This is a genomic window from Mannheimia massilioguelmaensis, assembly GCF_000940515.1.
Lineage (GTDB): Bacteria > Pseudomonadota > Gammaproteobacteria > Enterobacterales > Pasteurellaceae > Basfia > Basfia bettyae.
In genome coordinates, this window is the sequence record NZ_CDQL01000003.1 from 115343 (window position 1) to 172400 (window position 57058).

The following is a 57058-nucleotide window of genomic DNA, read 5'->3' on the forward strand; positions in this document are numbered from 1 at the left end:
CGTGGTGCTTTGTCAGCACCTGAAGAGGCTTATGGAGAAGGCACCTCTCGACCTAAAATTATTACTGCAAGTGTGAGTTTAACAAAACCATTTCAAATAAAAAATCAAATGTGGGAATGGCAAAGTAGTTTAAATGCTCAATGGAATAAAACGCCTTTAATTCTGCAAGATAGATTTTCAATTGGTGGTCGTTATACTGTGCGGGGCTTCGATGGCGAGCTTACGCTTTCTGGAGAACAAGGTTGGAATTGGCAGAATGAACTAATTTGGCATTTTAACCCGAATCATGCTCTTTATTGGGCGATGGATGCTGGTAGAGTTTCGGGTTGGTCAACAGAAAATCAATTGGGAAAACATTTAATCGGAACTGCGATAGGACTTAAAGGCGCAGTGAAGGGGTTTTATTATGATGTTTTTGTGGGCAAACCAATTGAAAAGCCTCAAGGTTTTCGTACCTCAAATACTGTAGCAGGATTTAATGTTGGCTATAGTTTTTAAATGTGTTAGATAAAGTCTATTTAAATAATTAAATAATAGAAGGAACTGTTATGAATAAACATTGTTTCCGTGTTGTTTTCAATAAAACCTTACAACGCTTGGTGGTTGTTTCTGAGCTAGCAAAATCAGAAGGAAAATCCACTGAGAAAAAGAATTTTAGTTTTCCAAGCATAACGGTTCGACTAAAAACACTGGTATTCAGCTTATTTTGTGCACTGGGTTTTGTATCATTTTCAAATTTGGTACTGGCGGATGCCTTAATTATACGTGCCGACAAAACCGCCCCGAAAACCCAACAACCGATTATCCTTTCTACCGCCAATGGCTTACCTCAAGTAAATATCCAAACCCCAAATGATAAAGGCCTTTCCCATAATAAATATTCACAATTTGATGTGGCTGAAAAAGGGGCAATTTTAAATAACAGCCGCACCAACACTTCAACTCAATTAGCTGGAAACATCACCGCTAACCCTTACCTTGCTCGAGGCGAAGCAAAAGTCATTTTAAATGAAGTGAATTCAAGCAAACCAAGTGTAATGAAAGGCTATATGGAAGTGGCTGGTAAAAAAGCCCATGTGATTATTGCCAACCCAAGCGGATTACATTGTGATGGTTGCGGTGTGATTAATGCCGACCGTGCGACCTTTACCACAGGAAAGCCAGAGATTAACCATGGTGTGGTGGAAAAATTCCAAGTTGAGAAAGGCAAAGTGGCTATTGCGGGTAAGGGCTTAGATAACAGCAATGTAGATTACACGGAAATTCTTGCCCGTGAAACCCAAGTAAATGCAGGAATTTGGTCGAAAAAAGAAGCCAAAGTAATAGCAGGTAAAAATACCGTTAAGCGTTCAGATTCCGACAATAATTTGCAAATAATTAGCACTAAACAACCGCTTGCAGATGAAAGCCAACCGCAATTTGCCATTGATGTAGGCAAATTAGGTGGAATGTATTCAGGTAAAATTTATTTAATTGGCACAGAAAAAGGAGTTGGAGTACGTAACGCTGGGCATATTGGAGCGAGTGCCGGTGATGTGGTAATTGATACAAATGGCAGAGTTATTAACAAAAATAGTATTCAAGCAAGCCAATCTGTTGAGCTATTGGCAACTAAAAACATTGAGAATACAGATACTGCGAAGATTTTAGCCCATAAAGGAAATATCAAGCTGAATAGCAAAAAATCGGTTGAACAATCAGGGGTTGTTGGAGCAAAACAGCATATTAAGATCTCAGCAGATCGTTTAGCTCAGACCAAAACAGGTGAAATTCAAGGCGGTAATGTTCGCATTCAAGTAGCCGATACTGTAACCAATCGAGGATTGATTTCAAGCCGACAAGAAAATGACGATAAAGCTAAAAACGTTATTAAGGCGAAGACTATTGAGAATGTGGGAACCGGTCGGATTTATGGTGATCATGTGGCATTGCATGCAACTCAATTAATCAATCATGATGAGAAAACAGATGTCGTTGCAAGCCCAATTATTGCCGCACGAGAGCGATTAGATTTAGGGGTAAAACAACTTACCAACCAAAATCATTTTTATTCAGGTAAGACCAAAGATGCTACTGCGTTATTTAGTGCAGGATCGTTACATATTGGAGGGCGATTAAATAGTGCTGATGAAGCAGAAGGTTCGGCAGAGGTAATTAATAATCACAGTGCATTAATTGAGAGTTTAGGCAAGATGAGCCTCAATGTTCACAAAATCAATAATACCAATGATTTCTTTAAGAGTGAATTGCAGGTGGTGTCTGATAAAGCTGTAGATTGGTATTACATTGTGCCGAGTGGTGTGCCTGAATCTGAATTACGTTTAGATAGACGTTTATTGAGCTGGTGGTCAAAATCTCGTGGACGTAATGGCTGGCGAGTGAATTCAAAACCTGAGGAGATTGAAAAACCATTTAATAATGATGTGCAATCTAATTATTTACCTGAAGCTAATCAATGTGTTGGCGGTGGTGTTGCACCTAACTGCCAGCTCTCAGTACATTCCTATTATCTTCCTAAGGATTCAGCGTGGCAATATTTTGCGATTAAGCCGACTATGCGTGAGAATCTAGCTGAATTGTTGAATAATGCCAAAGTCCCAGTTGAACCTGTCGCTCCAATTAAGCCTGAAGCACCTATTAATGGGAATGCAGCAGCTCAACAAGCCTATGAAAAATTACTTGCTGAATATCATGCCTATAAGGCTTTGTATGATAAAGCATATCAAACCTATTTAACTGAAAAATCTCATTTTGAGAAAAAAGTGTTACCAGCCTATTGGCAATGGGTTAAAGACAACCAAAATGCCTTTACCCAACTCAATACAGCAATTTCTGCACATAACCAAAAATTTGCTTCACTTGCAGGAGTCGAATACAAAGATTATTGGGTAACGAAAATAAACAAAGAAGTTATTAAAGAAAATGTAGTTACTCAAAGTCAGGCAGGGGAGATTTTATCAGGCAGTGATTTAAGCGTGACTACTGATAAGTTTGTGAATGATAAAAGCCGTATTTTAATCGGTGGTCATTTTGCTTTAAATGGTAATTTGGAGATGAAACAGGAGCAAGGTCGCCAAATTACCGAAACTTATGGTGATAAGTATTATAGCTACTTAAAAAAACGTAAAAGTAAAACAGGCAGTTTTAAAAATAAATACAAACGAGTGAATACCTCTGAACAATCAGGCTTGTTAAGTAACCCTGAAAAAAGCATTACGTTGCCAGTTGCTCAGGTCTTTGATCAATATGATTTTGATAGCCACTCACTTGTGGAAAAAACAACAGGTGAGAGTTCGCCATTGCCAAGTTCTAGTCTTTATAAAATTAATCCGAATGCTGATAGCCACGTTTTAATTGAAACCGATCCTGTATTTACCGACAAAAAACGCTGGTTAAGTTCGGATTATATGTTCAATGCATTAAGACATGATCACAACAATGTACAAAAACGCTTAGGCGATGGCTATTACGAGCAACGTTTAGTGCGAGAACAAATCAATCAACTGACAGGCAGACAATATTTAGGCAACTATACGAATTTTGATAGTCAATATAAAGCCTTGATGGATGCGGGGATAACTTTTGCGGAGAAATTTAATTTGCGTTTAGGTGTAACATTATCGCCTAAACAGGTCGCACAGCTTACCTCGGATATTGTCTGGTTTGAAACAAAATCAGTACGCTTAGCAAATGGCGAAACGATTTCAGTCTTAGCCCCTAAAGTGTATGCAGTTGCACGCAAAGGGGATATTGATAGCCAAGGGACATTACTTTCTGCAAATAGCCTTAGCCTAAACAGCAATGCAATCTTGAATGAAGGTAGAATAGCTGGGCGTGAGTGGGTGCAATTTAATGCGATGCATTTGAAAAATAGTGGCACCGTCACAGGGAATGTGGTGACAGGTAATGTGAAAGGTAATGTTGAGAATATTGGTGGTACGATTGAGGCTAATCGAGCTATTTTATTGGATGTAGGCGGTGATTTTATTCACCACTCTACCACTCGAACCAGTGATATTGATATGGCGGAGTTTAATCGGGCAGAAACTGCGCTTGACCGCAAAGCGTTGCTACACGTTAAAGGGGAAAATGGCGCATTGTACATTCATGCCAACAATGTCAATATGGCAGGCGCAGAGATTATTAATGATGGTCAAGGCGAAACCTATCTGAAAGCCCAAAATCATCTTCATCTCACCAAGGTTAATGTGGGCGTTGATGAAAATATTGGCAGTGGCAATCATTATCGTAAGCAAAGTGACAAGAATATAGTGGTTAGCCATATTGCAGGCAATGGTCAAGTCGAGCTGCGAGCCAAGAATCTCTCTTCTGAAGGGGCAGATTTAGATGCTAAAGGGAAACTGATAGCCTTGGCTGAAAATGATATGGTATTAGGCACCGCCACACGCCAAACGGCTTATGAAGAGTTTCATGAAACGAAAAGTGGTAGTGTGGTGGCAAGTCAAACGACCAAGCAATATGATAATAAACGAGAATTGACCCACAAAGGGACAGAGCTAACGGGTAAAGGGCTTGTGCTACAGGCAGGCAATGATTTAAATGCAGAAAGTGTATTAGCGGTTTCTCGCAATGAAGATGTGTTGCTTTCGGGGGGTAATCATGTGAACTTAAGCACAGCAACCAATCAACAGTATGAGCAACATATCAAAGAAACCAAACGTAGTGGATTTTTAAACGGCGGAGAAATAGGCTTTACGATTGGTAGCCAAAAAATCCGTCAAGAAAACACCCTTGATGGTGCGATACAAAGCACAGTACGTAATACGCTTGCCAGTGAAAGTGGCAACGTGATGGTGAAAGCAGGTCATCAAGCCAAAGCCAATAATGTTGATGTGATGGTGGCTAATGATAAAAGTGCGGTCATTTTAGGCAAAAATGGTGTACGAGTGGAAGCAGGGAAAGATGTTGTTCATAGCACTGATAAATACGAATTTAGTCAATCGGGATTAAGCCTTGCTCTGAGTACACCAGTCACTAATGCGATGCAATCGGCACATCAATCTGTACAGAAAGCCAAGGCGACACAAAATGACAAACTGAAAGGGGTTTATGCAGTAAAAGCAGCGGAAGATGCAATTATTGCAGCTCAAAATGTGAGTAAAGTGGCAGATACGCTAGGCAATCTTGATAACACACTCACAGAAAATACCGCCGCTACAGAAAATCCAGCGATGAAAATTGCGGTGAGTGTTGGCAGCCAGAAACAAGAAAGAGAAAGCCAAACAGAAACCATTACGCACGCTAAAAGCAACCTGAAGGGTGGGAATGTCTCACTGATTTCAGAAAGCGGTAAAGTTGAGTTGGAGGGTGTTGATACCAAAGTAAAAGATACATTACACCTTGAGGGCAAAGAAGGCCTTTTGTCCAAAGGGGTCATGGACACCACCGATAACAAAACCACCGATAAAAATCACAGTACAAGTGTGGGCGTCTTTGTTGGCTTTACTGGTGACAGTTATGGAATGGGTGTTGAGGCATCAGGCAGTGTTGGCAAAGGCAAGGAAAACAGCCATACGGAAAGCTGGCAAAACAACCAACTACACACAGATAAGTTTGTCACTCATTCTGCTGGCAAACTAACCTTAGATGCAACTAATCTCAAAGCAGAGCATTGGAAAGGGGATGTTCAGGCACTTGATGCCATTAGCCGCCAAGATGTAACAAAATACGATAGCCATCAAACTCAAGCCGGGGGAAGTGTTTCAACATCTGGAGCGAGTGCTAATGCTGCCTATAATTCAGCGAAACTGAACACGGTACAAGTAGAAAAGCAAGCGAGTGTGGAAATTGGCAAAGGGGGAATGGATGTTAAAGTCCATAACAACACTCATCTTGACGGAGCCGTTATTACCAGTGATGCAAGCCAAGCAAATAACCGCTTGGAAACAGGCACGCTGACCACAAGTAACATTCAAAACTACAGCGAACTAGAAACAAGAAGTGGCTCTATTAGCGGTGGTACAAATGGAATAAATCCAATGTCAGCGCTAAGCTTACTGGGCAATAAAAATGAAAGTGAGCAAAGTACCACCAAAGCAGCAGTAGGCAAGAATATCAATATTACGCTGACAAAAGACCCCAATGGGGAAATGACACTTCAAAATCTCAATCGTGATACCGAACATGCCAACCAAAAGGTCAAGAAACATGACATTAACGAAGTGAAAGAAACGCAAGAGTTAGTGAAAGGCATCGGTGAGATTGCAGAAAAGGCAATGCAGATTTACACGTACAATGAACGAGAAGCGGTTGAAAAAGCGAAGTTAGAAGCTGGTAAAGTGGCTACTCGTCTCAAAAACGAGGGAAAAAGTGATAAAGAAATCGCAGAGCACCCAGATTATGCCCCACTCAAAGCGGCTTGGGATAATAAGCAAAAGCATTATGATGAAAACTACGGCACGGGAAGTACAACCAAACGCGCGGTAGATGCGGTGACAGCGGCATTACAAGGATTAGCGGCACAAGACATCAACCAAGCAGCGGTGGGATTAGCTTCTCCTTACTTAAATGAACAAATCAAAAAGTACACACAAAACGCCGATGGTACAGTAAATCCACAAGCGAACTTAATGGCTCACGCCTTACTCGGCGCAGTAGAAGCAGCAGCAACGGGCAACAACGCCCTAGCAGGCGCAGCCGCCGGGGCAGGCAGTGAAGCGGTAGCAAAATTGATTACCGAAACCCTTTACCAAGGCAAAACTACAGAGCAACTGACAGAAAACGAAAAACAAAATGTGGTATTCCTAAGCCAACTTGCAGGCGGTTTGGCAGCTGGATTGATTGGGGATAGTGCACAATCGGTAGCAGTTGGGGCTGATGTGGGGAAACGAGTGGTGGAGAATAACTACCTATCAAACTGGCAGGAGCAGAAACGCTCACAAGAATTAGAATCCTGCCATGGTGATACTCGTTGTGAAGACAGAGTTCGATTATATTGGGGATTGGTTGATGTTGGGCAAGATGTCAGTTTTGTATCGGGGGTAGTTGCTGGTGTTCCTGAGAATCTCGCTGAGAGCGTTGATGGATTGATTTCCACGCTCTCAAGCCCAATAGAAACCATTTTGGCGATGAAAGAATTGATAGCGAGAGAAGATACTATCTCTCATATTGCTAATATGACTAAACAGGAGTATTTAGCTAAACTCGATAAAATGCAAGTTTACTATGAACAGGCAGGAACAGTAGGTTCTTTTAATGCTGGAAAAGAGTTTGGCAATATGGTGACGGATGTGGTGACAGCATTAACAGGTGTTGGTGCTATTGTTAAAACAGGTGTAGGGACAACAGCAAAAATAGTTACCAAATCAGGCAAAGAAATTGCTATTCCTAAGGCTAAATCGAGCGCTAGTTTAGGAACTTGCTCTTTCCGTGGCGATATGGAAGTCAAAACAGATAAAGGCTATCAACCGATTTCATCCATTAAAGTTGGCGATAAAGTGCAGGCAAAAAATGAAATAACCGGTATCACAACTTATCAGAAAGTCCAAGCTCACTACAGTAATCCGTATGATTACACTGTCTATGTAGAAATCACAGACAACAGAGGAAAATACCAAACTATTGTATCAAACAAAATTCATCCATTCTTTACACAAGTATTATCAGGTAGTACTCCAGTATCTTCCGAGGGGCATTATTACCAAGGGGACATAGCAAAAGCTCAATGGGTTGATGCCCAATATCTGCAAAAAGGTTATCGTTTGTTATCGGTAAACGGTGAGTGGCAGACGGTTTCCAATATCACTATAAAAGCAGAAGAGCTGAAAGCCTATAATATGACAGTGGATAAAGATCATACTTACTTTATTAAAGGAGCGGCAGCGGATAATGAAGGGGTATGGGTGCATAATGATTGCGATCCTGAGTTTATTAAAAATATTATTAAATCTCAAAAAATTGCCCCAGATCTATTGGTTAAAGGCGTTCATTTCAATATTGGTAAAATTGAATTAAAAGCACTACCTGGGGATAAAGGTAATGTTATATTTAAACCAGTATTTTCTTCGTATAATGCTAAAGATGTAGAAAAAGCTCAGGCTTTACTTAACAATAAAATGTTTAGAGATTTTTTAATCAAGCATTCAGAGGCTGGATTTAAAATGGCATCTCAAAATGGGGATTCTAAAGCTAGAGAATTTAAAAATCTAAAATTATTTTTAGAGAGAAATAAAAATGAAAATAACTAAATCTGAAATTTTAAATTTTATCCTTAATGGGGAAATATTGGGGTTTAAATTAGGTGATAATAAAGATTATTTAATAAAAAAAATCGGAACACCAATTCATTATGAACCACAGAAAAAGAGAAATAAAGGGATACTTAATTATGGAAAATTAAATGTATATATCTATAATGATACTGTATCATCTTTTAGTTTTAATGATCTCCTGGAATATTCTAATCTAGAACTATGTAAAATTATTCTTTCTGAAATAACTGAATTCCTTGAAAAAAATAAAATTCATTTTAATTTAAAAAAATCGAAAGATATAAATGAATTAGATTTTATTTTTTTTAAAAATTATCAGTTAGGTTTTTCGGATGATTCATTATGTTACTTTTGGATTGAAGCTTTAGCTTAGGATATTATTTTAATATGTCTGAAAATTGTAGTCATAAAAATGAAATGCCGGGTAGGGATAATATTGAGCCTATTATTAGTGATATGAAAAAATTTGAAAAAGGGAGAAAATAAATGGATAAAAATATTAGATTAGGGGTTAATATTCTCGAAGCGATTGCTACAGATGATTTTGATTTATTAGAAGACTTATTCAAACAGGGAGATAGAAGCTATTTAGAAACATCACCCAAAGAAGGATGGAGTTGGTTACATAAATCTTTACTAGGATTTGAATCTGATGAACCATCTAGAAAAATGATTGAGCATTTAATTAGTAAAGGAATTAATGTCAATGCTCAGGATTGCTACGGAATGACGCCATTACATTATGCAATGAGGTCAAAAAATGTTGAAGCAGCAATGGCATTATTAAATGCGGGAGCAGATCCTAATATTCCAAATCAAGATAATCTCATTCCTTTATCAATGATAGGGTATTTGCCTGATAGATTAGATCTTTTAAAACTAATGCTGGAGAAAGGAGCTAATGTCCATTTTTTAGTAAATGAAAACGAAAGTATCTTGGAAAGTTATAAACCAACACCATTAGAACCACATCTATCCCCTATATATGATCTAATGATGAAATATTCTTAATAAATAGAGATCTGCTTTGTAATTTCAATGCATATGTATGGCTGGGAGCATAGAAGGTTATCCTTAGCAGCAACAGAATTAAATTGGAGTCAAAAACAATTTAATGATTATGTCAATGCGAGACCAGAACGGTTCAGTATGGACACCACCGATAAAAATCACAGTACAAGTGTGGGCGTCTTTGTTGGCTTTACTGGTGACAGTTATGGAATGGGTGTTGAGGCATCAGGCAGTGTTGGCAAAGGCAAGGAAAACAGCCATACGGAAAGCTGGCAAAACAACCAACTACACACAGATAAGTTTGTCACTCATTCTGCTGGCAAACTAACCTTAGATGCAACTAATCTCAAAGCAGAGCATTGGAAAGGGGATGTTCAGGCACTTGATGCCATTAGCCGCCAAGATGTAACAAAATACGATAGCCATCAAACTCAAGCCGGGGGAAGTGTTTCAACATCTGGAGCGAGTGCTAATGCTGCCTATAATTCAGCGAAACTGAACACGGCACAAGTAGAAAAGCAAGCGAGTGTGGAAATTGGCAAAGGGGGAATGGNGCATTATTAAATGCGGGAGCAGATCCTAATATTCCAAATCAAGATAATCTCATTCCTTTATCAATGATAGGGTATTTGCCTGATAGATTAGATCTTTTAAAACTAATGCTGGAGAAAGGAGCTAATGTCCATTTTTTAGTAAATGAAAACGAAAGTATCTTGGAAAGTTATAAACCAACACCATTAGAACCTCATCTATCCCCTATATATGATCTAATGATGAAATATTCTTAATAAATAGAGATCTGCTTTGTAATTTCAATGCATATGTATGGCTGGGAGCATAGAAGGTTATCCTTAGCAGCAAAAGAATTAAATTGGAGTCAAAAGCAATTTAATGATTATGTTAATGCGAGACCAGAACGGTTCAGGCTAGAAAATATGTCTGAAAATCGTAGTCATAAAAATGAAATGCCAGGGAAAGCTGATATTCTTGAGATCAAGCAAGATATGCAAAAATTTATGAATGGAGATAAATAGAATGAAATTATCATTACTAAATGAACTAGAGCTTGAAGAACTTATTGTAGAAGCGAACTCTAATGAAAATATCAATTTTTTAACTGAGGTATTCTTAGATAAGAAAATTGCCGATATAAAAAAAATAACTGAGTTTGATAAGTGGAACTATTTACATAGAATTTTGTGTTATTTCAATCCGAGTTTGAATCTTGTTAGGTTCTATATTGATAATGGATTAGATATTAATGCTCAGGATCGCTACGGAATGACGCCATTACATTATGCTATGAGGTCAAAAAATGTTGAAGCAGCAATGGCATTATTAAATGCGGGAGCAGATCCTAATATTCCAAATCAAGATAATCTCATTCCTTTATCAATGATAGGGTATTTGCCTGATAGATTAGATCTTTTAAAACTAATGCTGGAGAAAGGAGCTAATGTCCATTTTTTAGTAAATGAAAACGAAAGTATCTTGGAAAGTTATAAACCAACACCATTAGAACCACATCTATCCCCTATATATGATCTAATGATGAAATATTCTTAATAAATAGAGATCTGCTTTGTAATTTCAATGCATATGTATGGCTGGGAGCATAGAAGGTTATCCTTAGCAGCAACAGAATTAAATTGGAGTCAAAAACAATTTAATGATTATGTCAATGCGAGACCAGAACGGTTCAGTATGGACACCACCGATAAAAATCACAGTACAAGTGTGGGCGTCTTTGTTGGCTTTACTGGTGACAGTTATGGAATGGGTGTTGAGGCATCAGGCAGTGTTGGCAAAGGCAAGGAAAACAGCCATACGGAAAGCTGGCAAAACAACCAACTACACACAGATAAGTTTGTCACTCATTCTGCTGGCAAACTAACCTTAGATGCAACTAATCTCAAAGCAGAGCATTGGAAAGGGGATGTTCAGGCACTTGATGCCATTAGCCGCCAAGATGTAACAAAATACGATAGCCATCAAACTCAAGCCGGGGGAAGTGTTTCAACATCTGGAGCGAGTGCTAATGCTGCCTATAATTCAGCGAAACTGAACACGGTACAAGTAGAAAAGCAAGCGAGTGTGGAAATTGGCAAAGGGGGAATGGATGTTAAAGTCCATAACAACACTCATCTTGACGGAGCCGTTATTACCAGTGATGCAAGCCAAGCAAATAACCGCTTGGAAACAGGCACGCTGACCACAAGTAACATTCAAAACTACAGCGAACTAGAAACAAGAAGTGGCTCTATTAGCGGTGGTACAAATGGAATAAATCCAATGTCAGCGCTAAGCTTACTGGGCAATAAAAATGAAAGTGAGCAAAGTACCACCAAAGCAGCAGTAGGCAAGAATATCAATATTACGCTGACAAAAGACCCCAATGGGGAAATGACACTTCAAAATCTCAATCGTGATACCGAACATGCCAACCAAAAGGTCAAGAAACATGACATTAACGAAGTGAAAGAAACGCAAGAGTTAGTGAAAGGCATCGGTGAGATTGCAGAAAAGGCAATGCAGATTTACACGTACAATGAACGAGAAGCGGTTGAAAAAGCGAAGTTAGAAGCTGGTAAAGTGGCTACTCGTCTCAAAAACGAGGGAAAAAGTGATAAAGAAATCGCAGAGCACCCAGATTATACCCCACTTAAAGCGGCTTGGGATAATAAACAAAAGCGTTATGATAAAAACTACGGCACGGGAAGTACAACCAAACGCGCGGTAGATGCGGTGACAGCCGCATTGCAAGGATTAGCAGCAAAAGACATCAACCAAGCAGCCGTGGGATTAGCCTCTCCTTACTTAAATGAACAAATCAAAAAGTATACACAAAACGCCGATGGTACAGTAAATCCACAAGCGAACTTAATGGCTCATGCCTTACTTGGCGCAGTAGAAGCGGCAGCAACGGGCAACAACGCCCTAGCAGGCGCAGCCGCCGGGGCAGGCAGTGAAGCGGTAGCAAAATTGATTACCGAAACCCTTTACCAAGGCAAAACTACAGAGCAACTGACAGAAAACGAAAAACAAAATGTGGTATTCCTAAGCCAACTTGCAGGCGGCCTAGCAGCTGGATTGATTGGGGAGAGTACACAATCAGCAGCCGTTGGAGCTGATGTGGGGAAACGAGCGGTGGAGAATAATTATTTATTCAGACACGAAGCCGAAGAGTTGGCTCGCTTAAGTAAAAAGCGTGATCAATGTTTAGCTCAAGGCGGCGATTGCTCTTCGTTGCAAGCAAGAATTAATGAATTAGGAGCATTAGATCGGGAAAGAAATAATAAATTGGATGAGGCCTGTCGCAATAAAATGACCGCAGAATGTGCTAAAGAGCTTGTTACGCTTTGTACAGCTCATTCTAGTTTCAAAGATTATCGCTCTCGAGAAAATTATAATCACTTGGTTGATGCTGAATTCCAAGAAGTATCCAGACTTCACGGTGAAATGCAAAGCCAAAGAATGGAAAATCTTGCTAAGCAGGCGTTAATGAAAATTTCTGTTGATGAACCTGTAGAAAATGCGGTTATTTTGACAGAAATTACGGTAAATGCTTTAAAAGGAGATGAAACAGCTAAAGAGCAATTAAGAAAAATTGGTAATGAAATTAAAAAGGCGGTGTTATCACCTATTGATACTCTATCAGAAAATACTCGGGCAGAATTAAAACAGGCAGATGAATTAGAAGCAGCAGGTTATCGAGATGAAGCTGATTTAATTCGGATGAAAGTTTATTTATCAAATGAATTGACAGCAATTAGTACACTTTCTGGTATTGCAGGGTTAGCTCATTCAGGTATAAAAAATGTTGGTAAATTAGCACTTAAAGAGGGTGCATTATCTAACAAAGTAGTTAATATTGAATGGGGAAAAGGTATTCAAAAGCAGGGTAAGGCTTGGGAAGAGTATTTACAAACCACTTCTCTTCCTGAAGGTACGTTGAATTTGAATGAAATTAAACCAAACTTTAAAACATTTGACCATCTATTGCCTGATGGCACAGCAGTGAGTGCTAAAACGATGGATACCGTAGGTTCTAAAACTTACCAAGATCCAAAACGAATTACTCATCAATTGAATAAGTATGTTGATGATATGGTGAATTTTACCGAAGATGGTAAGCAAAATAGTATACGCATTACAAGTGAACAAATTAAAAATAGGGAAATTTATTTAGCAATTCCTTATGGTTCAAATAAAGAACAATTGAAGGCAATAAATAGATCTACTGAATATGCAAGATCCAAAGGGGTTAACATTATCGTTAAGGAGATTAAATAATGAAACCTAAGAGCGTACTAATTGAAAAAAATAAAGAATATGTTTCTGTTATGTATTTACATTATGGAATGGCTTGGATTACTGAACCAAATCAAGATATTCAATTTTATCCACCTGATATTAGCAATATTGAACTTGGAATGATAATAAAATATAAGTTATCCCTAAGTAGAGAGATTGGTTTGGCAGAGTTTCATAAAATATTTAATTCAGAAGAGTTTAAATCTTTATCTAAAAGAACTGAACAGATGTTAAAAGATATTTTTGGATACAAAACCAAAAAAGCCATTTATAAAAATATGCTTTTTGTATCAGTATATATGAATGAACACTCTATTAATATTACTCCACATCATCAAGATAGTTTAGGAGGATATACTTCTGTAAAATCCACTGATGGAAAAGTGATAGAGTTTAAATACCCATTATTACTTTCAGATGAGGAATTAGGGAAGGCTGTAATGAATGCCTTTGAATATTGCACAAGTATTTATAGAAAATGATTTTAAATTTGATAGTGTCTGTCTTGGTATAAAAGTGCGGTTAAATTTTAAAAAATTTGACCATTTATTACCTGATGGCACAGCCGTTATATAACAGCTGGTAAACTCACATTAAGCAAACCTCAAAGCAGAGCATTGGAAAGCCAATGTTAAGTCACTTGAAGCTATCAGTCGATAAAATAAATATGACAGTTAGCAAACATATGAGACAGTTGTGACATTAAAGTATAATCTCAGGTGGAGCACTGTGATAGTCATACTAAAATCATCAATAATAACTATACTAAGTAGTATCCGCTAACTGCTATTTTAATATTAAATGTTATTTTTCTTTTTTAATTTTGCATAGTAGAAGCCATCACCGCCTTGTTCACAGGGGAAAAATTGTTTACCAATTTCGCCTTCTGCTTGTTCAAAAGGCAGTTGTTCTAATTGAGCATTCGGTGTTTTTGCTAGAAATGCAGTAATTTGTTGGCTATTTTCTTCAGGCAGTAAGGAACAAGTCGCATACAAAAGTATTCCATTAGGCTTTAGCTTCTTCCAAAGTGCTTCTAAAATTTTCTCTTGTAATTTGACTAGGGGCTCAATATCCTGTTCTTGACGTAACCATTTTATATCAGGGTGACGGCGAATTACACCCGTTGCTGAACAAGGTGCATCTAATAAAATACGATCAAATTGTAGATCAGTTTTCTTACCTATCAACTCTTCTGCTGCTTTAGGGATCCAACTATCAGGTTGAGTCGCATCACCACAAATCACGACTGCTTTTTGTTGTAAACGTTGTAGGTTTTCTGTAACACGATTTAGACGATTCTGTTCCACATCTAGTGCTATGACTTTGGCTTGTGGAGCTTGTTCTAAAATATGTGTGGTTTTTCCACCTGGCGCAGCACAGGCATCAAGAATGAGTTCTCCATTTTGTGGTTCCAATAGAATCGATGACCATTGAGCATGAACATCTTGTACACTAACCCAGCCTTCTGCAAAGTGCGGTAGGTTTTGCACTGAAATGGGTTGAGTAAGGCGCAAAGCATAAGGATTTACATCAGTACAACTGGTTAATTCTTGTTCTGCTAACAGCAAGGTGCGGTAATTTTCTGTAGAACAATGTTGTTGATTAACGCGAATCCACATAGGTGGTTTCTGATTATTAGCTTCCACAATTTCACGCCAATTATGTTGTGCCTGCATAGGGTAGGCTTTTTTCAATTTATTTACAAACCATTCAGGATGTAGGGTTTGCCAGTTTTTATCTACCACAGCGAGAATTTGTTCTTGTTCACGCAGAAAACGTCGTAACACTGCATTGATTAAGCCACGAAAATTTTCAGATTTTAATGGAGTAGTTGCATTGACTACCTCATCTACAGCCGCGTGAGGAGGAATTCTGGTATAAAGAATTTGATATAGACCTACTAGCAATAAACAATGTACGATACGGGTTTTGCCTTTTAGTTGTTTATCTACAAGTTTTTTAATAATTTGTTCTAAACGTGGAAGAACACGGCAAACACCAAAACAAATTTCCTGTAGTAAAGAGAGATCTTGAGGTTTGATTTGACTTTGTAACTCTGGAATTAATGCCGATAGCGATTTGCCTTGATCCAAAACTTGTAAAATAATCTGTGCAGATAATGCCCGCACAGAATTAACTTTAGTCGAGCGTTGAGAGCGTTTATTTGCTTGGGATGGAGGATTTTGACCTGAAAGTGCGGTCTTTTTTTGAGAAATTTTCATGATTCTAGACCTTATTCAAGTACTTTACCGACAGGGAACCAATCTGCACGTCCGTTTAATAGATCTTGTACCGACATTGGTTTTTTACCTGCTGGTTGAAGTTGTAATAAGTTCAGTACGCCTTCGGCTGTAGTGATTTGAATCCCCGTTTTATCTGCTTGCAAAATCGTGCCTGCTGGCTTTTCTACGTGAGGAAGTATGCTCGCTTGATAAACTTTTAACGTTTGTGAATGACCTTGTGCATCCGTGGTGCTAAAGTAACTCATTGGCCAAGGATTAAAGGCTCGAATACAGCGTTCCAACTGTTCAGCAGAAAGATTCCAGTCTAATTTAGCTTCTTCTTTAGATAATTTATCTGCATAGTTACTTTGTGCATCATCTTGTTTTTCTGCTGGGAATTTCCCTGTTTCTAAGCCATCTAAAACATTAATTAATGCACTTGGAGCAAGTTCCGCCAGTTTGTTATAAAGGCTAGTGGATGTTTCATCTTTGGAAATATCGCAATATACTTTATGAAGCATATCACCCGTGTCCAAACCTTCATCCATTTGCATAATAGTGACCCCAGTTTGGGTATCACCAGCCCAAATTGAACGTTGGATGGGGGCCGCACCACGCCAACGAGGTAATAATGACCCATGTACGTTCAAACATCCTAAACGAGGCATTGCTAATACAGCTTTAGGTAAAATTAAACCATAAGCTACAACCACCATGATATCTGCTTGTAAGGCAGCTAGCTCAGCTTGGGCTTCTTGTTTGCGTAATGATTTTGGTTGATAAACTGCAATATGGTGTTGTTCGGCTAATTGTTTAACTGCACTAGCTTGCAATTTTTTACCACGCCCTGCTGGTTTATCAGATTGTGTATAAACAGCGATAACTTCGTGATGTGAATCTAGCAAGGCTTGTAAATGTCGTGCGGCAAAATCAGGCGTGCCAGCGAAGATGATTTTTAATGGTTTCATATTGGATAATGTGCTTCGTTAAAAATAAGGATGTGAGAACATCTAATAAAAGGTGGAAGTAATCCACCTTATCGAATTTATATAAGTTAAGCTTGGTGTTTCGCCATTTGCTTTTGTAATTTGACCAATTTTTCTTTCATGCGATTACGTTTTAGCGGAGATAAATAATCTGCAAAGACAATCCCATTTAAGTGATCAATTTCGTGTTGAATACAAATGGCTAATAAACCATCAGCATGCAATGTGAATTCTTTACCTTGACGATTTAAGGCTTTCACGGTGACCTTTTCTTTGCGTGGAACATAGCCACGGAAACCAGGCAAAGATAAACAACCTTCTTCAATTCCTGTTTCGCCTTCACCATCAAGTAATTCAGGATTAATTAAAACTAATTGTTCAGTTTTTTCACCTGTAATATCAATTGTAATAACTCGTTTATGTACGTTTACTTGTGTGGCAGCAAGCCCAATGCCTTCTTCCTGATACATGGTATCAAACATATTATCAATAAAGGTTTGTAATTCATCATTAAATTCAGTAACAGGCTCTGCGATCGTTTTTAAGCGCTCATCTGGATAAATAAGTACGTTTAATACGGTCATATTCCCTCTTTATTTGTTATCAAATTGTTGTATTAAGTCTGACTATTCTACAAGGTTTTGTAGGATTTTTTAACTAAAAAAATAGCTTTTCGTAGAATTGAATTGATAGGTGGAAACTTTTGAGTAGAATACCGCACTTTCTCTAGCTATGAAAAGTGCGGTCTTTTTTAGCATTATTTTCTGAGCTTCACTTCTTCTACTGCATGGTCTTCACCTTTGCGTAAAATAAGGTTGGCACGTTCTCTTGTTGGAAGAATATTTTGTTTTAAATTTAAACCATTAATGCTATTCCAAATCTGTGTAGCTGTTTCAATAGCTTCTTGTTCAGAGAGTTTGGCATAATGTTTGAAGTACGAATCAGGATTACTGAAGGCACTTTGGCGAAATTTTAAAAAACGACGAATATACCATTCTCGTAAAAGTTCTTCATCGGCATCGACGTAAATAGAAAAATCTACAAAATCTGAAACAAAGGTTTGGCGTGTTCTCTGTGAGCCTTTTTGTAACACATTTAAGCCCTCAAGAATTAAGATATCTGGACGATCTACTAAAGTAAATTGATTAGGAATAATATCATAGGTTAAATGAGAATAAATCGGCACTCTTACATTAGGCTTACCTGATTTAACATCAGCCAAAAATTTTATTAATTTAGGTGTATCATAAGAAACAGGAAAACCTTTTTTATTCAGTAAATTATCCCTTTTTAATTTTTCTAAAGGATAAAGGAAGCCATCTGTGGTGATCAAATCAACTTTACGGGGCTTTGGCCAGTTTGATAACAGAGATTGTAGAATACGAGCTGAAGTACTTTTCCCTACAGACACACTTCCTGCGATACTAATAATATAAGGAACATTTTCATTGTTTCGTCCGAGGAAACGATTCATGACCGTCTGACGACGTAAATTTTCTTCTATATAATAATTAATTAAACGAGTAAGAGGTAAGTAAATTGTACTCACTTCATCTAAGGAAAGTTCTTCATTAAAACCACGCAATGGTTGGAGATCTTGTTCAGTTAGTTTAAGTGGTACAGATTTACGTAATTCTGCCCATTGTTGACGGTTAAAAGTCAAAAATGGACTGAATTTTTCTGTGTTGGGTAATGTATATTCTGCGTTCACGACAAATCAATTGAAAAAATAAAAGTATTATAGTAGGTAGAAATATACAATAGAAATGGTAATTATGCAGAAAATTTTACAGTAAATATCCAAAAATCTATCAGAACTCACATTTTTTGACTGAATATTAGGCGAATAGTAAAAAAATCGCAAAATTTTGCAAAAAATACTTGTCAGCGATAAAAATTCCCCTATAATACGCCTCACTTGCTTATGAGATGCCGACTTAGCTCAGTAGGTAGAGCAACTGACTTGTAATCAGTAGGTCATCAGTTCGATTCCGATAGTCGGCACCATTCTCTTATAAACAAGTTTTCATTTGTGTGGAGGGATTCCCGAGCGGCCAAAGGGAGCAGACTGTAAATCTGCCGGCTCAGCCTTCGAAGGTTCGAATCCTTCTCCCTCCACCATGTTTTATGAAAGTATTCCAGATTTGATGGGACAGACGAATTTAGAACAGCGGGCATCGTATAATGGCTATTACCTTAGCCTTCCAAGCTAATGATGCGGGTTCGATTCCCGCTGCCCGCTCCAGGCGCTGATATAGCTCAGTTGGTAGAGCGCACCCTTGGTAAGGGTGAGGTCGGCGGTTCAAATCCGCCTATCAGCACCATTTCCAAAGTTTCCAAATTCCTAATTCTCCTCAAAACTAAAATTTAATTTTCTACATTTGGTTAATGTGGTATTATTGAACCATCGATAACCGTGTTTGTTTAGAGGGACTTCTCAATGTCTAAAGAAAAATTTGAACGTACAAAACCGCACGTAAACGTGGGTACAATTGGCCACGTTGACCATGGTAAAACAACTTTAACCGCAGCTATCACAACAGTATTAGCAAAACACTACGGTGGTGCAGCTCGTGCATTCGACCAAATCGATAACGCACCAGAAGAAAAAGCTCGTGGTATTACCATCAACACTTCACACGTAGAATACGATACTCCAACTCGTCACTACGCACACGTTGACTGTCCGGGACACGCAGACTATGTTAAAAACATGATTACAGGTGCTGCACAAATGGATGGTGCTATTTTAGTAGTAGCGGCAACAGATGGTCCTATGCCACAAACTCGTGAACACATCTTATTAGGTCGCCAAGTAGGTGTACCTTACATCATCGTATTCTTAAACAAATGCGACATGGTAGATGATGAAGAGTTATTAGAATTAGTGGAAATGGAAGTTCGTGAACTTCTTTCACAATATGATTTCCCAGGTGACGATACACCAATCGTACGTGGTTCAGCCTTACAAGCATTAAATGGTGTAGCTGAATGGGAAGAAAAAATTCTTGAATTAGCGAATCATTTAGATACTTACATTCCAGAACCAGAACGTGCGATTGACCAACCGTTCCTTTTACCAATTGAAGACGTATTCTCAATTTCAGGACGTGGTACAGTAGTTACCGGTCGTGTAGAACGTGGTATTATCCGTACTGGTGATGAAGTAGAAATCGTTGGTATCAAAGATACAGCGAAAACCACAGTAACAGGTGTAGAAATGTTCCGTAAATTATTAGACGAAGGTCGTGCGGGAGAAAACATTGGTGCATTATTACGTGGTACAAAACGTGAAGAAATCGAACGTGGACAAGTATTAGCGAAACCAGGTTCAATCACACCACACACAGATTTTGAATCAGAAGTGTACGTATTATCAAAAGATGAAGGTGGTCGTCATACTCCATTCTTCAAAGGTTACCGTCCACAATTCTATTTCCGTACAACAGACGTAACAGGTACAATCGAATTACCTGAAGGTGTGGAAATGGTAATGCCAGGAGATAACATCAAAATGACAGTAAGCTTAATCCACCCAATTGCGATGGACCAAGGTTTACGTTTTGCTATCCGTGAAGGTGGCCGTACAGTGGGTGCGGGTGTTGTTGCACGTATCATCAAATAATAGCTAATCGAAAGATTATGGAAAAGGGACTCATTTGAGTCCCTTTTTATTATGCGGTTGTTAGTGTTTAACATGACCCTTTAAGAGCCTGTGATGTCCTCGGCGCTTATAGGGTTGTCTAAAAACCGCCCGTTTCACGGGCGGATTGTTATTTACTTAAATCAATTTGATAAATGGCGAAGCCAATATCATCTTTGCCAATGAAATGCATTGGATATTGTGCATTTTGTTTAATAAATGCAGTAGCTTTATCCGTTGGTGAAGTTTCGAAACGAATATCTAATTTCACTTTGCTATGGATTGGAGCTATACGCCAATTTTTATCTGCAGTAGGGCTAACTTCGCCTTTTGCTTTGCTTTCAGAGGCAATGTAATTAGCTAAAATTTGACGATTTTCGTCTGGAGCGGCAAATACAATATGGCTGTCTCCTGTGCCTGGGAATTTTTCTCCATAAGCACGATAGTTATTAGTGGCAATTAAGAATTCTGCTTTCGGATCGACAGGTTTCCCTTGATAAGTTAATTCAATAACTCGATGTGAATTTTGATTAATTAAATTACATTCACCGTCATAGCGTGCTGGTTGAGTAAGATCAAATTGATAATTTACCCCATCAATAACATCATAGTTATAAGTACGGTATCCTTCCCAATCTAATAAACTTTGAGGTTTTTCTGAAGTTGGGTCGATTTGTTTAAACATACCCGCACTACATTCTAACCATTCTTTTAATTCTTCTCCTGTTGCTTTTACAATAACTAAAGTATTTGGATAGAGATATAAATCAGCCGCATTGCGGAAAGTAAGTTCACCTTTATCTACTTCAGTAAAACCTGTTGGATCATTTTTACGACCACCTACTTTAAATGGAGCTCCTGCACTTAGAATTGGTAAACCAGCTAACTCAGGCAAGTTTTTTACAATATTTTCAGCATAGGCTTTTTGTGCTTGATTAACAATTTGAATAGTTGGATCATCTTGTACCAAAGCCAAATAACTATACATGTTGTCATTCGCTTTACCAATTGGTTGAGCGACAAATTTACGAGTTTCATTATGAGCTTCTTGTAAAAGTGCGGTTATTTCTGGATGATTTTCTACGGTAGCTTTTTTGGTTTCTGCATTATAAATTGGGCGTAATGCTGCTGTTCCATCAACCACCACCCATTTGCCATCTTTTTCAGCAAGCTTTAAGTCAATTACGCTAATGTTATTTGCCCAGTAACCTGCCATGCTTTCAGGTATATTTTTAACGGTCCCTTTTTCAATATTCGCATTAGGTGATTGTGCAAATTCTTTATTTGGAAACAAACGATGAGAATGCCCAAAGATGACTGCATCAATGCCTTTAACATCAGCTAAATGGAATGCCGCATTTTCCATTCCTTCATGATAGGCTTCATCGGAAGGCCCAGTATGAGCAAGTGCAATAACAATATCAGCCCCTTCCGCTTTTACAATTGGCACATATTTTTGTGCTGTTTTGACAATATCTCGTGCTTCTACTTTACCCGTTAAATTCGCCTTATCCCATACCATTACTTGTGGTGGGACAAAACCAATATAAGCAATTTTTACTTTTTGCGTTTTACCCATTTGATCAAGAATCGCCTTTTCTTGAATTACGTAAGGTTTAAACATAGGTTCATCCGTCCCAATTTTCACGATATTGGCATTAATAATAGGGTATTGAGCTTGTTTAATAATAGTATTAAGAAAATCTAATCCATAATTAAATTCATGATTACCCAAGGTGCCGATATCATAATGCATTGCGTTATAAGCAATAATTGCTGGATGTGTTTTTCCTTGTTTATAACCTACAGCAGCTTGATAGTCTGCAATAGGATTGCCTTGAATTAGGTCACCATTATCCACTAAAATTGAATTTTTCACTTCTTTACGGGCTTGTTCAATTAAACTAGCTGCCCGTGTAAAGCCGAATTTTTCTGTGGGTTTATCTTTATAGTAGTCAAAATCGGTTAAAAAACTATGTACATCAGTAGTGGCAATCACACGTAATTGTGCTTGGTTATCATTTGCTGCCCAACTATATTTATGGGTTCCAAGAATGAGCATTGCACTTGTCCCTAATTGTATAAATTTACGTCTATCCATTTGACACTCCATTGTTAGTTAAATAGTGAATTGAATAAAAAAGCTAAAGGTGATACCTTCAGACTTTTAAGATTGTAAAACATCTGAGAAAATTTTTGTTTGAAGAAGGTCACTAATTTCTAAAAATATAAGGAATTTTTATGAAAAAGATCAAAATCTTATTTATTTGTTTAGGGAATATTTGTCGATCGCCGATGGCTGAATATTTAATGAGAGATAAAATTGCAAAAGCACGATTAGCGCAGGTTATTGAAACGGATAGTGCAGGCATATCGGGCGAAAATGATGGTGATGATATGCATTGTGGTACTGCAGATATTCTTGATGCTTTGCACATTAAGAGTAATGATTTTGTGAGCCGCAAAGTGCGGTCTGAAGATTGGGAATTTTTTGATTATCTGATTGCAATGGATAAACAGAATTTATGCGATCTTGAACAGATGTTTGGACATCATCCTGAAAAATTGTTTAGTATTGCCAGTTTGTGTCCTGATTTGAAATATGATTATATTCCTGACCCTTGGTACACAAGACGTTTCAATGAAACCTATCAGTTGCTTGATAAATGTTGTGATGCATTATTAGCAAAATTACGAACTAAGCATCAGCTCTAAATTTTTAAAAAAATATACCGCACTTTGAAGATAAAGTGCGGTTCGTTTGATAAAAATTTTTGATAAATTACACTAATACTAACTCGACATTGAGCTCTTTCACTTTTTCTTGTACATGAGGTGCTAAGCCTTTATCACAAATGATTTGTTCAAAAGTGGTAAGCGGGAAAAGGAAGAAAGTTGCCACTTTACTATATTTGGATGAATCAGAGACTAAGATTTTATGGCGACTAGATTGCACAATAGCTCGTTTTACTGGGATTTTACTTTCATCAGGTGTTGTCAGTCCAGATAGATTCCAAGAGGAAGTAGAAATAAAGGCAATATCAATAGAAAGCTGACGTATGGCTTGAGCTGCGAGTTCACCTACAGAAGAACGGTTTTGTTTATTAATTGTGCCACCAATATGTATTAATTGGCATTTACCATTCATCATAAGATAGTTAGCAATGGCAAAATCATTAGTGATTACCAGTAAATCATCACGTTCTGTTATCAGTTTAGCTATTTCTAAGGTGGTTGTGCCTGCATCAAGGAAAATGCTACTATTTTGTGGAATAAAATGTAATGCTTTTAGCCCAATACTGGCTTTTTGTGGTTGCGATAATAAGGATTTATCATCATGAGTTGGTTCAACAGAAAGTCGCTCGAGTAATTGTACCCCACCCGAAACAGAAATTACTTTTCCTTCTTCTTCGAGTTTTTGAATATCCCGACGTACAGTCATATGTGAAACATTCAAGGTTTCAACTAAAGTATTGATGCTAACAATTTCTTGTTTATTAATTAGGGCAAGCAACATGCGTTGTCTTTCAGCAGGGATCATAAAGTTACCTTCCATAACATTTAAATTGTTTAAAAGTATATCGCATTTTTATCTAAGATACCGCATTTTTAGAATAATTAACAAAAGTTATCATTAGTGTTAATTATTGTGATGTGGATCTCATTTTTTTTCCTAAGAAATTGGCAGAATACAACTTATCTAATCAGTGAATAATATTAATTTGGAGAATATATTATGAGTAATTATGCGGTAGCAGTTATTGGTCTTGGTTCAATGGGGATGGGCGCTGCAGTATCATGTGTAAATGCAGGGTTAACCACCTACGGTATTGATTTAAATCCTGTCGCATTAGAAAAATTAAAAGCCGCAGGCGCGAAAGAAGTGGCAACAAATGGTGCATCATTCGCACAAGATTTAGATGCAGTAGTGGTATTAGTCGTTAATGCTGCACAAGCCAATGCAGCATTATTTAGTGAAACGGGTATTGCAAAAAAATTAAAACCAGGTACAGCAGTGATGGTCTCTTCAACAATGGCAGCTGCTGATGCACAAGCGATTTCACAAAAGTTAACAGATTTGGGGTTGCTCATGTTAGATGCGCCAGTTTCAGGGGGCGCAGCAAAAGCAATGAAAGGTGAAATGACGGTAATGGCTTCAGGCTCTAAAGAAGCGTTCGCTAAATTACAACCCGTGTTAGATGCAATAGCAAGCAAAGTATATAACATTGGTGAAGCAATCGGCTTAGGGGCAACAGTGAAAATCGTTCACCAATTATTAGCTGGTGTTCATATTGCTGCTGGTGCAGAAGCAATGGCACTTGCTTCCAAAGCAGGTATTCCATTAGATGTCATGTATGATGTGGTAACTAACGCAGCGGGTAATTCTTGGATGTTTGAAAATCGTATGAAGCACGTTGTTGAGGGGGATTATACTCCATTATCAATGGTCGATATTTTTGTAAAAGACCTAGGCTTAGTCAATGATACCGCTAAATCTCTTCACTTCCCACTTCATTTAGCAAGTACTGCTTATTCCATGTTTACTGAAGCAAGTAATGCGGGTTTCGGTAAAGAAGATGACAGTGCGGTAATTAAAATCTTTAGTGGCGTGGAATTACCAAAAAAAGGAGATCATTAATATGCTTGGGGTGATTGCAGACGATTTCACAGGTGCCAGTGATATTGCCAGCTTCTTAGTCGAAAATGGCTTAAGTTGTGTACAAATGAATGGTATTCCAAAATTACCATTATCAGATCAAGTCGATGCGGTGGTTATCAGCTTGAAATCTCGTTCAAATCCAGTAAATGAAGCGATTGAACAATCATTGCGTGCATTCAATTGGCTGAAAGAAAATGGTTGTACTCAGTATTATTTTAAATATTGTTCAACTTTCGATAGTACAGAAAAAGGTAATATTGGTCCTGTAACAGATGCTTTATTAGAGGCGTTAGATGATGATTTCACGGTTATTACGCCTGCATTACCCGTCAATGGGCGGACTATTTTTAATGGCTATTTATTTGTTGGCGATATTCTATTAAATGAATCTGGTATGCGAAACCATCCAATTACGCCGATGAAAGATGCTAACTTAATGCGTTTAATGGATGCTCAAGCTAAAGGTAAAACTGGCTTAGTGGCTTATCCAGATGTCATTCAAGGTGCTGCTCGTGTGAAACAACGTTTTGCAGAATTAAAAGCTCAAGGCTATCGTTATGCTGTTGTTGATGCCGCAGATAATTCTCAATTAGCCGTATTAGCAGAAGCTGTCGCTGACTTTAAACTTGTTACTGGTGGTTCTGGCTTAGGTGCTTATATGGCAGCACGTTTAAGTGGTGGTAAAAAAGGTACGAATGCTTTTGTGCCAAACAAAGCTAAAACCGTAGTGTTATCAGGCTCTTGTTCAGTGATGACCAATAAACAGGTGAATACGTATAAAGCCAAAGCAAGCCATATCTATCTCGATGTGCAGCAAGCATTAAATAATGCAAACTATGCTGATGAGCTTTATACAGAAGTAGTAAAACACTTGAATGAACCTTTAGCACCAATTGTTTATGCAACTGTTCCACCAGAAAAACTACATGAAATCCAAGCAAAATTTGGTGGCGATAAAGCCAGCCATGCTATTGAGAACACCTTTGCTAAATTAGCACAACGCTTAAAAACTGAAGCGGGGGTAGTCAATTTCATTACTGCAGGTGGCGAAACTTCTAGTATTGTGGTTCAACAATTAGGTTTTACAGGTTTCCATATAGGCAAACAAATTGCGCCAGGTGTGCCTTGGTTAAAAGCATTAGATGAAGATATTTCTCTTGCATTAAAATCAGGTAACTTTGGTAAAGAAGATTTCTTTGAATACGCACAAGGTATGTTGTTATGGCAGATTTAGCGCAAAAAGAACTTATGGTACAACTGGGACGTTCTTTCTATGAGCGCGGTTACACTGTCGGTGGAGCAGGCAATCTGTCTGTTCGCCTTGATGAAAACCGTGTATTAGTTACGCCAACAGGTTCTTCACTAGGGCGTTTAAAAGTAGAACGTTTGTCTGTAGTGGATATGGAAGGGAATCTACTTGAAGGTGATAAACCATCAAAAGAATCCGTATTTCATTTGGCAATGTATCGTAAAAATCCAAAATGTAATGCTATTGTGCATTTACATAGTACTTATTTAACGGCTTTATCTTGTTTAGATAATTTAGATCCAAGTAATGCAATGAAAGCCTTTACACCTTATTACGTAATGCGAGTTGGAAAAATGCAAGTGATTCCTTATTATCGCCCAGGTTCACCAGAAATTGCCAGAGAACTTGGTGAACGAGCATTAACGGGTAAAGCATTTTTATTAGCTAATCATGGTGTTGTCGTCACGGGATCTGATTTATTAGATGCATCTGATAATACTGATGAGCTAGAGGAAACTGCAAAATTATTCTTCATTTTACAAGGTCAAAAAGTCCGCTATCTCACAGATGAAGAAGTGAAAGATTTAGAAAATAGAGGAAAATAAAATGCCTAAATTTGCTGCGAATTTAACAATGATGTTCAACGAAGTGCCATTTTTAGATCGTTTTGAAGCTGCGGCTAAAGCAGGCTTTAAATATGTAGAATTCTTATGGCCTTATGATTATTCCGCTGAACAACTAAAAGAAATTTTAACGAATAATCATTTAAAAGTAGTGTTATTTAATACTGCTGCAGGTGATGTTTCTAAAGGTGAATGGGGGCTTTCTGCGATTCCTGGTCGTGAAGCTGATGCCCGTCGTGATATTGATAAAGCATTAGAATATGCGATTGCATTAGGTTGCCCAACTGTTCATGTCATGGCTGCGGTAGTCCCTGAAGGTCAAGATCGTGAAGCTTATAAAAAAACCTTCATTGAAAATCTGCATTATGCATCAGAAAAATTTAAACCTTATGGGATCAATATTTGCTTAGAAGCATTAAGCCCAGAAGTTAAACCAAATTATTTCTTAAAAAGCCAATATGACACATTAGAAATCGTTGATTTAGTGAATCGTGATAATGTGTTTGTACAACTTGATTATTTCCATGCACAGAATGTGGACGGAAATCTTGCTCGTCTAACTGATAAATTAAAAGGTCGTTTTTCACATGTTCAAATCGCATCTGTACCAGATCGCCATGAGCCTGATGAAGGTGAAATTAATTATCAATATATCTTTGATAAATTAGATGCTATTGGTTATGACGGCTATGTAGGTTGCGAATATAAACCTCGAGCTGAAACGACTGCTGGTTTAGCGTGGTTTCAAAAATATCAAAACCGTTAGGGATTAACCTAACTTATTTAATTAAAGTGCGGTAGATTTCACAAAATTTTAGAAAATTCGACCGCACTTTTTTAATACTTCGTGAAGTGGAGTTTTTTTATGTCTAATGAAATGCTTATTTTGATCGGCGTTGTGAGTGTAATTGCATTACTTCTTATTATGATTAAAGGCAAAGTGCATCCATTTGTTGCATTGGGCTTAGTGAGTATTGCCGTCGCACTTGCTGCTGGGATTCCGATGGGAAAAGTGGTTCCAACATTGATTAGTGGTATGGGCGGAACTTTAGGGAGTGTTGCACTAATCGTTGGTCTTGGGGCGATGCTCGGTAAAATCATCGAAAAATCCAATGGTGCAGATGTCCTTGCTTCATGGTTACTGGAGAAATTTGGTGAAAAACGAGCTCCGTTTGCATTAGCCATGACAGGGTTTATTTTTGGTATTCCTGTATTCGTAGATGTTGGCTTTATCGTTTTAATTCCAATTATCTTCAGTGTGGCTCGCCGTGTTGGTGGTAATATGTTGGTTTATGCATTACCCATTGGCTTATCAATGCTCACCGTACATGTATTAATGCCGCCTCATCCAGGTGTTGTTGCTGGTGCTCAAGTATTAAATGCAGATATCGGTTTAGTGTTAGGCTTAGGCTTTATCGCAGCATTACCTGCGGTATTAATTGGTCAAATTTTTATTCCGTTCTTTACAAAAAATAACTTTGTCCAAATTCCTGCATCAACAGATTTAATCGATTATCAAAAACAAGTAGCTAAAGACGCGAATGGATTACCATCATTTGCGACAGTGTTAAGTATGATTGTGTTACCTCTTATATTAATCATGTTAGGTACCGTGACTGCCACAACATTACCTAAAGAAAATGTCGTGCGTGAATTTTTCAGTATGGTAGGCGCATCACCTTTTGCATTATTACTTGCGGTATGTCTTTCCTCTTATGTTTTAGGGCTTCGTCGTGGTTGGGGAAAAGATCAACTTGAAGAAATCTTAAACTCAGCTTTAGCTCCTATTGCTGGTATTATTTTAATTACTGGTGCTGGAGGTATGTTTGGTAAAGTATTAGATGCTAGTGGTGTGGGTAAAGCACTTGCAGATATTTTATCAAGTACTGGTTTACATGTTTTAACATTAGGATTTATTCTTGCCGCATTATTACGTGCCGCACAAGGTTCAGCTACGGTTGCTGTAATTACTACAGCAACGATTCTCGCCCCAGCAATTACAGCTGCTGGTTATACTGGTATTCAAGCTGCCTTAGTAACCGCAGCGATTGGTGCTGGTTCAATGACCTTATCTCATGTCAATGACTCATTATTCTGGGTATGGACAAAATTCTTTGGCATTACAATTAGCCAAGGATTACGAACCTGGACGATTTTAACGACCATTTATGGCGCTATCGCCTTTGCTGTGGTTAGCTTAATGTGGATGTTTGTATAAATTATTAAAGGCAGACTTAAGTCTGCCTTTTTCTTTTAAGGATACTTTTATGTTAAAACCGTCTTTATTTGCTTTATCTCTATTTTCTTTATTATCAATCGCTCAGGCACAAGATGATATGCCTCAAGCTCCACTAAAAGTTAATGCCACTTTATTAGCTGAGGTAACTGCTCAAGGTCAGAAAGTCAATGCAGTGGCTTTGGAATATGAAGACAATGTTCTATCCGGTAGCGATTTAAGACAAATTTATCAAATTTCTACCGCACTTGATAATAAAGAAAAGGAAGCTCGTTCAGTACTTAATGCTTATGTGAATGATGCTGCAGAAATTACTTCAACACCTAAAGCGGGACGTTTCGTGATTATTGAATTAGATACTCAGGATAAAAATGCAGATTTGTATTCTGTTAAAACGGAAAATGATAAACCCATGCAGTTTCGGGCGAAAGACAAAGATGGAAAAGTGATAAATATAGAAAAAATACAAAGCATTAAGGTTCCTGAATATTATCAAGATCGTTTGGTGTATCAAATTGCTCAAACAGGCTATTTAAAATTAACTAATGGTAAAACCTTAGATAAATCCCAAGTAACACAACATGCAACAAAAGATCATGTCAAAACCTCCTTTATTGATGATTTTAAAGCTCAAAAAGTTTTTTTACATGACCATAATAATATTCTGAATTATCGTGTTTATATTCCTAAATTAAAACAATATAAAAAATATCCATTGACTATCTTTCTTCATGGTTCAGGACAAGTAGGAATAGATAATATGGCTCATATTGTTGCTAATAAAGGAGCCATTTCCACTTTGCAATATGAGCCAGGTTTTGTATTAGCACCTCAATATGAATCTGTGTTTGATCCTTTTGATGATGTTAATAAAGTCCATAAAGGTGGAATTCATTGGCAAACTGATAATCGCCAAGAATTAGTGTTAAAAATGATTGATGATACTTTAAAAGCTAATGCCCAAATTGATCGCCATCGTATTTATTTAGTCGGACTTTCCCGTGGAGCAGAAGGAGCATTACAACTGTTATTAAAACGTCCACAATTTTTCGCAGGCGCAATTTTAGCAAGTGGCCGAGAGGCTTATACTATTGAGTGGATGGATGGTAATGCTAATAAAACCAATTTAGCTGCGATTAAAGATGTGCCCATTTGGTTCTTCCATAGTAAAGAAGATAAAGTATCTCCAGTTCAAGGATCTCGAATTAACTACCAAATTCTGACTCAAGAATTACAGGCTTCACATATGAAATATACAGAATTTACAATGGAGTCGGCAGGTGATAATGGAATTGTGAATGCCAGTGCTCATAATACTTGGGATGCAGTATTTAATAGCCCTGAAGTTATGAGATGGTTACTTAATCAAAAATTGACAAAGTAATTTAATTACATATCTCATTAAAGTGGGATAAAAATAAGGATGACAATTCAAGGAACCAATATACTTAAATTCTAAAAATCATCTATAAATTTGAAGCAATGAGAGAGATAAAAAGTGCGGCTAAATTTGGGGAAATTTAACCGCACTTTTATTTTGTATGAATGATAAACACATAATAAATGTGTTTTTTATTAGTATTAATGATTAATATAAATCAATAATGATTTATATTAATCATTAATGTGATCTATCTCACAGTTTATATTAGGTAGATTAATTATACTTAGTTCAATTTTTATGATGTGAGTTGAATATGAAAAGATTAATTTTGGCAGATGATTTTACAGGAGCAAATGATACTGGAATTCAGTTCGCCAAAAATAAAATATCAGTAGACGTAGTTCTAGATATTACTAAAAATTATACAGGAAATGCAGATGTCGTCGTATTTAATACGGATAGTCGAGCTGTATCTGTGGAAGAAGCTAAATGTAGAGTACATCGGGTTTTATCTATATATAAAAATGTTCCTATTTATAAAAAGATTGACTCAACTTTGCGAGGTAATATTGGCGCAGAAATTGAAGCTAGTTTAGATGCTATAAATGGTTCAGTAGCTTTTATTTGCTCTGCATTGCCTGAAGCTGGACGTTCAATTCAAAATGGTATGTGTTATGTGAATAATAAACCACTTATTGATACAGAATTCGCGATTGATCCTAAAACTCCAGTTATTTCATCAAATATTAAAACGATTATTTCTGCTCAAACTAAACTTCCAGTAGTAGAAGTTATGTTAAGTGATTTACGTCAACCTATCGTATTAGCTGAAAAAATTAATCAAAGTATTTTAGAACATCAGAAAGTGATTTTTTCTTTTGATGCTGTTGAGACTGAAGATTTAAAAACAATTATCCATTTAGCTAATAGCATTCCTCAAGTATTACTTATTGGGTCTTCAGGTCTTGCTGGAGTGATACCAATAGAAAAAACACAGCTACCAATGTTATTTATTGTGGCATCAATGAGCGAGATAACAAATCAACAAGTAAATTATATTCGTGATGATGAAGATTACTTTATGTTTGACTTAGATATGGAAAAATTACTTTCATCTGAATCATATCATCATCTTATTGTTGAACAGGCAGTCGCACAATTTAAGCTTGGTAAACATGTCATTATAAAAACAGATAGTTCAATTGAAGCACGTAATAATATAGAAGAACTAGGTTACCAATTAGGTCTGACAAGAACTGAACTTGGTGATTATATTTGTGTGAAATTATCAGTATTAACTAAACAATTATTAGTTAAACAAAATTACCAATTATCTGCCATATTTCTTACTGGTGGTGATATTGCTATTGCTGTAGCAAGAGTATTAGGTGTGGATTCTTATCATATCGTTGGTGCGGTAGAAAGTGGCGTACCTTTTGGATATTTTCTCAACTCATTATTAAGCCATATTCCTGTGGTTACAAAAGCAGGTGGTTTTGGGTCGATCTCAGTATTAAAAAATACAATTGAAATTATTAGAAATCTTATTTAAGGAGTAGTGTATGAAACCTATTTTAGGTATTACGATGGGCGATGCTGCTGGTATTGGTCCTGAGGTCATTATTAAGGCATTAGAGGATAAACGGATTTATGATTTAGCACATCCTGTAGTAGTCGGTGATTTTAAAATTATGCAACGTGCATTACCGATCGTGAAATCCAATCTTAAATTACGTAAAGTAGAAGATCTTGATAATTACCAAAGTGAATTTGGCTATATTGATGTTATTGATTTAGATAACTTACCTGCTGAGCTTCCCTTTGCAAAAGTTGATGCCCGTGCAGGTAAAGCCGCTTATGAATTTATTGAATGTGCCGTAGATTTAACTTTAAAAGGCAAAATTCACGCGATTGTGACCGCACCTTTGAATAAAGAAGCCCTTCATGCAGGCGGCAAAATGTTTCCAGGGCATACAGAAATCTTAGCACACCTTAGCCGCACCAATGATTTTTCTATGATGCTCACCAGTGAGAAATTAAACGTAATTCACGTCACCACCCATGTTTCTATGCGTCAGGCTTGTGATTTAATCAAAAAGGAACGTGTACTTACTGTGATTGAACTTGCTCAAGAATATACGAAAATGCTTGGTTTTGATAAACCTCGTATTGCTGTTGCAGGTTTTAATGCTCATGCAGGGGAGCATGGTTTATTTGGTAATGAAGATGAAGAAGAAATTTTGCCTGCAGTTAAAGCTGCACAGGAAAAAGGTATTAACGTTATGGGTCCACTCCCTCCAGATACGGTATTCCATAGAGCTGCAAATTTAGATGAATTTGATATGGTAGTAGTGATGTATCACGATCAGGGTCATATTCCAATTAAATTACTTGGTTTTGATACAGGCGTGAATGTCACCACTGGCTTACCATTTATTAGAACATCAGTTGATCACGGTACAGCTTTTGCGATTGCTGGCCAAGGCACTGCTGATAGTAGAAGTATGACCGAAGCACTATTCTTAGGTGCCAAAATGTCAAATATTAAATATTCAAATCAATAAATTAGTCAGGAGATTATTATGTTTAAACCTCAAGGTATTATTGCCCCAGTTCTTACTGCGCTAGATGATAATGAAAAATTCAATCCAGGTGCATACAGAAATTATATTAACTATTTAATTAATGCTGGTATTCACGGTATTTTTCCATTAGGAACGAATGGTGAATTCTATGGTTTCAATGAAGCAGAAAAATTAGAAATTATTAAAGTTGCGGTAGAAGCTGCAAATGGTCGAGTACCAGTATATGCTGGTACAGGTTGTGTAACCACAAAAGAAACGGTGGAATTTTCTAAAAAAGTTATAGACTTAGGTGTCGATGTGCTCTCTATCGTCTCTCCTTATTATATTGCTGTAACTCAAGATGACTTATATCGCCACTATGCAACCATTGCACAAAATGTTAATGCACCAATTTTAATGTATAACATTCCTGCACGTACAGGTAATAATATTGATGCAAAAACTATCAAAAAATTAGCACAATTTGAAAATATTATTGGTGTAAAAGATAGCAGTGGTAACTTTGATAATACACTGAAATATATTGAAAATACTGATCCCCGTTTAAGTATTATGGCAGGTAGTGATTCTCTGATTTTATGGACATTATTAGCAGGTGGTACAGGTGCAATCAGTGGGTGTTCAAATGTTTTTCCTGAATTAATGGTATCTATTTATGAATATTGGAAACAAGGTGATTTTGAAAAAGCAAATGAAGCACAGAAAAAAATCCGTGATTTCCGTAATGTAATGCAAATGGGTAATCCTAATTCCGTAGTTAAACGTGCTGCTCAGTTACGTAACTTAGGAACAGGTCCTGCTAAAGAACCATCTAATTGTGCAAATAATCCAGTGATTGATCAGGCATTAAAAGAAGTTTTCAAATTATATGATTAATAAGAGAGTAAGCCCATGAAAATTGTTATTTCTCATCGTTTACATGATGATGGCATGAAAGTATTAGAAGATGTTAATGCACAAGTAGCAATTACCAATGATGGTAATCCAAAAGCAATGTTGCCTGAGTTATTAGATGCGGATGGTTTAATTATTCGTATTGGTTCAATTAATAGAGAAACTATGTTGCAAGCTAAAAACTTAAAAGCAATTGGTCGGCCAGGTGTTGGTGTGGATGACGTTGATGTTAAAACTGCCACTGAATTAGGTATTCCTGTTGTTATTGCTCCAGGTGCTAATACACGCTCTGTTGCAGAGCATGCATTTGCTTTAATGTTTGCTTGTGCAAAAGATATAGTTCACTCAGATAAAGAAATGCGTAATGGTAACTTCAATATTAGAAGTAGCTATAAAGCTTATGAATTAAATCATAAAACGTTAGCATTAATTGGCTATGGTCGTATTGGCTCAATTTTAGCACAAATGTCAAAAGCAATAGGTATGAATGTGAAAGTTTATGACCCTTTTGTAAAACAAGAAGCAATTGAGAAAGAAGGTTATCTATATTGTGCTAATTTAGATGATGTAATCCGTGATTCTCATGTAATTTCTATTCATGTGCCATTAACAAATGAAACAAGAAGCTTAATTGGAGAGCATGAATTTGAATTAATGAATGAGCGTACTATCTTAATTAATTGTGCTCGTGGTGAAGTAATTAATGAAGAAGCACTTACGAAAGTATTACAAGAAGGAAAAATTCATAGTGCGGGGTTAGATGTATTTGCTCATGAACCAGTAGATATTAATGCATCATTATTTAAATTAAATAATGTAATTGTTTCTCCGCATATGGCAGGACAAACAAAAGAGGCTGCATCAGGTGTCGCAACTATGGCAGCAGAAGGTGTTATCGCTGTAATTAATGGTGAAAGATGGCCTTATGTTTGTAACCCAGAAGTCTATAATCATCCGAGATGGAATAAATAAGGATTTAATAAAATGACATATTCTTTATTTCATACAAATAAAGTAATCGCAGGTGTGGATAGTATTCTTCAAATAGCTGATGTTGTAAAAAGCTTTGATGTAACTAATGTGGTTATCATTACTGACCAAGGTGTTTTTAATGCCGGTTTAATTGATGAACCAAAAGTATTATTAGAAAAAGCAGGTATCAATGTATATATCATTAATGATACTCCTCCTGAACCACCTGTTGATAAGGTAAATGATATTTATAAAACTGCAATACAATTCAATGCTCAAATGATCATTGGAATAGGTGGTGGTAGTGCAATGGATACTGCAAAATTAGTCGCGATTTTACTTAATAATAATGTGTTATTACGTGATGTGGTAGATGGTAAATCTAAATTTAAAAATCATGGCATTCCAACATTAATGATACCAACTACGTCTGGTACTGGTTCAGAAGCAACACAGAATTCAATTGTATTAGTACCTGAAAGAGAACTTAAAGTTGGTATTGTTGATGAGAAGATGTTACCTAACTGTGTAATTTTAGATCCTAAAATGACTATAGGTTTACCAAAACATATTACTGCTAATACTGGTATTGATGCATTATGTCATGCAGTGGAATGTTATATTTCTAAAAAATGTAGTCCATTTACAGAAATGTTTGCATTAAAAGCAATTGAGTTAATTGCAAAAAGTATTCGTACCGCTTATAACGATGGCCAAAATCTACAAGCCCGTGAAAATATGCTATTAGGTTCATATTTAGGTGGTGCAAGTATTGCAACTTCGAGTACAGTTGCAGTCCATGCATTATCTTATCCATTAGGAGGTAAATACCATATTCCTCATGGTTTATCTAATGCAATTTTATTACCTGATGTCATGAAATTTAATTTGGAAGCTTGTGTAGATAAATTTGCCATTATTGCAAAAACAATGGGGTTGAATGTTGATAATATATCTCCTCGTGAAGCCGCTGAAGCCATGATTGAAGAACTATATGCATTAATTCGCGATTTAAATATTAAATGTGATTTAAAAGCAGTTGGTATCACAGATGAAGTATTAGATGAATTAGTAGATGCAGGCTATTCTGTGAGACGTTTATTAGATAATAATCCAAGAGAAATGACTAAACAGGATATTAAAGAAATCTATAAAAAAATTATGTAATAATTAATGAAATAGCGGTGAAGTATCATCGCTATTTTTTTATAAATTAATTATTTTTAATAATCATAATGATTTATTTTAATCAAATTTATTAAAAATGAGAGCTTGATCTCATTTTTAATTAGTTTATTAATATAGAATATTTCTAAATGATTTTTTTTAATCACTATATTGAATGCTAAATTTTAGATTAATAGGAGATATCACAATGAAGAAATATATCTCGGATAAAAATTTCCTAGCGGGGTTTATATTTTTCTTTGTTGCACTATTTTATTTAATTAGTGCCTTTCAAATTGAAACAAAAAATCTGGTCAGTGTTGAAGCAGATTTTATGCCTAAAATTTACGGTATATTTTTGTTAATTACTGCAATTATATTAATGATTACATCATTTATTAAAATTCAAAAAACGAATGTTATATATGAGAATAAAGAAACAGATTGGAAGCGTATTTTTGCAGTTATTGGTCTTGTCTTTATTTATGTTCTATTAATGCAGTATGTTGGTTTTATTATAACTTCAATTCCATTTTTATTCTGTTTATCTTGGTTATTAACTCCATTATATATTAAGAAAAATATCATCGTTTATGTAATTTTTTCTATTGTATTACCTGTGATTGCATATTTCTTATTTAGTTATTATTTGAACTTAACCATGCCTTCTGGATTCCTATTTTAAAGGAGAGATAATTTATGTTTGAGTTATTACTACAAGGAGTATCCTCCTTATTTACTGCAACAGGCTTAATGTGTTTATTGGGTGGTGTATTCGTAGGTATCATTTTCGGTTCAGTCCCAGGGTTATCGGCTACTATGGCCTTAGCCTTATTTTTACCTATTACTTATGCGTTAGATCCTAATATGGCTGTTATTTTATTAATTGCACTTTATATTGGGGGTATTTCAGGCGGTTTAATTACTGCCATATTAACAGGTATTCCAGGTACACCTTCATCAATTGCGACTTGCTTTGATGGATATCCTATGACGAAACGTAATCAAGCATTTAAAGCATTAGGGGCTGGAGTTACGTTCTCTTTTTTAGGTACAATTTTTTCAACTATTGTGTTGATTTTCCTTTCACCGGTTTTAGCTAAAATTGCAATTAAATTTGGAGCATATGAATATTTTGCAGTAGCCCTTTTTTCTTTAAGTATGCTGGTTGGTTTATCGGGCGATAATATTTGGAAAGGCCTAATTTCAGGGTTAATGGGGTGTATGTTCGCAACTGTTGGTATGGATAGTATTGCTTCTGTAAATCGGTTCACATTTGGTTCAGAAGAAATTGCTTATGGTTTTGATGTGTTACCTGTATTAATTGGTTTATTTGCAATTAATGAAATTATTGCAAAAGCAGATACTGTAAAAACTGAAAAACAAAATCAACAAGTTATAACAGCAATTCGTATGGAAAAAGGTTTAGGATTCTCACTTAAAGAATTTTTCGCTCAAACTAAGAACTTTTTTGTCTGTTCATCATTAGGTACAGGTATAGGCATATTACCTGGTATTGGCGGTGGTGCAGCTAATGTAATGGCTTATACTGTTTCTAAATCAATTTCTAAACATCCTGAAAAATATGGTACAGGTATTATGGATGGTATTGTAGCATCAGAATCTTCTAATAATGCTGCTATTGGTGGTGCGTTAGTTCCATTATTAGCTTTAGGAATCCCAGGGGATACTGTAACTGCAATTTTATTAGGTGGTTTGACATTACATGGCATTATTCCTGGTCCACTTATGTTTACAGAAAATGTAAGTACTGTTTATGCGATCTTCGTCGCAATGTTATTTGGTTCAGTGGTAATGTTGATCATGGAATTTTATGGATTAAGATTATTTACTAAGATCTTAGCGATTCCAAAACATTTCCTTCTTCCTGCAATTTTCTTATTCTGTATTATTGGTGCATTTGGTGTAAGAAATAATTTCTTTGATGTATGGGCGACAGTATTATTCGGTATTATTGGTTTTAGTTTTTACAAATTATCGATTCCTGCAGCACCATTTATTTTAGGATTCATCATTGGACCTTTGGCTGAATTAAATTTAAGACGAGGATTAATGTTCTCACAAGGTGACTTTACAGCATTTTTTAAAGCACCAATTGCCGCAACATTTTTTGTCTTAACTGCATTAGTGATTATTTTTGCAGTGAGATCAAGAATGAAAAAACGTAACTAGAATTTCCTAAGGAGAGTTTTCTATGAAAAAAGTAATGAGTTTAATTTGTGCTGGTGTACTTGGTTTTGGTCTAATGGGGTGTGATAAAAAATCAGAAACTGCACAAACTAGTGCTTCAGATGATGGTTGGCCGAAAAAAACAATCTCTCTTGTAGTGCCATTTGGTGCTGGTGGTGATACTGACTTCCATGCACGTAATTTAGCAAGCCACTTAGAGAAAGAATTAGGTACACGTATTATTGTAAATAACGTATCTGGTGCTAATGGTAATGCAGGTATGAAACAAGTTGTAGCTGCAAATCCAGATGGTTATACTGCCTTATTTTTTCATGAGTCAATGTTAACAAATAAAGTTGTTGGTTTGTCACAACAAGCTCATGAAGCATTAGCACCGGTCGCTGCAACTATTGTTGATGATTCTTATGTTATTGCTGCAAATGCAAAAAGTGGTTTAAAAAATTTAAAAGATTTAGTTGAAAAAGCAAAAGCTCAGCCAGGTAAAGTACTTTACGCATCTTCTGTTGGTGGTTACTCATACTACTTAGGCCGAGTGTTAGAACAAAATACAGGTATTGATTTTAATATTGTAGATGCTGGTGGTGGTAGTGATCGTAATGCTGCACTATTAGCAGGTAAAATTGATGTGAATGTTAACCCTTATGGTGTAATGAAGTCTTATTTTGATTCTGGTGACTTTATCGCTTTAGCTACCATTAATAACGAACGTAACAAATTATTCCCTAATGTTCCTACAGCAAAAGAACAAGGTTTTGATTGGAATGCGGAGCGTTATTATTTCTTGAGTTTCCCTAAAGGTACTGATGCGAAAATAGTAGCTAAAATGGAAGCTGCAATGAAAAAAGTAGTTGAAAATGCAGATTTCCGTAAAAAAACAGAAGAGGCATATAGTGTGTCTCCAACCTTTGTTGGTACTCAAGATTTAATTAAACATCTTGATGATACATTAAAACAATTTGAAACCAATAAAGATTTAGTGAATAATTAATCTACTGAGAACAAATAACGCCTGATTTTTCAGGCGTTTTTTATATAAGAAGATGAAGTTGGGAGAGAGTATTATGTCAGTAGAAAGACAGAATGCCATTAAGTTGTTTTTAAGAAGCCATAATATGGCAACTGTTGAGCAATTAGTGAAAGTGACTAATTCGTCACCTGCAACTATTCGTCGAGATTTAATTAAGTTAGATAATGAAGGTGTAATTAATCGCACACATGGTGGTGTTAGCTTAAGAGATTTTTTTCCATATCAGCCGACAACAAATGAAAAACAATATCAGCATGTGCTTGAGAAAGAACAAATTGCTGATTATGCGGTATCATTAATTTCACCAGGAGATTCTGTATTATTAGATGCAGGGACAACAACATTATGTATTGCTAAAAAATTAGTGAATATTCCTTTGCGAGTAATCACTAACGATTTACATATTGCATTATTACTATCAGATTATAAGCAAATTGATGTAGTTGTGACTGGTGGCGCCATTGATAAAAGTAGCCAATCCTGTATTGGGCAACATGGATTAGCGCTTTTAAATAATATTAATCCTGATTTTGCTTTTGTGAGCTGTAATTCTTGGTCTGTTGAGAGAGGAATCACCGCTCCAACCGAGGATAAGGCAAATCTAAAAAGATGTTTACTACAAAATGCGAAAAGAAGAGTATTGGTTGCAGACAGTAGTAAATATGGACGATGTTCTTTATTTAAGATTGCTGATTTAGATCAGCTTACAGATATCATTACAGATAGTGGATTAAATGTAGAACAACAGAAATTGCTCAATGATCTCAATTTATCAGCAATTTTCGTTGATTAGATTATAGCTAATAAAAAAGTGCGGCTAAATTTGGGAAAAATTAACCGCACTTTTATTTTATACCTATCCAATACTAAGGCTTAATATCTCGCAAAATTGGATTTTGCATTGAAATTAAGGTTTCTGTCGATTGAATTTCATCAATTAGCTGAATTTTCGTCGCTAATACAGAATGAAGTTCGGCAATGGTATGGGTCATTACTTTAATGAAAATACTATAGTTACCTGTCGTATAGTAGGCTTCAACCACTTCATCAAAGGTTTCTAGTTTCTTGATAACCTTGTCATAATCTTTTGCACTTTTGAGTATAATTCCAATAAAGCAACATACATCATAACCAAGTTTACGTTCATCAATACGCACTTTTGTTCCTTCAATAATGCCTGATTGACGCATTTTTTCTACACGGACATGAATAGTCCCAGGGCTTACACCGAAATTTTTAGCCATTTCTGCGTATGGAGTTCTTGCGTCCTTGGTAAGAACTCTGAGGATTTGTTGATCTAAACTGTCAATTGTGTACATAAATGTATCCTGTTTTAGATTTTATTTAATTAAAAAGGTTGTTTTTTATTGAATGTTTGTATTATAGCGAATTTTTAATTGAAAGTATTGAGTTTTATGTTTTTTATGTTGAATAATATGCAACAAGCATTATTTAACAATGCACCAATTACTCATTATAAGGTTTTATAAAATGAAAAAATCATTTATTTTACAGCAACAAGAAATTAGTTTCGCAAAAAATACATTCACTGAAAAATTAGCAGAACATTTAGGGGTCGTAGAGGTTCAAGGTCCTATCCTAAGCCAAGTGGGTAATGGTATTCAAGATAATCTTTCAGGAACAGAGAAAGCAGTGCAAGTAAATGTGAAGATGATCACAAATGCGACTTTTGAAGTAGTTCATTCTTTAGCCAAATGGAAACGTCACACATTAGCACGTTTTGGTTTTGCAGAAGGTGAAGGTTTATTTGTTCATATGAAAGCACTACGTCCAGATGAAGATAGTTTAGATCAAACTCACTCTGTTTATGTGGATCAATGGGACTGGGAAAAAGTTATTCCTACGGGCAAACGTAATCTTAGTTATTTAAAAGAAACAGTACGTTCAATTTATTCAGCTATCTTAGAAACTGAAGCCGCAGTGGATGCTAAATACGGTTTAAAAGCATTTTTACCAAAAGAAATTACTTTTATTCATACGGAAGATTTGCCAGAGCTTTATCCAGGCATGAACGATAAACAACGTGAGAATGCATTATGTGAAAAATATGGTGCAGTATTTTTAATTGGTATCGGTGGAGTCTTGTCTGATGGTAAACTACATGATGGCCGTGCTCCAGACTACGATGATTGGACGACACCATCTGAAGGTGATTATAAAGGCTTAAATGGTGATATTTTAGTGTGGAACCCTGTATTAGGTCGCGCTTTTGAGCTTTCTTCAATGGGGATTCGTGTAGATGAAACAGCATTACGTAAACAGTTAGCAATTACTCAGGATGAAGATCGTTTAAAATTTGATTGGCATCAAGATTTAATTAATGGTCGTTTACCACTTTCCATCGGTGGTGGTATCGGTCAATCTCGTTTAGCCATGTTATTATTACAAAAACATCATATTGGTGAAGTACAATCAAGTGTATGGCCAAAACAAGTGATGGATGAGTTTGAACATATTTTGTAAAAACTTACCCATTATTTAAATAAAAAGTGCGGTTTAAATTTTAAAAATTTTTACCGCACTTTTTATATGTGGTTTATTCTTCAATAAAGCTTAATGCCTGCGTAACGATTTCAATACCTGCACCTTGTTTATGTGCATTTTCACTGAGATGGCGACGCCATTGTCTTGCCCCTTTACAATTTTGAAAAGCCCCTAACATATGACGGACGATATGGTTTAAAAAAATACCTTGAGAAAGTTGCTGATCAATATAAGGGAGCATTTTTTCTACTGCTTCTCGTGCCGTAATAATAGGTGCGTTAGGATCAAATAATGCCTGATCAATTTTTCCTAATAAAGAAGGATTTTGATACGCTTCACGACCGACCATTACACCATCTACATATTGTAAGTGGGTGAGTATTTCTTCGATAGTTTTAATTCCGCCATTAATACTAATTTTTAATTGTGGAAAATCACGTTTCAGTTGATACACTCGTTCATAGTTGAGTGGTGGAATTTCTCGATTTTCTTTCGGGCTTAATCCCGATAACCAAGCTTTACGTGCATGTACAATAAATTCATTACAACCTTTGGCATGAACTTTTTCAATGAATTCACAGAGAAATTGATAACTATCAAACTCATCAATACCAATACGTGTTTTGACTGTAACAGGAATATCTACGACTTTTTGCATTGAGTCTACACATTCAGCAACGAGATCTGGTTTTGCCATTAAACAGGCACCAAACATGCCGTTTTGTACACGATCAGAAGGGCAACCCACATTGAGATTTACTTCAGTATAACCACGTTCTTGTGCAAGTTTGGCACAGTGTTGTAATTGCTCTGGATCACTGCCACCTAATTGTAATGCTACGGGGTTTTCAGATAGGTCAAAATCTAAATGATCATATTTTGCATAAATAATCGCAGGTGCGGTGACCATTTCGGTATAAAGCAAAGCATGCTGACTAAATTGACGATGAAAATAGCGACAGTGGCGTGTTGTCCAATCCAACATAGGGGCAACTGAGAAACGACCACGATAGAAAGTTGTTTGAGGCATAATGTTAATGACTTATTGAAGTTATATTAAAGAATTTAGTATTGATAAAGCACTAATTTGATAAAAAATAAGTTTTTTCCAATTATAAGTTAGATTGAGAATGATATATATATTTACCTATTGATTTTCATAAAATAACTTAATAAATTTAAGTGCGAAATATAATCATATACTACAAAAGGAGTATTTTATGAAATTAAATAAAATTATGACGGCGATAGCATTTGGTCTAGGGGTAACCATGGCAAATGCAGCAGAATTACCTAATATTACTATTTTAGCAACAGGCGGTACAATTGCTGGTGGTGGTAAAACTGCTGTGAGTAGTGAATATAAAGCGGGCCAATTAACTGTACAAACTCTCATAGAAGCTGTACCAGAAATGCAGCAATTAGCAAACATTAAAGGAGAACAAGTTGTTAATATCGGTTCTCAGGATATGAGCGATGACGTATGGTTAAAATTAGCGAAAACCATTAATCAACAATGTAAAGATACAGATGGCTTTGTTATTACTCATGGAACAGATACCATGGAGGAAACCGCCTATTTCTTAGATTTAACAGTGAAATGTGATAAGCCCGTTGTTCTTGTCGGAGCGATGCGCCCTGCTACTGAAAAAAGTGCGGATGGACCTTTAAATTTATATAATGCTGTCGTGGTGGCAACAGATAAGAAAACTGCCGGACGAGGAGTCGTTGTGGCAATGAATGACAAAGTATTAGGTGCCCGAGATGTCACTAAAACCAGTACAACAGCAGTGGAAACTTTTAATTCTCCGAATTTTGGATCATTAGGTTATGTACATAATAGTAAGGTCGATTATGAACGTTCGCCAGAAAGTAAACATACATCAATGACTCCATTTAAAGTGGATACATTAACTGCACTGCCAAAAGTTGGAATTATTTATGCCTATGCTAATATGCCAACTGAACCTCTTAAAGCTTTACTTGATGCTGGATACAAAGGCATTGTTGTTGCAGGCGTAGGTAATGGTAACATGAATGAAGCGACTTTAAATATGTTGGAAAAAGCTTCTAAAGAGGGAGTTGCTGTAGTGCGTTCTTCTCGTGTGCCGACAGGTTATACTACACGTAATGCAGAAGTGGATGATAGCAAATATGGATTTGTCGCAGCGGGTACCTTAAACCCACAAAAAGCCCGCGTATTATTACAATTGGCTTTAAGTCAATCACATAATATTGAGCAAATTCAACAAGATTTTGAAGACTTCTAATAAGTTTAATGTGATTTCTAGAAAAATATAGAAAAGTGCGGTTTAAATTTTAAAAATTTTCACCGCACTTTTTATTTAATCCATAAAATAAACTTGCGTTAATTAAAGCTTTTCAGTATAATTGCCCAGCTCTCAATATGGAGCCATTCAATGTAATCATTTATTGAATGAGTGTTATATTATAGTAACACATAACAATGTTTCCGATTTGGAAACTAAATAGGTCTGCTGCACTTCCCTTTTATTTAGAAGTTAAAAGGTGATGGTGTCAGTTTTTTATTAGCTAAAATTATTGGAGCTCTGGTCTAATGCAGAACCAAAGAATCCGTATCCGCTTAAAAGCTTTTGATCATCGTTTGATCGATCAATCTACTGCGGAGATCGTAGAAACAGCTAAACGCACTGGTGCACAAGTTCGTGGTCCAATTCCTTTACCAACTCGTAAAGAACGTTTCACTGTATTGATTTCTCCACACGTGAACAAAGATGCACGTGATCAATATGAAATTCGTACTCACAAACGTTTAGTTGATATTGTTGAGCCAACAGAAAAAACTGTTGATGCATTAATGCGTTTAGATTTAGCTGCCGGCGTTGACGTGCAGATCAGCCTAGGTTAATTAAGAGGTTATTACAATGATTGGTTTAGTCGGTCGTAAAGTTGGTATGACTCGCATCTTCACTGAAGAAGGCGTGTCTATTCCAGTTACCGTTATCGAAATCGAAGCCAACCGCGTAACTCAAGTTAAAACTCTTGAAAACGATGGCTATACTGCTGTTCAAGTTACAACTGGCTCAAAAAAAGCAAGTCGCGTAACTAAGCCAGAAGCGGGTCATTTCGTGAAAGCAGGTGTTGAAGCTGGTCGCGGTTTATGGGAATTTCGTACTGAAGGTGAAGAATTCACTTTAGGTCAAGAAATTAATGTTGACATCTTCACAGATGTTAAAAAAGTTGATGTTACTGGTACTTCTAAAGGTAAAGGTTTCCAAGGTGGTGTTAAACGTTGGAACTTCCGTACTCAAGATGCTACACATGGTAACTCTTTATCACATCGTGTACTTGGTTCTATTGGTCAAAACCAAACTCCAGGTCGTGTGTTTAAAGGTAAAAAAATGGCAGGACATTTAGGTGCTGAACGTGTAACTGTTCAATCACTTGAAGTTGTTCGTGTAGATGCTGAGCGTAAATTATTATTAGTTAAAGGTGCTGTTCCAGGCGCAACTAATAGTGATGTTATCGTAAAACCAGCAATTAAAGCATAAGTCTAGGAGATAGAGATGGAATTACAAGTTGTAGGTGCAAATGCACTAGCTGTTTCTGAAACTACCTTCGGACGTGAGTTCAATGAAGCGTTAATTCACCAAGTTGTTGTTGCATATGCAGCAGCTGCTCGTCAAGGTTCACGCGCTCAAAAAACTCGTGCTGAAGTGTCTGGTTCAGGTAAAAAACCTTGGCGTCAAAAAGGTACAGGTCGTGCTCGTTCTGGTGATATTAAATCACCAATTTGGCGTTCTGGTGGTATAACCTTCGCGGCTAAACCACAAGACCATAGCCAAAAAGTGAACAAAAAAATGTACCGTGGTGCAATCAAAAGCATCCTTTCTGAATTAGTTCGTCAAGACCGTTTGGTTGTTGTAGAAAAATTCGAAATTGACGCACCAAAAACTAAAGTTTTAGTTCAAAAATTAAAAGATTTAGCACTTGAAGATGTGTTAATCATTACAGCAAGTTTAGATGAAAATCTATTCTTAGCAGCACGTAACTTATACAAAGTAGATGTTCGTGATGTTCAAAGTATCGATCCTGTTAGCTTAATTGCTTTCAATAAAGTGGTTGTTACCGTTGATGCTGTAAAACAAATTGAGGAGATGTTAGCGTGAGTCAACAAGAACGTTTGTTAAAAGTGCTTAAAGCACCGCATGTCTCTGAGAAAGCAACAAATAACGCTGAGAAGTCAAACACTATAGTTTTCAAAGTTGCATTAGATGCAAATAAAGTTGAGATTGCTGATGCAGTAGCTCAATTATTTGAAGTTAAAGTGGATTCTGTTCGTACCGTTGTAGTTAAAGGTAAAACTAAACGTCGCGGTGCTAAAACAGGACGTCGCAGTGACTGGAAAAAAGCTTATGTAACCCTTGCAGAAGGCCAAGAATTGGACTTCGTTGAAGGCGCTACAGAGTAATAACGGAGGAGAATTAATAAATGGCTATCGTTAAATGTAAGCCGACCTCCGCTGGTCGTCGTCACGTTGTTAAAATCGTAAACCCTGAATTACATAAGGGCAAACCTTACGCACCTTTATTAGATACTAAATCTAAATCAGGTGGTCGTAATAATTTAGGACGTATCACTACTCGTCATATCGGTGGTGGTCATAAACAACATTACCGTTTAATCGATTTCAAACGTAACAAGTTAGATATCCCAGCGGTTGTTGAGCGTCTTGAATATGATCCAAATCGCTCTGCAAATATTGCTTTAGTGCTTTATAAAGATGGTGAACGCCGTTATATCTTAGCACCTAAAGGTCTTTCTGCAGGAGATGAAATCCAAGCTGGTGTAAATGCGCCTATTAAAGTTGGTAACTCATTACCAATGCGTAATATTCCAGTTGGTTCGACAGTACACAACGTTGAATTAAAACCAGGTAAAGGCGGTCAAATCGCTCGTTCAGCTGGTGCGTATGTACAAATCATCGCTCGTGAAGGTAATTATGTAACTTTACGTCTTCGCTCAGGCGAAATGCGTAAAGTATTAGCTGAGTGTACAGCTACTATTGGTGAAGTTGGCAACTCAGAACATATGTTACGTGTATTAGGTAAAGCTGGTGCTAATCGCTGGAGAGGCATTCGCCCAACAGTTCGTGGTACAGCAATGAACCCAGTAGACCACCCACACGGTGGTGGTGAAGGTCGTAACTTTGGTAAACACCCAGTAACACCTTGGGGCGTTCAAACCAAAGGTAAGAAAACTCGCCATAACAAACGTACCGATAAATATATCGTACGTCGTCGTGGTAAATAATTTAAATTAATAAGAGGATAAGCCATGCCACGTTCTCTCAAGAAAGGTCCTTTCCTTGACCTACACTTGTTGAAGAAGGTAGAGAAGGCGGTGGAAAGCGGGGATAAAAAACCAATTAAAACTTGGTCCCGTCGTTCAATGATCATTCCATCAATGATTGGTTTGACCATCGCAGTCCATAATGGTCGTCAGCACGTTCCTGTTTATGTTTCTGATGAAATGATCGGACATAAATTAGGTGAATTTGCACCGACTCGTACATACCGCGGTCACGCTGCGGATAAGAAAGCTAAGAAGTAAGAGGTAAAAGATGGAAACAATTGCAAAACATCGTTACGCTCGCACTTCAGCTCAAAAAGCTCGCTTAGTAGCGGATTTAATTCGTGGTAAAAAGGTAGCTCAAGCATTAGAAATTTTAACTTATACAAACAAAAAAGCTTCTGCTTTAGTTAAAAAAGTGCTTGAATCTGCTATCGCTAATGCAGAGCACAATGACGGTGCAGATATCGATGATCTTAAAGTAGCGAAGATTTTCGTAGATGAAGGTCCTAGCATGAAACGTGTAATGCCACGTGCTAAAGGTCGTGCAGATCGTATTTTAAAACGTACAAGCCACATTACTGTGGTTGTATCAGATCGTTAATCGTAGAGGAATAGCAATGGGTCAAAAAGTCAATCCACATGGTATTCGCCTAGGTATTGTTAAGCCTTGGAGCTCTACTTGGTTCGCGAATACACAAGACTTCGCTGATAATTTAGACGGCGATTTCAAAGTACGTAAATTCTTAAACAAAGAATTAGCAAATGCTTCAGTATCACGTATCACTATTGAACGTCCTGCAAAAAGCATTCGTGTTACAATTCATACAGCTCGTCCTGGTATCGTTATCGGTAAAAAAGGCGAAGATGTTGAAAAATTACGCAACGCAGTAGCTGCAATTGCAGGTGTGCCAGCGCAAATCAACATTGCTGAAGTTAAAAAACCTGAACTAGATGCTAAATTAGTAGCTGATAGTATCGCTTCTCAATTAGAACGTCGTGTAATGTTCCGTCGTGCTATGAAACGTGCAGTACAAAACGCAATGCGTTTAGGTGCTAAAGGTATCAAAGTTGAAGTTAGCGGTCGTTTAGGTGGTGCAGAAATTGCACGTTCTGAGTGGTATCGTGAAGGCCGTGTGCCTCTACATACATTACGTGCGGACATCGACTATAACACTTCTGAAGCAAATACTACATACGGCGTTATCGGCGTTAAAGTATGGATCTTCAAAGGTGAAATTCTTGGTGGTATGGCTGCAATTGCACAACAACCAGAACAACAACCTGCTGCGCCTAAAAAGGCACCACGCGGCAAAGGTCGTAAGTAAGGAGAACTGTTAAATGTTGCAACCAAAACGTACAAAATTCCGTAAAGTTCACAAAGGTCGTAACCGTGGTATTGCCATTGGTACAGATGTGAGCTTCGGTACCTTCGGTTTAAAAGCAATTGGCCGTGGTCGTTTAACAGCTCGTCAGATCGAAGCTGCGCGTCGTGCAATGTCACGTGCGGTTAAACGTCAAGGTAAAATCTGGATCCGTGTTTTCCCAGACAAACCAATTACTGAAAAACCACTAGAAGTCCGTATGGGTAAAGGTAAAGGTAACGTTGAGTACTGGGTAGCCTTAATCCAACCGGGTAAAGTACTTTATGAAATGGATGGTGTTTCTGAAGAAATCGCACGTGAAGCATTTGCTTTAGCCGCTGCGAAACTTCCTATCAAAACAACATTCGTAACTAAAACGGTGATGTAATGAAAGCTCAAGAACTACGTGCAAAAACTGTTGAAGAGCTGAATGCTGAATTGGTTAACTTGTCAAGTGAGCAATTCAAATTGCGTATGCAAGCAGCTACCGGTCAGCTTCAACAAACCCACCAGTTAAAACAAGTGCGTCGTAATATTGCACAAGTTAAAACTGTACTAAACGAGAAGGCGGGTGAGTAATGACTGATAAAATTCGTACTGTGCAAGGTCGTGTAATCAGCGATAAAATGGATAAATCTTTCACAATCGCAATTGAACGCAAAGTGAAACACCCACTTTTAGGTAAATTTATCCGTCGTACCACTAAATTACACGTGCATGACGAGAACAATGAAGCAAGAATTGGTGATACTGTAGAGATTAAAGAATGTCGTCCAGTATCAAAAACTAAATCTTGGACATTAGTTCGTGTAGTTGAAAAAGCTGTTGAAGCTTAATTTCACTGCATAAAATAATAAAAAGTAAACGGTGTAATGCCGTTTACTTTTTTGTGTTGTCTATCCATAAAAAGTAGTGTTATAATACACCGTCTATCTGAATGGGTAGGTGTCGTCCCGAAAGGGTTTATTTAAATTTTAACGGAGCACTAATATGATCCAAGAACAGACTATGCTGGATGTTGCTGATAACTCAGGGGCTCGTAGCGTAATGTGTATCAAGGTTCTAGGTGGATCGCACCGTCGTTATGCTGCTATTGGTGATATCATCAAAGTTACAGTGAAGGAAGCAATTCCTCGCGGTAAAGTTAAAAAAGGTGATGTTTTAAAAGCAGTTGTTGTGCGCACCAAGAAGGGTGTTCGTCGCCCAGACGGAGCAGTTATTCGCTTCGATGGTAATGCATGTGTTATTTTAAATAATAACTCAGAGCAACCAATCGGTACTCGTATTTTTGGACCGGTGACTCGTGAACTTCGTTCAGAGAAATTCATGAAGATCATCTCTTTAGCGCCAGAAGTACTGTAAGGGAGAAGCAATCAAATGGCTGCAAAAATTCGTCAAAATGATGAAGTAATCGTTCTTACCGGTAAAGATAAAGGTAAGCGTGGTAAGGTAACTCAAGTGTTACCAAACGGTAAAGTGATTGTTGAAGGTGTTAAAATCATTACTAAACATGAAAAACCAGTTCCTGCATTAGGAAAAGAAGGTGGTTTAGTGAAGAAAGAAGCTGCAATTGATGTATCAAATATTGCTATCTTCAATCCAAAAACAAATAAAGCTGACCGTGTAGGTTTTAGATTCGAAGAAGGTAAAAAAGTACGTTTCTTCAAATCTAACAATGAAATTATTTAACAAACTGGAGTAATGCGATGGCGAAACTGCATGATTACTACAGAGATCAAGTAGTTAATGAATTAAAATCTAAATTCAACTACGCATCTGTCATGCAAGTCCCACGAATCGAAAAGATTACCCTGAATATGGGTGTGGGTGAAGCATTGACCGACAAAAAACTTTTAGATAATGCAGTAGCAGATCTAACAGCAATCAGCGGTCAAAAACCTTTAATTACTAAAGCTCGTAAATCTGTTGCTGGCTTTAAAATCCGTCAGGGATATCCAATCGGTTGTAAGGTAACACTACGTGGTGAACGTATGTGGGATTTCTTAGAACGTTTAATTACAATTGCTGTTCCACGTATTCGTGACTTCCGCGGTTTAAGTGCGAAATCATTCGATGGTCGTGGTAATTACAGCATGGGTGTGCGTGAACAAATCATCTTCCCTGAAATCGATTACGATAAAGTAGATCGTGTACGTGGTCTAGATATCACTATCACAACTACTGCTCAGAATGATGAAGAAGGTCAAGCACTACTTGCTGCCTTTAATTTCCCATTCCGTAAATAAGGCAGGTTACAATGGCTAAACAATCAATGAAAGCACGCGATGTAAAACGCGTTAAATTGGCTGAAAAATTTTATGCTAAACGTGTAGAATTAAAACGTATCATCTCTGATGAAAAATCTTCAGATGAAGAACGTTGGGATGCAGTGTTAAAGTTACAAACTTTACCACGTGATTCAAGTCCAAGCCGTCAACGTAACCGCTGCCGCCAAACTGGACGTCCTCATGGTGTTTTACGTAAGTTTGGTTTAAGCCGTATTAAAGTTCGTGAAGCTGCAATGCGTGGCGAAATCCCGGGCCTTAAAAAGGCTAGCTGGTAATTTACCACTTTATTTTGGAATCGGAGAAAAAGCACAATGAGTATGCAAGATCCAATCGCAGATATGTTGACTCGTATTCGTAACGGTCAAGCTGCGAACAAAGTTGCGATCAGTATGCCTTCATCCAAGCTAAAAGTGGCTATTGCCAACGTATTAGCTGCTGAAGGTTATATCGAAAGCGTTAAAGTTTTAGAAGGTGCAAAACCTGAATTGGAAATTACTTTAAAATATTTCCAAGGCAAACCAGTTGTAGAAAGTATTCAACGTGTTAGCCGTCCTGGTCTTCGTATTTATAAACGTAAAGACGAATTACCAAAAGTAATGGGCGGTTTAGGTGTTGCTGTAGTATCTACATCTAAAGGTGTAATGACTGACCGTGCAGCTCGTCAAGCTGGTTTAGGCGGTGAGATCATTTGTTACGTAGCTTAATAGAGAGGTAGGAAAATGTCTCGTGTTGCAAAAGCACCTGTTAGTATTCCTGCCGGCGTTGATGTAAAAATTGACGGTCAGCTACTAACAGTAAAAGGTAAAAATGGTGAATTAACTCGTACCATTCATAACTTTGTTGAAGTTAAACAAGATAATAATGCACTAACTTTCTCTCCTCGTAATAATGGAGTTGAAGCGAATGCACAAGCTGGTACTACTCGCGCATTAGTTAATGCAATGGTTATCGGTGTTACTGAAGGCTTCACTAAGAAGTTACAATTAGTGGGTGTTGGTTATAGAGCACAAGTTAAAGGCAACGTAGTTGCGTTAAGCTTAGGTTTCTCTCACCCAGTAGAGCATGCTTTACCGGCAGGTATCACTGCTGAGTGTCCATCTCAAACCGAAATCGTGTTAAAAGGTGCTGACAAACAATTAATCGGTCAAGTTGCTGCAGATATTCGTGCATACCGTAAACCTGAACCTTATAAAGGTAAAGGTGTTCGTTATTCTGATGAAGTGGTTCGTACGAAAGAAGCTAAGAAAAAATAATTAAGGTAACACTATGGATAAGAAATCAGCTCGTATCCGTCGTGCAGCTCGTGCCCGTCATATGATGAGAGAGCAAGGTGTAACACGTTTAGTTATTCACCGTACTCCACGTCATATTTATGCACAAGTAATCGCACCAAACGGTTCAGAAGTGCTTGCCACAGCTTCAACAGTAGAGAAAGCAATTAGTGAGCAAGTTAAATATACCGGTAACAAAGATGCAGCAGCTGTAGTTGGTAAACTAGTAGCTGAACGTGCATTAGCGAAAGGCGTTAAAGACGTAGCTTTCGATCGTTCTGGGTTTAAATATCATGGTCGTGTCCAATCCTTAGCGGACGCTGCCCGTGAAGCTGGTCTACAGTTCTAATAGAGGTAATTTCAGATGGCAAACATCGAAAAACAAGCTGGTGAACTGCAAGAGAAGCTAATCGCGGTAAACCGTGTATCAAAAACAGTAAAAGGTGGTCGTATCATGAGTTTCACTGCTTTAACAGTAGTGGGTGATGGTAACGGTCGCGTTGGTTTTGGATATGGTAAAGCGCGCGAGGTTCCGGCAGCGATCCAAAAAGCGATGGAAAAAGCACGTCGCAATATGATTAATGTAGCTTTACATGAAGGTACATTACAACACCCTGTTAAAGGTGTTCACACTGGTTCTCGCGTATTTATGCAACCAGCTAGCGAAGGTACAGGTATTATCGCTGGTGGTGCAATGCGTGCAGTATTGGAAGTCGCAGGTGTTCGTAACGTTCTTTCTAAAGCGTATGGTTCAACTAACCCGATTAACGTTGTTCGTGCAACTATTGATGCACTAGCAAATATGAAATCACCTGAAATGGTTGCCGCTAAACGTGGTAAGACCGTTGATGAAATTTTGGGGTAATTGACAATGGCAAAAACTATTAAAGTAACACAAGTACGTAGTTCTATCGCTCGTTTACCGAAACATAAAGCTACTTTACGTGGTCTTGGTATTCGCCATATGCACCATACCGTTGAGTTAATTGATACTCCAGCAGTACGTGGTATGATTAACCAAGTTTCATACATGGTTAAAGTAGAGGAGTAAAGTAATGCGTTTAAATACTCTAGCTCCGGCTGAAGGTGCAAAGCATAGTGCTAAGCGTTTAGGTCGTGGTATTGGTTCAGGTTTAGGCAAAACAGGTGGCCGTGGTCACAAAGGTCAGAAATCTCGTACTGGTGGCGGTGTTCGTCGTGGTTTCGAGGGTGGACAAATGCCTTTATACCGCCGTTTACCAAAATTTGGTTTTACTTCAATGATTGCAGCTGTTACTGCTGAGATTCGTTTGAATGATTTAACCAAAGTAGAAGGTAATATTGTAACTTTAGAAGCATTAAAAGCGGCTAATGTAGTCACTAAAAATATTCAATTTGCTAAAGTTATTTTAGCAGGTGAAGTTAAAGGTGCTGTAACAGTTCGTGGTTTACGTGTAACTAAAGGCGCTAAAGCAGCAATTGAAGCTGCTGGCGGTTCAGTTGAGGAATAATTAACAAATGGCTAAGCAACCAGGCTATCAAAGTAGAAGTACTCAAAGTGGAAGTAGTGAACTGAAAGGTAGATTACTTTTTGTATTAGGCGCACTAATTGTCTTCCGTATTGGTTCCTTCATTCCGGTTCCTGGTATTGATGCAGCCGTGTTAGCTCAATTGATTGAACAACAAAAAGGCACCATCATTGATATGTTTAATATGTTCTCTGGTGGTGCTCTAAGCCGTGCATCTATTTTTGCATTGGGTATTATGCCTTATATTTCGGCATCTATTATTATCCAATTGCTTACCACGGTTTATCCAGCTTTAAATGAATTAAAAAAAGAAGGTGAATCAGGTCGTCGTAAAATTAGTAAGTATACTCGTTATGCAACATTAGGTCTTGCTACTTTACAAGCGATAGGAATTTCAACTGGTTTGCCAAATATGTTACCTGGCCTAGTTCCAAATTTAGGTTTTGGTTTCTATTTTACTGCTGTTATCAGCTTAGTCACAGGAACAATGTTTCTTATGTGGTTAGGGGAACAAATCACAGAACGTGGTATTGGTAATGGTATTTCTTTAATCATTTTTGCAGGTATTGTTGCTGGACTTCCAGCCGCTATAGGTCAAACTATTGAGCAGGCTCGTCAAGGGCAAATGCATCTATTAGTTCTTTTATTGATTGCCGTAGTTGTTTTCGCAGTAACCTATTTCGTTGTTTTCTTTGAAAGAGGACAACGTAGAATTAAAGTTGAATATGCAAAACGTCAGCAAGGTCGTCAAATTTTAGGTGGTCATTCAACTCACTTACCTTTAAAAGTAAATATGGCTGGTGTAATTCCTGCTATCTTTGCTTCAAGCATCATTCTTTTCCCTGCAACTTTAACGCAGTGGTTTGGTCAAGGTTCAAGTCTTGAATGGTTAACTGATTTGTCAATGTTATTGTCACCAGGCCAGCCTTTATATTTGATTGTTTATGCAATTGCAATTATTTTCTTTAGTTTTTTCTATACTGCAATGCAATATAATCCTCGTGATACAGCGGATAATTTAAAAAAATCTGGAGCATTCATACCCGGAATTAGACCAGGTGAACAAACGTCACGCTATATTGATAAAATTATGACTCGCCTAACCCTAATTGGCGGTTTATATATTACATTCGTGTGTTTGGTTCCTTACATTATGATGTCAGCATGGAATGTACAATTCTATTTCGGTGGTACTTCTTTACTGATTGTTGTAGTGGTAATTATGGATTTCATCGTACAGATTCAAAGTCATTTAATGTCTACAAAATATGAATCTGCGTTGAAAAAAGCAAACCTAAGAGGTTTTGGACAATAAGTTGTCCTAAAGATAAAAAGGGATAAGCAATGAAAGTTCGTGCTTCCGTTAAGAGAATTTGTCGTAACTGCAAAATTGTTAAACGTGAAGGTGTTGTGCGTGTATTATGCAGCGACCCTAAACATAAACAACGTCAAGGTTAATTGATAATTCTCTTGCAAAGAACCAGTTGAGCAGTTATACTGCTCAACTCATTTATGTCCTTGGTACACTGTTTGAGTATCCTGAAACGGGCTTTTCAAGATCAGTGTTACCAAATTAGTTAAAAATAGGAGTGCATAGTGGCCCGTATTGCAGGCATTAACATTCCTGATCATAAACACACTGTAATCGCTTTAACAGCAATTTACGGTATCGGTAAAACACGCTCACAAGCTATTTGTGCTGCAGCGGGTATTGCTGAAGATGTTAAGATCAGCGAATTGTCTGAAGAGCAGATTGACAAACTGCGTGACGAAGTTGGTAAATTTACCGTTGAAGGTGACTTACGTCGTGAAGTAACACTTAACATCAAACGTCTTTTAGACTTAGGTTGTTATCGTGGTTTACGCCATCGTCGTAGCTTACCAGTACGTGGTCAACGTACTAAAACTAATGCGCGTACCCGTAAGGGTCCTCGTAAGCCGATCAAAAAATAGTCGGGGTAAATATTAATGGCTAAAACACCAGTTCGTGCACGTAAACGTGTAAAAAAACAAGTTGTAGATGGCGTAGCTCATATTCACGCATCTTTCAATAATACAATCGTGACTATTACTGACCGTCAAGGTAACGCACTAGCGTGGGCTACCGCAGGTGGTTCGGGTTTCCGTGGTTCTCGTAAATCAACACCGTTCGCTGCACAAGTTGCTGCAGAACGTTGTGCCGAAGTCGTAAAAGAATTTGGTTTAAAGAACTTGGAAGTTATGGTTAAAGGTCCGGGTCCAGGTCGTGAATCAACAATCCGTGCATTAAATGCAGCGGGTTTCCGTATCACGAACATTACAGACGTGACTCCGATTCCTCATAACGGTTGTCGTCCACCGAAAAAACGTCGTGTTTAGTCAGACGTTAGGATAATTGGAGAAAGAAAATGGCAAGATATTTGGGTCCAAAACTCAAGCTAAGCCGTCGTGAAGGCACAGACTTATTTCTTAAGTCTGGCGTGCGTGCTATTGATTCAAAATGTAAAATTGATACAGCACCAGGTCAACACGGTGCTAGTAAACCGCGTTTGTCTGACTATGGTAGTCAATTACGCGAAAAACAAAAAGTTCGTCGTATCTACGGTATTTTAGAACGTCAATTCCGTAACTACTATAAAGAAGCAAACCGCTTAAAAGGTAATACTGGTGAAAATTTACTAGTATTATTAGAAGGTCGATTGGATAACGTTGTTTATCGCATGGGCTTTGCTGCAACTCGTGCTGAGGCTCGCCAATTAGTGAGTCATAAAGCGATTGTTGTAAATGGTCGTGTTGTGAATATTCCATCTTTCCAAGTTTCAGTTAATGATGTTGTTGCTGTTCGTGAGAAATCTAAAAAACAAGCACGTATTAAAGCGTCATTAGAATTAGCAGAACAAAAAGAAAAACCAACTTGGTTAGAAGTTGATGCTGCTAAAATGGAAGGTGTTTTCAAACGTGTTCCTGAACGTTCTGATTTATCAGCAGACATTAACGAACATCTGATCGTTGAGCTTTATTCTAAATAATAGTTAAAGCTTAGATGCAAAGAGAGGATAAAATGCAGGGTTCTGTTACAGAATTTTTAAAGCCACACTTAGTAGATATTGAGCAAATCAGCGCAACTCATGCTAAAGTGATCTTAGAACCGTTAGAGCGTGGCTTTGGTCATACTCTAGGTAATGCATTACGTCGCATTCTTCTATCTTCAATGCCAGGTTGTGCTGTAACTGAAGTAGAAATTGACGGCGTATTGCACGAATATAGTAGTAAAGAAGGTGTTCAAGAAGATATTCTTGAAGTTCTTCTAAACCTAAAAGGCCTAGCGGTTAAAGTTCAGAATAAAGATGATGTTTTTCTGACATTAAACAAGTCTGGAATCGGCCCTGTTGTT

Annotated in this window: 62 protein-coding genes, 4 tRNA genes and 3 pseudogenes (2 of these 69 cut by a window edge); 61 read left to right on the top strand and 8 right to left on the bottom strand. The window is 37.2% G+C overall.

What is annotated here, in order from left to right:
* From BN1226_RS00815 to BN1226_RS00855, 11 genes and pseudogenes are all read left to right on the top strand, one after another.
* Positions 1-498 carry the 3' portion of a ShlB/FhaC/HecB family hemolysin secretion/activation protein gene (locus tag BN1226_RS00815; protein WP_044469609.1) on the top strand. Its footprint begins 1248 nt before the window's first position, so only the last 498 of its 1746 coding nucleotides appear in the window; the start codon falls outside the window, past its left edge; it ends in the stop codon at positions 496-498.
* Positions 499-548: 50 nt separating this feature from the next.
* Complete coding sequence (locus BN1226_RS10660) at positions 549-8207, top strand: two-partner secretion domain-containing protein (RefSeq protein ID WP_052506666.1); 7659 nt, start codon at positions 549-551, stop codon at positions 8205-8207.
* Entirely contained in the window at positions 8194-8604 is a 411-nt protein-coding gene (locus BN1226_RS00825; RefSeq protein ID WP_044469610.1) for a hypothetical protein, read from the top strand. Before BN1226_RS10660 ends, BN1226_RS00825 begins: the two co-directional genes overlap by 14 nt.
* Before the next feature lie 113 nt (positions 8605-8717).
* Positions 8718-9242 carry an ankyrin repeat domain-containing protein gene (locus tag BN1226_RS00830; RefSeq protein WP_044469611.1) on the top strand — a complete coding sequence of 175 codons (525 nt, stop codon included), beginning with the start codon at positions 8718-8720 and terminating at the stop codon, positions 9240-9242.
* Positions 9243-9275: 33 nt separating this feature from the next.
* Positions 9276-9806, top strand: a complete 531-nt coding sequence (locus tag BN1226_RS00835; RefSeq protein ID WP_082041895.1) for a hemagglutinin repeat-containing protein — start codon at positions 9276-9278, stop codon at positions 9804-9806.
* Positions 9797-10030 (top strand): annotated as a pseudogene (locus tag BN1226_RS10860) (ankyrin repeat domain-containing protein); the annotation flags it as partial. The gene BN1226_RS00835 and the pseudogene BN1226_RS10860, both read left to right, overlap by 10 nt.
* A 33-nt stretch (positions 10031-10063) precedes the next feature.
* On the top strand, positions 10064-10276 hold the full coding sequence (locus BN1226_RS00840) for a GH-E family nuclease (protein WP_204204304.1): 213 nt from the start codon (positions 10064-10066) through the stop codon (positions 10274-10276).
* Between the two features lies 1 nt (position 10277).
* A complete protein-coding gene (locus tag BN1226_RS00845; protein ID WP_044469612.1) occupies positions 10278-10808 on the top strand; it encodes an ankyrin repeat domain-containing protein in 531 nt (176 codons plus the stop codon).
* Between the two features lie 30 nt (positions 10809-10838).
* A pseudogene (locus BN1226_RS10940) lies at positions 10839-12407 on the top strand (VENN motif pre-toxin domain-containing protein); the annotation flags it as partial.
* 18 nt (positions 12408-12425) lie between these two features.
* A pseudogene (locus BN1226_RS10945) lies at positions 12426-13535 on the top strand (endonuclease toxin domain-containing protein); the annotation flags it as partial.
* Entirely contained in the window at positions 13535-14038 is a 504-nt protein-coding gene (locus tag BN1226_RS00855) for a contact-dependent growth inhibition system immunity protein (RefSeq protein ID WP_044469613.1), read from the top strand. The pseudogene BN1226_RS10945 and the gene BN1226_RS00855, both read left to right, overlap by 1 nt.
* Before the next feature lie 315 nt (positions 14039-14353).
* Here the strand turns inward: BN1226_RS00855 and rsmB are convergent, their stop codons facing one another.
* From rsmB to coaA, 4 genes are all read right to left on the bottom strand, one after another.
* Complete coding sequence (rsmB, locus tag BN1226_RS00860) at positions 14354-15778, bottom strand: 16S rRNA (cytosine(967)-C(5))-methyltransferase RsmB (RefSeq protein WP_044469614.1); 1425 nt, start codon at positions 15776-15778, stop codon at positions 14354-14356.
* Between the two features lie 11 nt (positions 15779-15789).
* The gene (fmt, locus tag BN1226_RS00865; protein WP_044469615.1) at positions 15790-16746 is read right to left on the bottom strand and encodes a methionyl-tRNA formyltransferase; all 957 of its coding nucleotides are present in this window, start codon (positions 16744-16746) and stop codon (positions 15790-15792) included.
* Positions 16747-16832: 86 nt separating this feature from the next.
* Complete coding sequence (gene def, locus BN1226_RS00870; RefSeq protein WP_044469616.1) at positions 16833-17348, bottom strand: peptide deformylase; 516 nt, start codon at positions 17346-17348, stop codon at positions 16833-16835.
* 173 nt (positions 17349-17521) lie between these two features.
* On the bottom strand, positions 17522-18475 hold the full coding sequence (gene coaA / locus BN1226_RS00875) for a type I pantothenate kinase (RefSeq protein ID WP_044469617.1): 954 nt from the start codon (positions 18473-18475) through the stop codon (positions 17522-17524).
* Positions 18476-18695: 220 nt separating this feature from the next.
* On the opposite strand from coaA, the gene BN1226_RS00880 reads away from it, so the two are divergent.
* From BN1226_RS00880 to tuf, 5 genes are all read left to right on the top strand, one after another.
* Positions 18696-18771 (top strand) — tRNA-Thr (locus BN1226_RS00880).
* A gap of 29 nt (positions 18772-18800) precedes the next feature.
* A tRNA-Tyr gene (locus BN1226_RS00885) sits at positions 18801-18885 on the top strand.
* Between the two features lie 49 nt (positions 18886-18934).
* Positions 18935-19009: transfer RNA gene (locus tag BN1226_RS00890), tRNA-Gly, on the top strand.
* A gap of 3 nt (positions 19010-19012) precedes the next feature.
* Positions 19013-19088, top strand: a tRNA-Thr gene (locus tag BN1226_RS00895).
* Positions 19089-19204: 116 nt separating this feature from the next.
* The gene (gene tuf, locus BN1226_RS00900; protein WP_005759586.1) at positions 19205-20389 is read left to right on the top strand and encodes an elongation factor Tu; all 1185 of its coding nucleotides are present in this window, start codon (positions 19205-19207) and stop codon (positions 20387-20389) included.
* Positions 20390-20537: 148 nt separating this feature from the next.
* Here tuf and cpdB read toward each other — a convergent pair whose 3' ends face one another.
* Complete coding sequence (gene cpdB, locus BN1226_RS00905; RefSeq protein ID WP_044469618.1) at positions 20538-22508, bottom strand: 2',3'-cyclic-nucleotide 2'-phosphodiesterase; 1971 nt, start codon at positions 22506-22508, stop codon at positions 20538-20540.
* A gap of 140 nt (positions 22509-22648) precedes the next feature.
* On the opposite strand from cpdB, the gene BN1226_RS00910 reads away from it, so the two are divergent.
* Positions 22649-23122: a low molecular weight protein-tyrosine-phosphatase gene (locus tag BN1226_RS00910; RefSeq protein WP_044469619.1), complete on the top strand. Its 474-nt coding sequence runs from the start codon at positions 22649-22651 to the stop codon at positions 23120-23122.
* Between the two features lie 67 nt (positions 23123-23189).
* On the opposite strand, the gene BN1226_RS00915 is transcribed toward BN1226_RS00910, so the two are convergent.
* On the bottom strand, positions 23190-23948 hold the full coding sequence (locus BN1226_RS00915) for a DeoR/GlpR family DNA-binding transcription regulator (protein WP_044469620.1): 759 nt from the start codon (positions 23946-23948) through the stop codon (positions 23190-23192).
* Positions 23949-24143: 195 nt separating this feature from the next.
* Between BN1226_RS00915 and ltnD the strand changes: the two genes are divergently transcribed.
* The 15 genes from ltnD (at position 24144) to BN1226_RS00990 (ending at position 40208) form a co-directional block, all read left to right on the top strand.
* Positions 24144-25046 (top strand): L-threonate dehydrogenase, encoded by a 903-nt coding sequence (gene ltnD / locus BN1226_RS00920; RefSeq protein WP_044469621.1) that lies wholly within the window; start codon positions 24144-24146, stop codon positions 25044-25046.
* Position 25047: 1 nt separating this feature from the next.
* A complete protein-coding gene (gene otnK, locus BN1226_RS00925; RefSeq protein ID WP_044469622.1) occupies positions 25048-26301 on the top strand; it encodes a 3-oxo-tetronate kinase in 1254 nt (417 codons plus the stop codon).
* A complete protein-coding gene (gene otnC / locus BN1226_RS00930; RefSeq protein WP_044469623.1) occupies positions 26289-26921 on the top strand; it encodes a 3-oxo-tetronate 4-phosphate decarboxylase in 633 nt (210 codons plus the stop codon). Before otnK ends, otnC begins: the two co-directional genes overlap by 13 nt.
* Position 26922: 1 nt before the next feature.
* Entirely contained in the window at positions 26923-27705 is a 783-nt protein-coding gene (otnI, locus tag BN1226_RS00935) for a 2-oxo-tetronate isomerase (RefSeq protein ID WP_044469624.1), read from the top strand.
* A 99-nt stretch (positions 27706-27804) separates the two neighbouring features.
* The gene (locus BN1226_RS00940) at positions 27805-29157 is read left to right on the top strand and encodes a GntT/GntP/DsdX family permease (RefSeq protein WP_044469625.1); all 1353 of its coding nucleotides are present in this window, start codon (positions 27805-27807) and stop codon (positions 29155-29157) included.
* A gap of 49 nt (positions 29158-29206) precedes the next feature.
* On the top strand, positions 29207-30559 hold the full coding sequence (locus tag BN1226_RS00945) for an alpha/beta hydrolase-fold protein (RefSeq protein ID WP_044469626.1): 1353 nt from the start codon (positions 29207-29209) through the stop codon (positions 30557-30559).
* Between the two features lie 313 nt (positions 30560-30872).
* Positions 30873-32111, top strand: coding sequence for a four-carbon acid sugar kinase family protein (locus BN1226_RS00950; RefSeq protein WP_044469627.1), 1239 nt, complete (start codon positions 30873-30875; stop codon positions 32109-32111).
* Positions 32112-32121: 10 nt separating this feature from the next.
* On the top strand, positions 32122-33123 hold the full coding sequence (gene pdxA, locus BN1226_RS00955) for a 4-hydroxythreonine-4-phosphate dehydrogenase PdxA (protein WP_044469628.1): 1002 nt from the start codon (positions 32122-32124) through the stop codon (positions 33121-33123).
* Positions 33124-33141: 18 nt separating this feature from the next.
* The gene (locus BN1226_RS00960; RefSeq protein ID WP_044469629.1) at positions 33142-34020 is read left to right on the top strand and encodes a dihydrodipicolinate synthase family protein; all 879 of its coding nucleotides are present in this window, start codon (positions 33142-33144) and stop codon (positions 34018-34020) included.
* 15 nt (positions 34021-34035) lie between these two features.
* A complete protein-coding gene (locus BN1226_RS00965; RefSeq protein WP_044469630.1) occupies positions 34036-35010 on the top strand; it encodes a hydroxyacid dehydrogenase in 975 nt (324 codons plus the stop codon).
* A gap of 12 nt (positions 35011-35022) precedes the next feature.
* Positions 35023-36177, top strand: a complete 1155-nt coding sequence (locus BN1226_RS00970; protein ID WP_044469631.1) for an iron-containing alcohol dehydrogenase — start codon at positions 35023-35025, stop codon at positions 36175-36177.
* Between the two features lie 208 nt (positions 36178-36385).
* Positions 36386-36862 (top strand): tripartite tricarboxylate transporter TctB family protein, encoded by a 477-nt coding sequence (locus BN1226_RS00975; RefSeq protein ID WP_044469632.1) that lies wholly within the window; start codon positions 36386-36388, stop codon positions 36860-36862.
* A 14-nt stretch (positions 36863-36876) separates the two neighbouring features.
* On the top strand, positions 36877-38370 hold the full coding sequence (locus BN1226_RS00980) for a tripartite tricarboxylate transporter permease (protein ID WP_044469633.1): 1494 nt from the start codon (positions 36877-36879) through the stop codon (positions 38368-38370).
* Between the two features lie 22 nt (positions 38371-38392).
* Positions 38393-39376, top strand: a complete 984-nt coding sequence (locus BN1226_RS00985; protein ID WP_044469634.1) for a tripartite tricarboxylate transporter substrate binding protein — start codon at positions 38393-38395, stop codon at positions 39374-39376.
* 73 nt (positions 39377-39449) lie between these two features.
* Entirely contained in the window at positions 39450-40208 is a 759-nt protein-coding gene (locus BN1226_RS00990) for a DeoR/GlpR family DNA-binding transcription regulator (RefSeq protein ID WP_044469635.1), read from the top strand.
* Positions 40209-40281: 73 nt separating this feature from the next.
* Here BN1226_RS00990 and asnC read toward each other — a convergent pair whose 3' ends face one another.
* Positions 40282-40734 (bottom strand): transcriptional regulator AsnC, encoded by a 453-nt coding sequence (asnC, locus tag BN1226_RS00995; RefSeq protein ID WP_005759648.1) that lies wholly within the window; start codon positions 40732-40734, stop codon positions 40282-40284.
* A 172-nt stretch (positions 40735-40906) separates the two neighbouring features.
* Here asnC and asnA point away from each other — a divergent pair, with 172 nt between their 5' ends.
* On the top strand, positions 40907-41899 hold the full coding sequence (gene asnA / locus BN1226_RS01000; protein ID WP_044469636.1) for an aspartate--ammonia ligase: 993 nt from the start codon (positions 40907-40909) through the stop codon (positions 41897-41899).
* Between the two features lie 73 nt (positions 41900-41972).
* Here asnA and dusA read toward each other — a convergent pair whose 3' ends face one another.
* On the bottom strand, positions 41973-42950 hold the full coding sequence (gene dusA / locus BN1226_RS01005; RefSeq protein ID WP_044469637.1) for a tRNA dihydrouridine(20/20a) synthase DusA: 978 nt from the start codon (positions 42948-42950) through the stop codon (positions 41973-41975).
* Positions 42951-43140: 190 nt separating this feature from the next.
* On the opposite strand from dusA, the gene ansB reads away from it, so the two are divergent.
* From ansB to BN1226_RS01145, 28 genes are all read left to right on the top strand, one after another.
* Positions 43141-44190 carry an L-asparaginase 2 gene (gene ansB, locus BN1226_RS01010; protein ID WP_044469638.1) on the top strand — a complete coding sequence of 350 codons (1050 nt, stop codon included), beginning with the start codon at positions 43141-43143 and terminating at the stop codon, positions 44188-44190.
* A 308-nt stretch (positions 44191-44498) separates the two neighbouring features.
* Positions 44499-44810: a 30S ribosomal protein S10 gene (rpsJ, locus tag BN1226_RS01015; RefSeq protein WP_001181005.1), complete on the top strand. Its 312-nt coding sequence runs from the start codon at positions 44499-44501 to the stop codon at positions 44808-44810.
* Positions 44811-44826: 16 nt separating this feature from the next.
* Positions 44827-45453 carry a 50S ribosomal protein L3 gene (gene rplC, locus BN1226_RS01020; RefSeq protein ID WP_044469639.1) on the top strand — a complete coding sequence of 209 codons (627 nt, stop codon included), beginning with the start codon at positions 44827-44829 and terminating at the stop codon, positions 45451-45453.
* A 15-nt stretch (positions 45454-45468) separates the two neighbouring features.
* Positions 45469-46071: a 50S ribosomal protein L4 gene (rplD, locus tag BN1226_RS01025; RefSeq protein WP_044469640.1), complete on the top strand. Its 603-nt coding sequence runs from the start codon at positions 45469-45471 to the stop codon at positions 46069-46071.
* Complete coding sequence (gene rplW / locus BN1226_RS01030) at positions 46068-46373, top strand: 50S ribosomal protein L23 (RefSeq protein ID WP_044469641.1); 306 nt, start codon at positions 46068-46070, stop codon at positions 46371-46373. Before rplD ends, rplW begins: the two co-directional genes overlap by 4 nt.
* Before the next feature lie 20 nt (positions 46374-46393).
* Positions 46394-47215, top strand: coding sequence for a 50S ribosomal protein L2 (rplB, locus tag BN1226_RS01035; protein ID WP_044469642.1), 822 nt, complete (start codon positions 46394-46396; stop codon positions 47213-47215).
* A 24-nt stretch (positions 47216-47239) separates the two neighbouring features.
* Positions 47240-47515 (top strand): 30S ribosomal protein S19, encoded by a 276-nt coding sequence (rpsS, locus tag BN1226_RS01040; RefSeq protein WP_005539416.1) that lies wholly within the window; start codon positions 47240-47242, stop codon positions 47513-47515.
* 10 nt (positions 47516-47525) lie between these two features.
* Positions 47526-47858, top strand: coding sequence for a 50S ribosomal protein L22 (rplV, locus tag BN1226_RS01045; RefSeq protein WP_005539363.1), 333 nt, complete (start codon positions 47526-47528; stop codon positions 47856-47858).
* Between the two features lie 16 nt (positions 47859-47874).
* Positions 47875-48582 (top strand): 30S ribosomal protein S3, encoded by a 708-nt coding sequence (rpsC, locus tag BN1226_RS01050; RefSeq protein WP_005759657.1) that lies wholly within the window; start codon positions 47875-47877, stop codon positions 48580-48582.
* Between the two features lie 13 nt (positions 48583-48595).
* Positions 48596-49006, top strand: a complete 411-nt coding sequence (gene rplP / locus BN1226_RS01055; protein WP_005759634.1) for a 50S ribosomal protein L16 — start codon at positions 48596-48598, stop codon at positions 49004-49006.
* On the top strand, positions 49006-49197 hold the full coding sequence (rpmC, locus tag BN1226_RS01060; protein ID WP_005759637.1) for a 50S ribosomal protein L29: 192 nt from the start codon (positions 49006-49008) through the stop codon (positions 49195-49197). The genes rplP and rpmC overlap by 1 nt, the downstream gene beginning before the upstream one ends.
* Positions 49197-49454 carry a 30S ribosomal protein S17 gene (gene rpsQ / locus BN1226_RS01065; protein WP_005759643.1) on the top strand — a complete coding sequence of 86 codons (258 nt, stop codon included), beginning with the start codon at positions 49197-49199 and terminating at the stop codon, positions 49452-49454. The genes rpmC and rpsQ overlap by 1 nt, the downstream gene beginning before the upstream one ends.
* A gap of 154 nt (positions 49455-49608) precedes the next feature.
* Entirely contained in the window at positions 49609-49980 is a 372-nt protein-coding gene (rplN, locus tag BN1226_RS01070) for a 50S ribosomal protein L14 (protein WP_005759632.1), read from the top strand.
* 15 nt (positions 49981-49995) lie between these two features.
* Positions 49996-50307, top strand: coding sequence for a 50S ribosomal protein L24 (rplX, locus tag BN1226_RS01075; protein ID WP_044469643.1), 312 nt, complete (start codon positions 49996-49998; stop codon positions 50305-50307).
* Positions 50308-50324: 17 nt separating this feature from the next.
* Positions 50325-50864 carry a 50S ribosomal protein L5 gene (rplE, locus tag BN1226_RS01080; RefSeq protein WP_044469644.1) on the top strand — a complete coding sequence of 180 codons (540 nt, stop codon included), beginning with the start codon at positions 50325-50327 and terminating at the stop codon, positions 50862-50864.
* An 11-nt stretch (positions 50865-50875) separates the two neighbouring features.
* Complete coding sequence (rpsN, locus tag BN1226_RS01085) at positions 50876-51181, top strand: 30S ribosomal protein S14 (protein ID WP_005759628.1); 306 nt, start codon at positions 50876-50878, stop codon at positions 51179-51181.
* A gap of 36 nt (positions 51182-51217) precedes the next feature.
* Complete coding sequence (gene rpsH / locus BN1226_RS01090) at positions 51218-51610, top strand: 30S ribosomal protein S8 (protein WP_005759599.1); 393 nt, start codon at positions 51218-51220, stop codon at positions 51608-51610.
* Positions 51611-51625: 15 nt separating this feature from the next.
* Positions 51626-52159, top strand: a complete 534-nt coding sequence (gene rplF / locus BN1226_RS01095; RefSeq protein WP_044469645.1) for a 50S ribosomal protein L6 — start codon at positions 51626-51628, stop codon at positions 52157-52159.
* 13 nt (positions 52160-52172) lie between these two features.
* The gene (rplR, locus tag BN1226_RS01100; protein ID WP_005759611.1) at positions 52173-52526 is read left to right on the top strand and encodes a 50S ribosomal protein L18; all 354 of its coding nucleotides are present in this window, start codon (positions 52173-52175) and stop codon (positions 52524-52526) included.
* A gap of 15 nt (positions 52527-52541) precedes the next feature.
* Positions 52542-53042, top strand: a complete 501-nt coding sequence (gene rpsE / locus BN1226_RS01105; RefSeq protein ID WP_044469646.1) for a 30S ribosomal protein S5 — start codon at positions 52542-52544, stop codon at positions 53040-53042.
* A 6-nt stretch (positions 53043-53048) separates the two neighbouring features.
* On the top strand, positions 53049-53228 hold the full coding sequence (rpmD, locus tag BN1226_RS01110) for a 50S ribosomal protein L30 (protein WP_005759616.1): 180 nt from the start codon (positions 53049-53051) through the stop codon (positions 53226-53228).
* A gap of 4 nt (positions 53229-53232) precedes the next feature.
* Positions 53233-53667, top strand: a complete 435-nt coding sequence (rplO, locus tag BN1226_RS01115) for a 50S ribosomal protein L15 (protein ID WP_044469647.1) — start codon at positions 53233-53235, stop codon at positions 53665-53667.
* Between the two features lie 7 nt (positions 53668-53674).
* Positions 53675-55000, top strand: a complete 1326-nt coding sequence (gene secY / locus BN1226_RS01120) for a preprotein translocase subunit SecY (RefSeq protein WP_005759587.1) — start codon at positions 53675-53677, stop codon at positions 54998-55000.
* A gap of 29 nt (positions 55001-55029) precedes the next feature.
* Positions 55030-55143: a 50S ribosomal protein L36 gene (gene rpmJ, locus BN1226_RS01125; RefSeq protein ID WP_005759601.1), complete on the top strand. Its 114-nt coding sequence runs from the start codon at positions 55030-55032 to the stop codon at positions 55141-55143.
* 138 nt (positions 55144-55281) lie between these two features.
* On the top strand, positions 55282-55638 hold the full coding sequence (gene rpsM / locus BN1226_RS01130; protein WP_005759625.1) for a 30S ribosomal protein S13: 357 nt from the start codon (positions 55282-55284) through the stop codon (positions 55636-55638).
* 15 nt (positions 55639-55653) lie between these two features.
* The gene (gene rpsK, locus BN1226_RS01135; RefSeq protein ID WP_005701868.1) at positions 55654-56043 is read left to right on the top strand and encodes a 30S ribosomal protein S11; all 390 of its coding nucleotides are present in this window, start codon (positions 55654-55656) and stop codon (positions 56041-56043) included.
* Positions 56044-56072: 29 nt separating this feature from the next.
* Complete coding sequence (gene rpsD, locus BN1226_RS01140) at positions 56073-56693, top strand: 30S ribosomal protein S4 (RefSeq protein ID WP_005759597.1); 621 nt, start codon at positions 56073-56075, stop codon at positions 56691-56693.
* A 32-nt stretch (positions 56694-56725) separates the two neighbouring features.
* Positions 56726-57058 carry the beginning of a DNA-directed RNA polymerase subunit alpha gene (locus BN1226_RS01145; RefSeq protein ID WP_005759608.1) on the top strand. It continues 657 nt past the right edge of the window, so only the first 333 of its 990 coding nucleotides appear in the window; it begins with the start codon at positions 56726-56728; the stop codon falls past the right edge of the window.

What these genes read in the sequence shown, in the direction of transcription:
- BN1226_RS00950 (WP_044469627.1), top strand. Translation starts at nt 30,873, where the DNA reads ATGAAAAGATTAATTTTGGCAGATGATTTTACAGGAGCAAATGATACT.
- BN1226_RS00945 (WP_044469626.1), top strand. Translation starts at nt 29,207, where the DNA reads ATGTTAAAACCGTCTTTATTTGCTTTATCTCTATTTTCTTTATTATCA.
- rplF (WP_044469645.1), top strand. Translation starts at nt 51,626, where the DNA reads ATGTCTCGTGTTGCAAAAGCACCTGTTAGTATTCCTGCCGGCGTTGAT.
- BN1226_RS00910 (WP_044469619.1), top strand. Translation starts at nt 22,649, where the DNA reads ATGAAAAAGATCAAAATCTTATTTATTTGTTTAGGGAATATTTGTCGA.
- rpsH (WP_005759599.1), top strand. Translation starts at nt 51,218, where the DNA reads ATGAGTATGCAAGATCCAATCGCAGATATGTTGACTCGTATTCGTAAC.
- BN1226_RS00985 (WP_044469634.1), top strand. Translation starts at nt 38,393, where the DNA reads ATGAAAAAAGTAATGAGTTTAATTTGTGCTGGTGTACTTGGTTTTGGT.
- rpmD (WP_005759616.1), top strand. Translation starts at nt 53,049, where the DNA reads ATGGCAAAAACTATTAAAGTAACACAAGTACGTAGTTCTATCGCTCGT.
- rpmC (WP_005759637.1), top strand. Translation starts at nt 49,006, where the DNA reads ATGAAAGCTCAAGAACTACGTGCAAAAACTGTTGAAGAGCTGAATGCT.
- rplR (WP_005759611.1), top strand. Translation starts at nt 52,173, where the DNA reads ATGGATAAGAAATCAGCTCGTATCCGTCGTGCAGCTCGTGCCCGTCAT.
- otnK (WP_044469622.1), top strand. Translation starts at nt 25,048, where the DNA reads ATGCTTGGGGTGATTGCAGACGATTTCACAGGTGCCAGTGATATTGCC.
- BN1226_RS10660 (WP_052506666.1), top strand. Translation starts at nt 549, where the DNA reads ATGAATAAACATTGTTTCCGTGTTGTTTTCAATAAAACCTTACAACGC.
- BN1226_RS00830 (WP_044469611.1), top strand. Translation starts at nt 8,718, where the DNA reads ATGGATAAAAATATTAGATTAGGGGTTAATATTCTCGAAGCGATTGCT.
- rplE (WP_044469644.1), top strand. Translation starts at nt 50,325, where the DNA reads ATGGCGAAACTGCATGATTACTACAGAGATCAAGTAGTTAATGAATTA.
- cpdB (WP_044469618.1), bottom strand. Translation starts at nt 22,508, where the DNA reads ATGGATAGACGTAAATTTATACAATTAGGGACAAGTGCAATGCTCATT.
- asnA (WP_044469636.1), top strand. Translation starts at nt 40,907, where the DNA reads ATGAAAAAATCATTTATTTTACAGCAACAAGAAATTAGTTTCGCAAAA.
- BN1226_RS00965 (WP_044469630.1), top strand. Translation starts at nt 34,036, where the DNA reads ATGAAAATTGTTATTTCTCATCGTTTACATGATGATGGCATGAAAGTA.
- BN1226_RS00840 (WP_204204304.1), top strand. Translation starts at nt 10,064, where the DNA reads ATGTATGGCTGGGAGCATAGAAGGTTATCCTTAGCAGCAAAAGAATTA.
- rplP (WP_005759634.1), top strand. Translation starts at nt 48,596, where the DNA reads ATGTTGCAACCAAAACGTACAAAATTCCGTAAAGTTCACAAAGGTCGT.
- dusA (WP_044469637.1), bottom strand. Translation starts at nt 42,950, where the DNA reads ATGCCTCAAACAACTTTCTATCGTGGTCGTTTCTCAGTTGCCCCTATG.
- otnI (WP_044469624.1), top strand. Translation starts at nt 26,923, where the DNA reads ATGCCTAAATTTGCTGCGAATTTAACAATGATGTTCAACGAAGTGCCA.
- rplO (WP_044469647.1), top strand. Translation starts at nt 53,233, where the DNA reads ATGCGTTTAAATACTCTAGCTCCGGCTGAAGGTGCAAAGCATAGTGCT.
- BN1226_RS00980 (WP_044469633.1), top strand. Translation starts at nt 36,877, where the DNA reads ATGTTTGAGTTATTACTACAAGGAGTATCCTCCTTATTTACTGCAACA.
- rplN (WP_005759632.1), top strand. Translation starts at nt 49,609, where the DNA reads ATGATCCAAGAACAGACTATGCTGGATGTTGCTGATAACTCAGGGGCT.
- tuf (WP_005759586.1), top strand. Translation starts at nt 19,205, where the DNA reads ATGTCTAAAGAAAAATTTGAACGTACAAAACCGCACGTAAACGTGGGT.
- rpsD (WP_005759597.1), top strand. Translation starts at nt 56,073, where the DNA reads ATGGCAAGATATTTGGGTCCAAAACTCAAGCTAAGCCGTCGTGAAGGC.
- def (WP_044469616.1), bottom strand. Translation starts at nt 17,348, where the DNA reads ATGACCGTATTAAACGTACTTATTTATCCAGATGAGCGCTTAAAAACG.
- asnC (WP_005759648.1), bottom strand. Translation starts at nt 40,734, where the DNA reads ATGTACACAATTGACAGTTTAGATCAACAAATCCTCAGAGTTCTTACC.
- otnC (WP_044469623.1), top strand. Translation starts at nt 26,289, where the DNA reads ATGGCAGATTTAGCGCAAAAAGAACTTATGGTACAACTGGGACGTTCT.
- rplX (WP_044469643.1), top strand. Translation starts at nt 49,996, where the DNA reads ATGGCTGCAAAAATTCGTCAAAATGATGAAGTAATCGTTCTTACCGGT.
- BN1226_RS00970 (WP_044469631.1), top strand. Translation starts at nt 35,023, where the DNA reads ATGACATATTCTTTATTTCATACAAATAAAGTAATCGCAGGTGTGGAT.
- rsmB (WP_044469614.1), bottom strand. Translation starts at nt 15,778, where the DNA reads ATGAAAATTTCTCAAAAAAAGACCGCACTTTCAGGTCAAAATCCTCCA.
- fmt (WP_044469615.1), bottom strand. Translation starts at nt 16,746, where the DNA reads ATGAAACCATTAAAAATCATCTTCGCTGGCACGCCTGATTTTGCCGCA.
- rpmJ (WP_005759601.1), top strand. Translation starts at nt 55,030, where the DNA reads ATGAAAGTTCGTGCTTCCGTTAAGAGAATTTGTCGTAACTGCAAAATT.
- rplC (WP_044469639.1), top strand. Translation starts at nt 44,827, where the DNA reads ATGATTGGTTTAGTCGGTCGTAAAGTTGGTATGACTCGCATCTTCACT.
- rpsC (WP_005759657.1), top strand. Translation starts at nt 47,875, where the DNA reads ATGGGTCAAAAAGTCAATCCACATGGTATTCGCCTAGGTATTGTTAAG.
- BN1226_RS00825 (WP_044469610.1), top strand. Translation starts at nt 8,194, where the DNA reads ATGAAAATAACTAAATCTGAAATTTTAAATTTTATCCTTAATGGGGAA.
- BN1226_RS00975 (WP_044469632.1), top strand. Translation starts at nt 36,386, where the DNA reads ATGAAGAAATATATCTCGGATAAAAATTTCCTAGCGGGGTTTATATTT.
- secY (WP_005759587.1), top strand. Translation starts at nt 53,675, where the DNA reads ATGGCTAAGCAACCAGGCTATCAAAGTAGAAGTACTCAAAGTGGAAGT.
- BN1226_RS00845 (WP_044469612.1), top strand. Translation starts at nt 10,278, where the DNA reads ATGAAATTATCATTACTAAATGAACTAGAGCTTGAAGAACTTATTGTA.
- rpsN (WP_005759628.1), top strand. Translation starts at nt 50,876, where the DNA reads ATGGCTAAACAATCAATGAAAGCACGCGATGTAAAACGCGTTAAATTG.
- BN1226_RS00990 (WP_044469635.1), top strand. Translation starts at nt 39,450, where the DNA reads ATGTCAGTAGAAAGACAGAATGCCATTAAGTTGTTTTTAAGAAGCCAT.
- rpsE (WP_044469646.1), top strand. Translation starts at nt 52,542, where the DNA reads ATGGCAAACATCGAAAAACAAGCTGGTGAACTGCAAGAGAAGCTAATC.
- rpsJ (WP_001181005.1), top strand. Translation starts at nt 44,499, where the DNA reads ATGCAGAACCAAAGAATCCGTATCCGCTTAAAAGCTTTTGATCATCGT.
- BN1226_RS00960 (WP_044469629.1), top strand. Translation starts at nt 33,142, where the DNA reads ATGTTTAAACCTCAAGGTATTATTGCCCCAGTTCTTACTGCGCTAGAT.
- ansB (WP_044469638.1), top strand. Translation starts at nt 43,141, where the DNA reads ATGAAATTAAATAAAATTATGACGGCGATAGCATTTGGTCTAGGGGTA.
- pdxA (WP_044469628.1), top strand. Translation starts at nt 32,122, where the DNA reads ATGAAACCTATTTTAGGTATTACGATGGGCGATGCTGCTGGTATTGGT.
- rplD (WP_044469640.1), top strand. Translation starts at nt 45,469, where the DNA reads ATGGAATTACAAGTTGTAGGTGCAAATGCACTAGCTGTTTCTGAAACT.
- rplB (WP_044469642.1), top strand. Translation starts at nt 46,394, where the DNA reads ATGGCTATCGTTAAATGTAAGCCGACCTCCGCTGGTCGTCGTCACGTT.
- BN1226_RS00915 (WP_044469620.1), bottom strand. Translation starts at nt 23,948, where the DNA reads ATGATCCCTGCTGAAAGACAACGCATGTTGCTTGCCCTAATTAATAAA.
- ltnD (WP_044469621.1), top strand. Translation starts at nt 24,144, where the DNA reads ATGAGTAATTATGCGGTAGCAGTTATTGGTCTTGGTTCAATGGGGATG.
- rplV (WP_005539363.1), top strand. Translation starts at nt 47,526, where the DNA reads ATGGAAACAATTGCAAAACATCGTTACGCTCGCACTTCAGCTCAAAAA.
- rpsQ (WP_005759643.1), top strand. Translation starts at nt 49,197, where the DNA reads ATGACTGATAAAATTCGTACTGTGCAAGGTCGTGTAATCAGCGATAAA.
- rpsK (WP_005701868.1), top strand. Translation starts at nt 55,654, where the DNA reads ATGGCTAAAACACCAGTTCGTGCACGTAAACGTGTAAAAAAACAAGTT.
- BN1226_RS00940 (WP_044469625.1), top strand. Translation starts at nt 27,805, where the DNA reads ATGTCTAATGAAATGCTTATTTTGATCGGCGTTGTGAGTGTAATTGCA.
- rpsS (WP_005539416.1), top strand. Translation starts at nt 47,240, where the DNA reads ATGCCACGTTCTCTCAAGAAAGGTCCTTTCCTTGACCTACACTTGTTG.
- BN1226_RS00855 (WP_044469613.1), top strand. Translation starts at nt 13,535, where the DNA reads ATGAAACCTAAGAGCGTACTAATTGAAAAAAATAAAGAATATGTTTCT.